We start from the raw sequence: 57,671 nt of genomic DNA, 5'->3' as shown, positions 1-57,671 counted from the left end.
CCAAGCAGGTTGAAATGGTGAAAAATGAGGTTGAATTCGTTTGTTTTTTTTCATAATACAACATGTATTATTATAAATAAAGCGCTTACTTAAAGGTTGGAATTGTATAACAGGCTTATCCCCTTAACTGGGCTAAGTATAAATCATTCAAGGAGGAAGTTGAATGAAAAAAGCATTTTTATGCACGACGGTATTATTGTTGATTCTGGTCATGGGGCTCAGCGGCTGCGGCGGAGGGAACGGAAATAAAGAGACATCTCCGTCCAATCAACCGGCGCAGGACAACAGCAACAGCAAGAAGAGCGATGGCAGTCAGAAAGGAAACACCGGAGGGGAAGCGCAAAAGGTGGTGTTCTGGACCTTTGTCGATGCGCACCAGAAATTCTATGAGAGCATGGCGGCAAGCTGGAATGAGAGCCATCCGGACAAGGCAATTGAGCTGGAGGCAACGACCATTCCTTATGACGACATGCATACCAAGCTGCTGGTAGCGCTGCAATCAGGTGTAGGTGCACCGGATCTGGTGGATATCGAGCAGAGCAAATTCCCGAACTTTATGAAGGGGACACCGCAGCTCGTATCTCTGAACGATATTGTGGAACCGGAGCTTGGCAACATTGTGAAATCCAGAGTCGAGATTTACAGCAAGGATAATACGTATTATGGCATTGATTATCATGTAGGTGCGACCGTCATGTATTACAACAAGGAAATGCTTGATAAGGCGGGAGTGAACCCGGATGACATAAAGACCTGGGCCGAGTTCGAGACGGCAGGCAAGCAGGTATTGGAGAAAACCGGCAAACCAATGATCACCTTCGAAGGCAACGGCAACTGGTCCTGGTGGCCTGCCATCAGCCAGCAGGGTTCAGATCAGGTGGACGCTGACGGCAATGTTACTGTGGATACACCAGTCAATGTGAAAACAATGGAATTCTTCCAGAAGATGGTAAAGGAAGGCGTAGCGGCGGTTGCGCCGGGAGCAGGCCATGATACGGAGGAATACTTCGGCTATATGGATTCGGGCAGCGCGGCGTCGGTCTTTATGCCTTTCTGGTTCATGAACCGTTTCACCGACCATATCCCTGATCTGAAAGGCAAAATCATCATCCGGCCGATGCCGGCCTGGGAGGAAGGCGGCAACCGTTCGGCAGGCATGGGCGGAACAGCCACTTCCATTACCAATCAGGCCAAAAATCCGGATCTGATCAAGGAATTCCTGGCTTACGCCAAACTGTCCAAGGAAGGCAATCTTCAGGTCTGGAAGCAGCTCGGATTCGATCCGATCCGTACAGATGTATGGAGTGATCCTGCCATGAAGGAATCCAATAAGTTCACCGATTATTTCGGCACGGATATCTTTGATACGCTGCTCAGCGTCAAGGATGAAATTGCTCCGGTCCATATCCGCGAGAAGTCGCCGGAGGTGTTCGATGCGGTCCGCAACAAGGCGATGCCGGAAATCTTCATCAATATGAAGGACCCGGCACAGGTGCTGAAGGATGTGCAGTCCAGCCTGAAATAACGGGGAGGTTGATGAAGGGAAGTCCTGGCTGTGACAGGACAGCAGGGAGTGTGCCCTTGCTGCGGCAACAGGCTTGCCGGGACTTCCGCTTCAGCCCGCCCGTCTTTATATTCCGCTACATTTTGAATTAGAGTGGAGGCATCGTTATGCAGATACAAAGAGAGCTCGGCCATAACGTCAAGCGAGGTTACCGACTGGGAAATTCGCAAAAAATAGCACCCTATGTGTTTGTGCTGCCGTTTCTATTGTCCTTTGCTGTCTTTTTTGCCTATCCTCTGATCAATGCCGGGGTGATGAGCTTTCAGGAGGTTCTCCCGGGGGAGGTATCCTTTGTCGGGCTGGAGAACTACCGCGGCCTGTGGAATGAGGATTTCGGTGCAGCACTCTACAACAGCAGCCGTTATACGATCTGGACGCTGCTGTTGCTGATTCCCGTACCGATGGTGCTCGCCGTATTCCTGAATTCCAAGAAAATGCTGTTCAGCAATTTTTTTAGATCCACTCTGTTCATCCCGGCACTTACTTCTGTAGTTGTGGCCGGTGTAATCTTCCGGCTGATCTTCGGCGAACTGGACGGCGCATTGATGAATACCGTGCTGCATGCCTTTGGAATTCCCAGCCAGCGCTGGCTGTACAGCTCCAGCCTGGGGATGTTTGCGCTTCTGGTGCTTGCCGGCTGGCGCTGGATCGGGATTAATATTTTGTATTTCCTGTCCGCATTGCAGAGCATTCCCGGAGAGCTGTATGAAGCGGCCGAGATTGACGGCGCGGGTACGATGCGCAAATTCATCCGGATCACTGTTCCTTTGCTGAAGCCGATTACGATTTATGTTGTGACGATCACCATCTACGGCGGCTATTCCATGTTCACGGAGAGCTATATGCTGTGGGCAGGCAAACCGTCTCCGCAGAATATTGGCTTAACCATTGTCGGCTATATTTATCAGCAGGGCTTTCAATATTTCAATCTCGGTTTCGGTTCGGCCATCGGCATCACTCTGCTGGCCATTACGCTGCTGGTGAGTCTGGTGCAATTAACGCTGACCGGTATGTTCAGGAAGGAGGATTAATTCATGCGGACCCCATCCAAATTTAAGCTTACCCCCTCCTCTCTGCTGCTGGTGATCCTGTTTGTCGTCCTGGCTGCACTAATGCTGTTTCCATTATATGCGTTGTTTCTGGCTTCGCTGAAGCCGGCGACCGAACTTTTCCGCTATGGTCTGAATGTCCGGCTGGATTTTGATCTGATGAGCTTTACCAACTACAAAAGCATTTTTTCGGGGGAAGGAGCCGCCGCCAATTATTTTGGGTGGTACAAGAACAGTCTGCTCATCAGCGTGCTGTTTACGCTGCTGAGCCTGCTGCTCTCTTCGATGGTCGGTTACGGCCTCGGGATGTACCGCTTCAAGGGGCGTAATCTGATTTTTACCCTGGTGCTTGTCGTGATGATGATCCCGGTGGAGATTATTCTGCTGCCGCTCTATAAATTAACGATTTCCCTGAAGCTGATCAATACCATTTGGGGCGTCATTCTGCCGTTTGTTGTCGCGCCGCTGCCGATTTTCTTCTTCCGCCAGTTTGCGCTGGGGCTTCCGAAGGATTTCATGGATGCGGGGAGAATCGACGGATGCTCGGAATACGGGATTTTCTTCAAAATCATGGTGCCGCTGATGGCCCCCGCCTTTGGAGCGATTACCATCCTGCAGGCCATGAACAGCTGGAATAATTTCCTGTGGCCGCTGATTGTGCTCCGCACGACAGAGCAATTCACCTTGCCGATCGGACTGGCCTCCTTCGTCTCCCCGCTTGGGAACAATTATGAAGCTCTGATCGCGGGCGCAGTGCTGGCCATTCTGCCGATTCTGCTGGTGTTCCTGTTTTTCCAGCGCTACTTCATGGAGGGGCTGACCGTCGGCGGAGTCAAAGGATAGGGCGCTATAGGCGGGAATGCCCCGCAGAAAAAGAGAGGAGAGCTCCATCAATGAATCAAACAGAGAGTGCCGCTAACCGCAACATCCAAATCAACGATCCTTTCTGGTCTGAATATATCCGGCTCGTACGTGAGGTGATGGTTCCTTATCAGTGGGAAGCGCTCAATGACCGCATCGAAGGCGCGGAGCCGAGCCATGCGATCCGCAATTTCAAAATCGCCGCCGGGAGGGAGGAAGGCGAGTTCTACGGCATGGTTTTTCAGGATAGTGATGTGGCCAAATGGCTGGAAGCAGCAGCGTACCTGCTGGAGACGAAACGTGATCCGGCGCTGGAAGAGATTGCGGACGGGGTCATTGAGCTGATAGCCGAGGCTCAGCGGGGTGACGGCTACATCAATACGTATTTCATGCTCAAGGAGCCGGGCAGGGAGTGGAGCGATCTTGCGGAATGCCATGAGCTATACTGTGCAGGACATTTGATCGAAGCGGCGACAGCCTATTTCCGGGCTACGGGTAAAAGAAAGCTGCTGGAGGCCGTCAGCCGGTTTGCCGATTATATTGACACGGTATTCGGGACGGATCCGGGCAAGCTCCAGGGCTATGACGGGCACCAGGAGATTGAACTGGCGCTGGTAAAGCTGCACCAGGCTACGGGAAATGAGAAATACCTGCGGATGAGCAGCTACTTCCTCGGGCAGCGCGGCCGTAAGCCGCACTACTTTGAGGAGGAATGGGAGAAGCGCGGCAGAACCTTGCATTTCCCGCAGCTCTCAATGGTGCATGACCACTCCTACAGCCAGTCCCATCTGCCGGTAAGGGAGCAGGACACGGCAGAAGGCCATGCCGTACGGCTGGTGTACATGTGCACCGCCATGGCCGATATCGCCGCTGCCACGCAGGATGCAGGTATGCTTGAGGCCTGCCGGAAGCTGTGGGATAACATCGTCAGCAAGCGGATGTACATTACTGGCGGCATAGGCTCCATGGAGCAAGGGGAGTCTTTCACCGCCGATTATGACCTGCCTGGGGATCTGGCTTATGCTGAGACATGCGCTTCGGTCGGGCTGATCTTTTTTGCCCGCCGCATGCTGCAGCTGCACCGCAGCAGCAAATATGCTGATGTGATCGAGCGTGCGCTCTACAATACGGTTATCAGCGGCATGTCCCTGGACGGGACCCGGTTTTTCTATGTGAATCCGCTGGAGGTCTATCCCGAGGTGCTTGGCCGTAATAAAAACTACAATCATGTCAAAGCCGAACGCCAAGGATGGTTCAGCTGTGCCTGCTGCCCGCCGAATGTTGCCCGCCTGCTTGCTTCGCTCGGTGAATATATCTACTCGGTGCAGGGAGACACCGTCTACGCCGAGCTCTATATCGGCGGCCGGGTGGAGACCGTTGTGGCCGGGCAGCCGGTTGTGATCGAGCAGCACTCCCGTTATGCCTCGGAGGGGCGGGTGTGCTTTGAAGTGACGGCGCAGCAGCCCGTTACCTTCACACTGGCTCTGCGTCTGCCGGATTGGTGTGACGCCGTGGAGGTTGCGGCTGGAGGGACGTCCCGGAGAATTACATCCGGTGACGATGATGGCTATATCCGCTTAACCCGCGAATGGCAGTCCGGCGATACGGTGGAACTGGCCTTTGCCATGCCGGTCAAACGGATGAAAGGACATCCGCTGATCCGCCAGACCTTCTCGAAGATCGCACTGCAGCGCGGGCCGTTCGTGTACTGCCTCGAGGAAGCCGACAATGGCAAAAGGCTGTATCAGCTCCGTCTGTCCGAGGAGAGTGAATTTACACTTTCGGAGGAAAGCGGATTCCCGGAAGGAGTGAAGACCCTTGCGGCTGACGGTACGCGCCTGACTCCGGCAGGAAGCTGGGACGGCGAGTTGTACCGCAGCGACTCTTCCTGGACGAGGGAGCAGGTCCGGCTGACCTTCATTCCGTATTTCGCCTGGGCCAACCGGGGCGTCGGGGAAATGTCCGTTTGGGTTGGGGAAGAAGCAAAGAAATAAATGCGTATAACAACGATAATTAATGATGTTCATGAATCTGGAATCTGCTCCGGGATGCGGCTGTGCCTGATTCCGCCTTTCCCGGAGAGGAGGTGAAGCCGTCCTTACCTGTATCCGCTGTAAGAAACGGGAATGTCCGTAATCTAAGAAGAAGGGGATGATGAAGAGCATGATATTCACGACTTCAGATAGAGTACAGCCGCGTTTTGGGAATAGAAGGATACTTACGGGGGCGGTCTTTGTGGCGCTGGCGGTAGTATCAGCAGTCCTTTTTCCGTCAAAGGCCGGAGCGTATGAGCTTACAAGTGACAAGCTGCTGGTTGAAACCGGGTCATACGGCGAAATCTCTTCGATTAAAATCAAAGGGGATTCCTTCCCGACCGAATATGTGATGAACAAGAAGGTGTCGCCTGAGCAAGACACAGCTGATCATCAGTGGATGGGTGAGCTGATCTTTACCTATCGCCTGGACGGCGGGGCTTGGATCAAAGCGTCGACTAACCAGTCGGAAGATGTCCGGAGCATCATTAAAGAAGGCAATAAAGTCACGGTTACGTACGAGAACTCCGGGAATGCGGAGGGCATACGCAATTTCAAGCTGGTTGAGACCTACAGGCTGGAAGCGGATGGGCATCTGCAATGGGATATTCATGTCGTCAACACCAGCGGAAAGCAGCTGGAGATCGGCGACTTCGGACTTCCGCTTCCTTTTAATGAACAGTGGACCTATGGGGACGCCATTTATGAAACCCGTGTGGTCACCCACTCTTTTGTCGGCAACAACAGCTCCTATATTACAGCGGGCAGACCAAGCGGTATTGGCTCATACCTGATGCTGATGCCGGATTCCGCTACGGGGGCGGGGTTTGAATATCAGGACCGCTGGCGCAATGAGGAGCATCCCGGCAGCAAATGGGCCTGGAACCCCGATAACGAAGGCAAATGGATTGAGGGTCTGAACGTATTCTATATTCACTCCAATGTGATCAAATCAACGAACCGCGGTTATTTGCCGAATACGAGCCTGGTGTTGGCAGCGGGAGAAGCACAGAATTACGGGTTTAAGTGGTTTGCCGTTGCGAATGAACAGGAGGCAAAGAATACGCTGTATGAGCAGGGACTGATAGATGTAACTGTTGTCCCGGGAATGGTCGTGCCAAGCAACCAGAAAGTGAAATTCGATCTGCGCACCAAGGCGGACATTCATAGTGTGAAGCTGGATGACGGCACGGAAATTCCGCTGCTTGCCCACAAGGGCGGGGACCACCATATTTATGAATTCAGCCTGACGAAGCTCGGTCCGCAGCAGGTTACCATAAATTATGGAAGCGGTCTCACAACAGTGCTGCAGTTCTACGGCATCGACGCGGTTGACCAGGCCCTGGAGGATCACGCGGCTTTTATGGTGCAAAGCACACAGTGGAATCTTCCGGGCGATCTTCGAGACAAAGTTTTTGACGACTGGATGATGAACACGAAATCGAAACGGAACAGCTTCGGCGGGTATTGGGGCTGGGGCGATGACTGGGGGTTGACACACGGACAGTTTTTGGCGGAAAAAAATGCCCTAACCCCTGTCGCGTCGGAAATCACGGCGGTCGACGATTATCTTGAGACGGCAATCTGGACGAATCTGATGAACGGCCACCATGAGGATTACCTGATTCATGACTTCCTGATGGCGGAGCCGAACACAACACCGACTTACCGTGGATACGCCTACCCGCATATCTATAATACGTACTTCAGCATGTATAAAATTGCCGCGAACTATCCTGAGCTGGTCACCTATAAACATCCCAAGGAGACTTACCTGCTGCGGGCCTATAATATTTTGAAGGCGCTATACGAAGGGCCCGTATCCTACAACTGGGAAACCGGGCTTATGGGCGAATTGACGACACCGGATATCATTCAGGCGCTAGAAGACGAGGGTTATGTGGATGAGGCTAATGATGTCCGGGCCAAGATGCTGCGCAAATACAACAATTTTAAAAATACCAAATACCCGTACGGCTCGGAGTACAGCTATGACAATACCGGCGAGGAAGCCGTATATACGCTGGCCAAGATGCAGGGCGGCAACGAAACGGAGCAGGCCAAAGCGCTTGAGATGATGGGCAAAATCAACTCCAAGACGCGGGCGTCCCGGGGCCAAATGCCGGTGTGGTATTACTATGCCGACCCGGTTACCATCACGGGTGAGAACTGGTGGAATTTCCAGTACAGCGCGTCCCTGGCAGGTTATGCCATGGATGATTGGATTCGCTATCACGCCGGGACGGGCCGGGAAGAAGAGCAGCGGCTGTCCTATGCCGCCAAGCTGGCCAATCTCAGTGCGATCAACTCCGGCCAGATCAGCGATGATCCGGCAAACTTCGGAGCTGCAGCCTGGACCTATCAGGCGGAGAAAGGCAATCATGGCACGAATGGAACCGGCGGGGGCCGGAATGTTCCGCTGCTGAATGGCTGGAAGGGCATGACCGGTGAAGCCGATCTCGGACTGTTCGGCGCGCTTCAGATTCTCAGCGCGGATATTGCGGTCGATCCGATCTTTGGGGTAACCGGTTATGGGGCGGATGTCTCTGTCACGGATGCCGTCTATTACGATATTACGCCCACGGATGGCCTGTACAAACGGGTCAACCTGATTACCGAGAAGCTCTATATCGAGCTGGACAAAGATCAGTTTACGGCAGCCAAACTGTCCATGAAGAAGGACTATGCCAGTTTCAATCTGCGCAATTTGACGCCGGGCAAGGCGCATGAAACAACGATTGCCTTCAGCGGCTTGAAAAAAGGTGCCTACCTCATCCGGGTAGACGGTGAGCCGGCTGGCAAACTGAATGCCTTCGGCGATGAAGTTAAGCTGACCGTTGAAGCGGGTCCGGCTGTTGCCTACACTGTAGAGCTGAGCGGGACGGAGCCAGACGACAATCAAGCTCCGGCTGTTAATGCGGGGGAGGACTTCACATACACCTTGCGGGTGGATGATGCCGTGCTTCGCGGCCAGGCTAAGGACGACGGCTTGCCGGAGGGCAAGCTGACCTCCGAATGGACACTGCTGTCCGGGCCAACCGGCGGCGAGGCAACATTCGGCAACAGCAAAGCGCTGTTCACCTCGCTTGCGGTTACAGAGCCGGGAACCTACGTGTTCAAGCTGACCGTAAGCGATTCGGAGCTTGAGCACAGCGATACGGTTACGGTCGAAGCTGCTGCTGCACCGCCGCTAGCGGAGCTGCTGGCGCATTATACCTTTGACGAAACCGAAGGAACGGCAGTCTCCGATGCCACCGGCGGGGGTTATGACGCCAATGTGCTCGGCTCGGTAGTCTGGACTCCTGGTAAAATCAATCATGCCCTGGATTTGAGCGGTCAGGACGGTTATGTGAAAATGCCGGAGGGATTGCTGAGCCGTGCCGATGAAGTTACGATTTCCGCCTGGGTGAAGGCGGACACGATTGGCACTTATTCACGGATCTTCGATTTTGGCACCGGAACGGGCACCTATATGTTCCTGTCACCCAAAGCGGGCTCCATCACCCGGTTTGCCATTACTACCGGCGGCAATGCAGCCGGACGGGAGCAGGTCATTGATGCGCCTGCACTGCCTGCCGGCGAGTGGAAACATGTAGCCGTGACGCTCACGGGTTCTCAGGGTGTCCTGTATATCGACGGTGTGGAGGCGGGTAGAAATGACCACATGACGCTCCGGCCTTCCGACCTTGGCAAGACCAAAAATAATTACATCGGCAAATCACAATTCGCAGATCCGTATTTTGACGGTCTGGTTGACGACTTCCGCATTTACAGCAGAGCCCTTAGCGCTGCCGAAATTGCTGCTCTAATCGCCCCTGCCGGAAACATTGTTTCGGTCGAGGACGCCAACCTGGCTACTCCGGCTCAGGAGGCGCCGAAGCTTCCGGCAACGGTCAAGGCGACACTGGAGGACGGCAGTGTGTCTGAGGTTCCGGTACAATGGGAGCCGGTAGATCCCAGTCTGTATGACAAGGAAGGCAGCCTATTCACGGTGAATGGAACCGTTGTGGGCACGGAAACGAAAGTCCGGGCTCATGTAACAGTGACGAAACGGGTTATTGCTCCCTTCCCGGAGCTTGCACTCCGCTATACCTTTGATGAAGGTCAGGGAATTACGGTTCAAGACGTTTCGGGAAGCGGGCGTGATGGAACACTTCACGGCTCGCTCGATTGGAGCGGACAGGGACACAAGAACCAAGCGCTCACCTTCAGCGGAACAAGCGGCAACTTTGTCCATGCGGGCAACGATCCGGAGCTGCAGCCGGGCAGCCTTACGCTGTCCTACTGGATCAAGCGCACCGGCGCCATGAATGACAAGGAGAATGTGCTGCTATGGTTCAAACCGGAGGGCAGCTTTGCCGGCAACGGATTTTTTGTCACCTACAACGGCAATTCCAGCATTGTATTCGTTGACGGAGCTAACGGCTTCTATGTGAAGCAGTCGCCGGAGGAGTTTCTGCCGCTGAATGAGTGGACGCATATTGTCTTTACCTTTGATGCGGCAACCAAGAGCGGGATGATTTACAGAAACGGAGTGGCCCAGCAGGTCGACCTGGAAGGCTCGCCGCAGTCGATCACGGCAACCAATGACGCCAAGAAGATCGGCGTCTCCGGCTATGGAGACGGCGCGCAGCTGAATGCCGGACTTGATGATTTCCGGATTTACAACGGAGCCATGAACGCATCGCAAGTGAAAGCCTTATACGACGATAAGGACATCCAGAGCGTGGGCCGTATCGGTGTAACGACTGCTGCGGGGGTATCCCCTGTCCTGCCGGAAATGATTCCAGTAGTGTACGAGAATGGAAGCGAGGGAACCGCAGCGGTGAGCTGGGAGCAGGTGCTGCCGGAAACTTATGCCCAGCCTGGAGAATTCACAGTAGGCGGCAGAGTAGAAGGAACAGCGCTGCCTGCAGTGGCTGAGGTGACCGTAACGGAAGCGGCGGAACGGAACATTGTGGCGCTGCAGAAGGTGCAGATCAGCACACCTGCCGGAGTTGCCCCTTCCCTGCCCACGGTAGTGCAAGCTACTTACTCCGACAATACCAGCGGGGAGACTCCGGTCGTCTGGCAGAAGATAGATCCGGGACAGTATGCAGCACCAGGCACATTCACAGTAAACGGAGCTGCGGAAGGAACGGCACTGCCTGCGTTGGCGGAGGTGTCTGTACTTGAGGCGGAAGCACCTGTGATCGTCAGTCTTGTAGCTGTGGAGGTAACCACAACGGTAGGCATTGCACCTGCATTGCCTTCGGTGGTGACAGCTGTATACAGCAACAAGTCAACATTTGCAGTGCCAGTCGTCTGGCAGAGTATCGCACCGCAGCAATATGCAAATACCGGCAGCTTTACTGTGAACGGCACGGTGGAGGGGACGGGTGTGGCAGCCAAGGCAACAGTTACCGTAATTGGTGCTGCCCCAACGCCAACCCCGAACCCGACGCCGGCACCGACGCCGGCACCGAACCCGACACCGAACCCGACGCCAACCCCGAACCCGGTGCCAACTCCGTCAGCCAGTGCGGGGACGGTCGGCATGAAGACACAAACGGTTGGTGAGGACATCTTCGCCATGAATCAGGGAGCCTCCAACGTCGAAGTGACTCTGAATGATGGAAAAACGGAGGCATTACTGCCCGTGAACGCCGGAGTACTGCTTGGCACGAGATCGCTTATCGTTAAGGACGGAGAGGCCTCGCTGGCGATTCCTGCCTCCGTACTGGTTGAACTCAGTGCAAGATTGCCGGAAACCGAACGGAAGGGCGCGGCCCTCGTGGTCACCCTCACTCCGGTAACATCGGGAACAATCCCGTCAGGCAGTGGCAGCGGGATCTACCGGCAGGAAGGTACAGCCTATGAATTTGGCCTTCTCCTGCGTAAGGGGGATGGAGCAGAACTGGTCTTGTCTGCCTTCCCGCAGCCAGTATGCGCGGAGCTTCCATATTCCGCTGCGATATCGAGGGATGAACTGTTGGGTGTGTATGTAAAGGAGAAGCCAAGCTCTCTGTGGGGTTATGCAGGAGGAAGTATAGATAGCACCCGCAATAAGGCTGTTATTATGCTGAATCATTTCAGTACCTACGCGGTGTTCTCCTACGATAAGACGTTCACGGATGTAGCATCCACCCATTGGGTTTACGCTGCGCTGAAGTCGCTTAGCGCAAAACATGTAGTCACGGGTGTGACGGATAATCTGTTTTCTCCTGGAGGGACGGCAACACGGGCTGAATTTACAGCGATGCTGGCCCGGACGCTTAATCTGAAGAGTGACGGTGCGGAGCTTCCATTCTCTGATATTAACTCGGGCAACTGGTATGCCGAATCCGTAGCAGCCGCTTATCAGGCGGGGCTGGTTCAGGGCGTAACGGCAACAGCCTTTTCACCCGATGCGGAGATTACCCGTGAGCAAATGGCTGTACTGCTGGTCAAAGCCTATGAATACAAGCTGGGCCGGGCAGCAGCTTCCGGTGAACCGCTAAGGATGGTTGATGCAGTTCAGGTGTCAGACTGGGCTAAAGCGCAGGTAGCACAGGCGCTGGCATCCGGCATTATGCAAGGGGCTCCGGATGGCCGGTTTGATCCGCAGGGTTCCGCTAGCCGCGCACAAACCGTACAGGCGCTTGCCAATTTACTGAGTGCTATGGGCAAGAAGGGAGCTATGTGATTAAGCCCTGCAAAGTCTCCGCTGCGAATGAGTTAAACATGATACTACAGATAGTTTGATTATGGGAAGGCCATTCTTCGGAGTCCGAAAGGACTCTGGAGAATGGCTTTGTTTAAAATATAAGCATTTATATGCTTCACGCTATAAATTATCCTTCTATTTCTCGCTGAAACCTATACCGTCCTTTTGAGGACGGCGAAGCCGTTTCCACTTGGTTGAAGTTACGCCTCCTTCTGAACGCAGGATAAAATGATTAGATTTGAAACCACGCCGCGAATGGTTTAGACTTCTACAAAGCGGACTGCTATCATTAGAACTGTTGAAAGACCATAAGAAAGCCACTCTGCCTCTGGAATGAAAGCTTCGCACCGCTATAAATGTATTTCCTGCAACTATATCAGGCTGAATCTGCTTTTTTTGAGAGATAGATGCAGTTTGTGCAATTAAAAAATAGTTTTGTGTGTTTTTAGCTAGATTTGGTTCATATAAGTGTATGGAGTGCAACTAACCTCCCCAAAGCAGCGAAACGGTCGGTTTTAGCTGTACAAAATACAACTATATAGATTGAACTAAAAACTTGAGATAAAGGAAAGGAGCAACGGAGGGGGATTTTGGAACTGGAGGAACGGTAGTGTCCGTCTGAAAGCTTTCTGAAGGAAAGCTAGCATCGAAAGCATAAGCAGTCTTCGGATTTCTACCGCTAAATAGCGGTTAAAATCAAGAAATTCTTACGACAACAGCGGCCGGAAGTCCAAATATTCACCGTAGTTGCGACTGATCCTGTACTCTAAAACCACAAGTTCAATCTATATAGTTTGCCCGGTAGAAGAACTATTCTGGCGGATGAATACTGGATAACTTGCTGACTTGCTGACTTGCCAGGATAAAGGAAAAAGAGGTGCAACTGAAGGAGAGCTTTTGGTGGGGCGGATATGAGGATTGATTAGAATGAACGCATATCGCATATACAGCATCATAAAAAGACGAAAAAGAAGAATGGAGGTGCGGCATTGAACTTAAGACAACAGCAGCAATCGATGCTGCCCTCGTTAGGGCGGCGCAGACGTTACTTTGTGGTTCTGATGATTTCGATGCTTGTTCTGCTTACCGGCTGTGCCAGCGGTACGGCGCATATGACGGTGAAGAAGGATGGGAGTCTGGAGCTTGCGTTTAGCATTTTATTGGATTCCCGTGCGGAGGCGATGGTTGGCGGAAAGCTGGAAGAGGTGCTGACCACCAGGCTGGAGGCTGCCGGGATTGAATTGAAGAAAAGCCAGAACGGCAAATCTACAGAATATCAATTCCTCAAAGCCTATGCTTCGCTACAAGACCTGCAGGCAAACGCTGGCAAGCTGGACATTGTGGACACGCAGGTTGAACAGGTTAATAATTGGTTGTACACCAAATACGATGTGGTAGCCCAGCCGAAGCTGAATGCCTATTCGGATGAAATCATTGACGGGATCGGAAGTCTGAGCGTGCCGAAATCTCTGGTCCGCATGCTGCTGCAGAACCTTGCGGTCGATTTTAAATTAACACTTCCTTATGATTTGTATGGGGCCAACAATGCCGCCGAACAGGACGGAAATACATTGACTTGGCATATTACAATGGCCGATTCGCAGCCGCTCGAGATGGTCGTTTATGTGCCAAACGTCAGGAATATCGTCATTGCCGGTGGCGGTGTAGTGCTGATCCTGGCAGTTGCCATCATTTGGTTCATAAGAGCAAGAAAAGCGCGCAAGCCCAAGAGTGCCTGAAAGTAACACCGATGGGATCAACAACCTTTTGCTATTATCCAAAAGAGCCGTCAGCCTCAGCGTACACTGCTGGAATGTTGACGGCTTTTGTCAAAATATAAGAATTTATATGTTTCACACGATAACTTATCCTTCTATTTCTCGCTGAAACGGTACCGTCCTTAAAAAGGACGGCAAAGCCGTTTCCACTTGTCTAAATCTGGCTGTTTAGGATTCACAACCGGCAGAGGGTTCCCCGATACTTATCCGGTCCCGCCTTGGGCCCTGGAGCTTGCGTTGTCACGGTACTGCCCGGGGGTCATCCCTTCCTGCTTCCGGAAGGAGCGGATGAAATTCTGCGAATTGTTGTATCTGAGCCTTGCGGCAATGTCCTTGATCGGCATGTCGGTTTCTTCCAGCCATTTTTTGGCCATTTTGAACCGGTACATTGCCAGGTACTCACTGAAATAATACTGGGTCTCCTTGCGGAAGACGCTGCTGAGATAGTTGGCGTTGTAATGAAGGCGTGAAGCGCACTCCTCCAGCGTAAGATCCTTATCATAATCATGCTGGACAATATCGATAATTTTCTCTGAAATGTTGTGATATTGGGCATTTTGCCGGCTGTGAAAAATCCGGATCATCGGCAGAATAACCATACTCCAGAACCAGTCCTCGATTTCGGCTACAATGTGGAGATCGGTCAGCTCTTCGAATAAGGAGCCGTTCACATGATAAATCTGGTTCAGGCTAATTCCCGATTCCTGCATCATAATGAGGATATTATTGAGCAGACGGGTCAGCGGAATCTGGTACTCCTGCGGGGACAGTCCCAGCGCAAAAATACATTTGAACAGCTTATGCAGCAGCTCCTTCGCTTTTTCAGTATCGGCCAGCTTAATGGCGTCCATCAGGTCATTTTCGGTATGCGAAGGATAGTTTAAGTTCAGATAATGTTTGCCGGAGTTGATGTTCTCGTATTGGATAATGATGCCTTTGCCGAGCGTAATCCGGTATTTCAGAGCTTCCAGGCCTTCTCTGTAGGCGATGGATATTTTATCAAAGGAATGGAAGGGCAGACTCAGGCCAATACTTACCTGCAGCTTCAGGTAGTTATTGATCTCCTGCTGCAGATTTTCTGTCAGTGAATAGAGCGAACGGTGAAAAGCCTCGGCATTGCCTTCCATGCTGCCAATCAAGGTCACCACGGCATGGTCCATAATGACAGGCGCAAGCCTGCTGTCCGGGGGCACCAGTTCCTCGATCATATTATGCGCGGCAAACAACAGCAGATGGAGATCCTTTTTCTCATAGCTGGTATCCTCAGAGAAGTCGATGCTCAACGTGATTACAGCCATCGTCTTCCATTCTTCCATCTGGGTGTGATAGCCATATTGCTCCAGCTCTTCAAGCAGCTCGCGTTTTTTGACATTGCCCTGAAAGGCTTTGGTCAGGAAAAAGGTGCGGACCTGCCGGATATGCTGGCTGACCTCCTTCTCCAGCTGTGATTTGGACTGAAATAAATGATGCACCTGTTCGCCGATAAACTGAAACTCATCCGTATGCCTGGATTTGATTCCGGGTCTGCGCAGCCCCATCTGGTTGAGCAGTCTTTCGATCGGGCTGTACATGCGGCGGGAGCCGAGCCATGCGAACAGTATGGACAGCAGCAGCATCACGGCACATACATACAGGGTATAGGTTCCGATTTTGTTGGATTCCTTCGTCAAACTCTCAATGGAGGTGACCGAGAGATAGATCCAGCCGTTCAATTGGGAACGCAGATAAGTGACGGAATAGTCCTTTTTGTCCATGACGGTTTTGAATTGTCCCGAAGGTTTATTAAGATCGGAGACGAGCGAAAGATCAGCAAATCCGCCCTTTTGCGCAGGCTCTCCGATCATCGAACGGTCCGGGTGAAGCAGTATGGTGCCGGACTCATTCAGCACAATAATGCTGTCGAGCGGATCTACTTCCGAGTTGATGAAGTCCTGCAGGCTGCAGGCCGGAATATTCGCCAGGGCAAGTCCGTATTTTTGCAGTTTGTTGGTCGGCAGCTTTTTAATCAGACTGATGCTGTAGTCGCAGCCCGTCACATTGATGCTCTCCTCACTGTAGAACAGCGAGGAAGGGTTCAGCACCCAAGACGTGTTGTCGGGCACATTCATCAGATTGGAGAGCTGCTCATAGTTCTTGTATTCGTTCAGGCGGTAGAGGCCGGAGTTTTTGATCATCCAATTTTGCCGTTGATTTAACAGGATCACATCTTCGAGCTTTGTATCAAAGGACTGCATATTGCGGATTTCGGTTCTTAAGTCATTATATAAAATGAAATCGGTTACATTTAAGGGGTTATTTAGTGCTTTTTTTAATACCGAAGAATTCACAACCTGGTTTAAGGTTTGGTTGACAGTAGTCAGCTTATGCTCTACATTTGAGTTAATTTGTAAAATCAGTTCCATTTTGCTTTTGTTAACATTTTTTTGAATTTCGCTGGAGGATGTGAGATAGGAGAAAGAGCCAATGAACACCACAGGCAGCGTACTGATGACAAAGGCGAATAAAGTTAATTTACTCAGGAAGCTTAAGTGTTTCACTGGATTTCAGCACCTTTACTTGGGTAGTAGCAACTGCCTCATTTAAGTGTATTCATCAGCTAGGATAATAACAATAATCATCTGGTGCCGCAATAATCATTATCTCTAATTATTACTTAGGATAGAAGATTATTCAATAATTAGCAGTTATATTGCAGAAATGAGCGTAATTATGCTAGGTATGTACTAACCAAACTTTTAGGAGGATACAGGGATGTCCAGAGTTTTTGCAGGGAGAACGGTGCGCCGATATTGCTGTTTGGTATTGCTGCTCTCGTTCATTTTGTTAAGCGCTTGCAGTGACAACGAGTCACCCCGGACCGGTCCCGGAGAGACCGCGCCGTTCATTTCTATTCTGGCACCTCTGCATTTCCCTCAGCAGCCCTCCAAGGATATTATGGCGGAACTTGAGAAGCTGACAGGGGCTAAGCTCGACATTACCTGGGTTCCGGAAGGCGTCTACACAGATAAAATGAATACGGCATTGACGACCAATTCGCTGGGCAAAGTCACCTTTGTGAAGTTCACGGATTATAATCTGCTGAAAAGTGCGATCCGCTCGGAAGCCTTTTGGGAGATCGGGCCTTATCTGCAGGAATTCCCTAATTTGAAACAGCTGGACCCTGCGATTCTTAACCAGGCTGCTGTAGACGGCAAAATCTATGGATTGTATACTGAGCGCCCTTCCTCCCGGCAAGGAATCATCATCCGCCAAGACTGGCTGGACCATCTTCAGTTAAGCAAGCCGCAAACACTGGATGAACTGTATGAGGTCATGAAGCAGTTTACATATAATGATCCGGACGGAAACGGCAAACAGGACACCATTGGCCTGGTCGACCGCAACGATCTCGTGTACGGCGTGTTTAAGACACTCAGCTCCTATTTCGGTACTCCGAATAACTGGAAGCTGGAGAATCATCAGTTTATCCCTGAGTTCGTGACTCCTGAATATATGAACACCATGAATTTCATGCGGAAATTATATAATGAGAAAATGATTAATCAGGATTTCGCCTTAACCAGCAAGGAGGTCCAGCGGGATAAGTTTATCCGGGGAACGGCCGGTGTTTTTATTGGCAGTATGACGGATGTGCAGCGGCTCTCCAGTGAGGCTCAGACGATCAATCCGGCTGCTGAATTTACACTGATTAACCGGATTAAGGGGCCAAACGGATATAAAGTATGGTCCATCCCTAATTACAACGGCCTTTACCTGTTCTCCAAAAAAGCCATTGCCACGGAGCAGGAGCTGAAACAGGTGCTTGGTTTTTTTGACCGGACGATGGACAGGGATGTCGCCAATCTGATGAAATACGGGTTCGAGGGCCGGCATTATAAGCTGGAAGGCGGAAAGGTGATTCTTCCGGAGGAGACTTCGCAGCTGCGTGTAAATGAAGTGAATCCGCTCTACTCCCTGATGATCGCCGACTTCGGCAACAAGAACATTATGGAAGTGGAGAAAAAAGAGCAGCTGACCGCCCTGGCCGACCAGCTCAGCAAGGACAACGAACAGTTTCTCGTGGATGATCCGACCCTGCGCTTAAGCTCCCCAACCTATGATGAGAAAAATGTGGAGCTGTCGACGATTATCGTAGATGCGACCTACAACTACATCATCGGCAATATCACTGTTGAGGAATTCAACGAGCAGGTGGAAAAATGGAGAACAAGCGGCGGCAACCTGATCATCCAGGAATACACCGCGGCGGAGGCCCGGGCAGAGGCGGGCAAGTAGGATAGAGGGGCGGGGGGGTAACCAGTCTCCTGGATTGTCCCCTTTATCACTTTGATTGCACAATGTGCAGTAGATTCCCACTAGTCGGGGCTCAAAAAGGAATCTACTGCATTTCGTGCAGCAGATTCCGGTTCAAAGCCCGTTTTAGTTCATTTTCCTGGTTTTTGACTGCACAAAGTGCAATAGAACACGAATCCAGAGCCTTCTGAGCCAAATCTACTGTACAAAATACAGTCAGTGCATGTTGACCCGCCAGACTGCAGATTTCTCACATTAGTAACTGTGCATGTTCCCAATAATCTCCCCGCCCACGCCATGACGTTTCAACTAACTGTTCCCTGTACGCCTTTGTTCAATCTGCCTAAACTTATTACCACTAACAGCTGCTTCACATCCTAAGTTCCATCCATCGCAAGTAACTTCTCCCCACCGCAGAATTCAGCGGTGGTTTTTACTCTGCCCCTTTCCATATGAATGGAAAGGGAAACCCTCGGAGAGGTGAAAGTAACGAAGGGGAAGTTTGGAACTGGAGGAGCGATAGCGTTCGCCTTTATGTTTGGATTTCTACCGCGGGGAGCGGTTCATATCAGGAAATCCAAACATAACAGCGACCGGAAGTCCAAACATTCCCCGCAGTTACCCCCACCGATCCCATAGCATCCACTCGATTAATCCCACCGCTCAAGGTTTTCCTGCCCGACTAATCTCCACCGATTGTTCCCCACCGCAGAACCCAGCGGTGGTTATTACTCTGCCCCCTTTCCATATAAATGGAAAGGAAAACCCTCGGAGAGGTGAAAGTAACGAAGGGGAAGTTTGGAACTGGAGGAGCGGCAGCGTTCGCCTTTATGTTTGGATTTCTACCGCGGCGAGCGGTTCAAATCAGGAAATCCAAACATAACAGCGACCGGAAGTCCAAACATTCCCCGCAGTTACCCCCACCGACCCCATACCCTCCACTCGATTAATCCCACCGATCCCAAACTCCCATCCCGATTAATCCCACTCCCCCAAACCAGTGTTTTCATTTCCATTTATAACCCAATAATCATTTGCTCACAACCCCCGCCCAAACGCCCCATTATGAGTAAATGATTGTATTCGAAACCTGGCCGAGGCTGTAGTGTGTTGCTTGTAACCAATACAAGTCAAACGGAGGTCAAAATGGTATGAAGAAAAAATCCTTCACCCTGCTCCTGAGTGCATTGTTAACGTTCAGCATGTTGACAGCGTGTTCAGGCAACAACAACAACAATAAGGAAGCAGCGGCGACAAAAGATCCCGGTACAAGCGGAGGGACCAACACCGCGACAACAGAACCGGCACCAGAGCCGGAGAAACCGACAGAAATTAAGATTATGCTTCCACTGAACACGACAGAGACTCCACCGGACACGATCAAAGCGGAAGTGGAGAAATTGACCAATACGAAGCTGACCTATCAATTTTTCCCGGCGGATACCTATGAAGAGAAGCTGAATTCATCGTTTGCCACAGGTTCATTGCCGCAGGTGACCTATTTGAAGAATCAGACGACCTTCCTGCAGATGAAGGAAGCGATCAAGGATGGACAGTTCTGGGAGATCGGTCCTTATCTTACGGAATTCCCGAACCTGAACAAGCTGAAGCCGGAAATCCTCAATAACACCAAAGTGGACGGCAAGCTGTACACCGTGTATATCGGACGGCCGCTGGCGCGTCAAGGGATCATTTACCGCAAGGACTGGGCAGATAAATTGGGGCTGAAGGCACCTGCGAATTTAGATGAGCTGTTCGCCATGGCGAAGGCTTTTACGGAACAGGATCCTGACGGCAACGGCAAAAAAGACACCACAGGGATTGTGGACCGGAATGAGCTGGTATACGGAGCTTTCAAAACCATCTCCTCCTGGTTCGGAACCCCGAACAACTGGGGCGAGAAGGATGGCCAGCTTGCACCGGAATTTATGTTCCCGCAATATATCGATGCGATGGACTACTTCAAAAAGCTTCGTGATTCCGAGTACATGAACCAGGATTTCGCGGCTACCAGTAAAACAGATGCTGTAAATATGTTCACCAGTGGTAAAGCTGGCCTGTATATCGGCGGATCCATGCCTGATATTGATAACCTCAATAAGGATCTGATCAAGAATGTCCCGGATGCCGTTTTGGATGCGCACAGTATGGTCGCCGGACCGGATGGCAAGATTACCCAATGGATGATTCCGGGCTATAACAACGTAGTACTCTTCCCGAAAGGCGCAGTCAAGGATGAAGCCGAGCTGAAGAAGATTTTGGGGTTCTTTGACAAGATGATGACTCCTGAGGTTGCCAACCTGATGTACTGGGGGATTGAAGGCACTCACTACACCGTTGAAGACGGCAAAGCGAAACCGGCGGATGACAAAGAGCTGATTGAACGCGAGGTTAAAGGCTATAAGGACAGCGTTATCGGTGAATACGAAACCAACGGGATGTACCAACCTTTGAACGTGCTGCCAGGCCGGATTCATGCTGATGAATTGGCGCTGGAGAACGTCAAATTCGGAGTGGCTGACCCTACGGCTGCCCTGGATTCGGCGACCTACACCTCCAAGGGCGTTGAGCTTCAACAGATTATTACGGATGCTACCTACAATTATATCTATGGACAGCTGGACAAGGCCGGATTCGAAAAAGAAGTGGAATCCTGGAAGAGCCGGGGCGGCGCAGCCATTATCGAAGAATACAACGCCGCATACAAGAAATAGGATGACAGTCGTGAACGGTTAGGCTAAGGCCCAGTGAAGAAGGCTGCCGAAGCAGCTTCAGCAGCCTTCTGATTCATACGAAACCGGCAGTCAGATGATCAATTTATGAAGCAGAAAGGAAGAGTATTATGCAGGAAGTCACCGCTCAGCCCAGCGCAATTCCTGAGCTGGAGCCCAAAAAATACAAAAGCAGCAGTGAACTCAAAAAGCGGCTGTGGAGAAATAAACTGCTTTACGTCATGCTGATACCGGGAGTGCTGTTTTTTGTTATTTTTAAATACTTTCCAATGTACGGATTAGTCATTTCCTTTCAGGATTACAAACCTTATCAGGGGATCCTCGGCAGTAATTGGGTAGGGCTTGAGCATTTCAAGCGGCTGTTCGCGGAGCCGGATTTTCTCAATATCCTGGGGAATACGCTGATTTTGTTCGGAATGAATATCATCTTTTATTTTCCGATTCCGATTATCCTTGCCCTGATGCTGAATGAGCTGAGAGGCACATTTTTCAAAAGATTGTTCCAGACACTCGTTTATCTGCCCCACTTTATGTCATGGGTTATCGTCGTCTCCATTACTTTCGTTATGGTCACGATGGACGGAGGAATTATTAACGAGCTATTGGTCTATTTCGGCCTTCCCAAGGTGAATTTCCTGCTGAATCCCGACTGGTTCAGGCCAATGTACATCATTCAGGTGATTTGGAGAGAAGCAGGCTGGGGCACCATCATTTATCTCGCAGCCATTGCGGCTGTAGATCCCGGACTTTACGAAGCTGCGCGCATGGACGGAGCCGGCCGGCTGAGACAGGTCTGGCACATTACCCTTCCGGCGATCCGAAGCGTCATTATTACACTGCTGATTCTGAAAATCGGTTCCGTGCTGGATCTTGGATTTGAACACGCCTATCTGCTGCTCAACTCCATGAACCGGGAAGTGGCGGAAATTATTGATACGTACGTGTATACCGCAGGTTTGAGACAAGGACAATTCAGTTACAGTACGGCTATCGGCTTCTTTAAATCGGTGATTGGACTCATTATGGTCATGTCGGTCAACAAATTATCGAAGAAAATGGGAGAAGAAGGCGTTTATTGAGAGAAATGCGGGAGGAATTCAAATGGTAGAAGACAGAACGATCGGCGGCCGGATTTTTGCTGCTGTTAACTTTACGCTGCTGGCCCTCATTGCACTGGTGACGGTGCTTCCATTTATCCACGTGGTGGCAGGCTCCTTCACAACCAGTGCGGAGCTCGCGGCCAACAAATTTGTGCTGATTCCAAAAGTATGGAGCTTTGAGGCGTACAAGTTTATTTTCTCGACGAATACGATTTTTAGAGCGCTGGGAGTTTCGATTGGGGTTACGCTCATCGGTACAGCATTCAGTATGTTTATAACAGCTTTGATGGCTTATGGCCTCTCCAGAAGAGATCTGGACGGGCGCAACGTTATTAACTTTCTGGTTGTGTTCACGATGCTGTTTCACGGCGGGATGATTCCTACGTTCCTGGTGGTGAAGGAGCTGGGGCTGATTGATTCCTATGCGGCTCTAATTCTGCCTTCGGCAATCAGTGCGTTTAACATGATTATTCTCAAAAACTTCTTTCAGAATATCCCGGAAGGTCTTGAGGAATCCGCCAAAATTGACGGCTGCAACGACTTCGGCATCCTGTTCCGGATTGTATTGCCGTTATCTTTGCCCTCGATTGCGACAATTTCCCTGTTCTATGCGGTGACGTATTGGAACACCTATATGAGTGCCATTCTGTATTTGGATGACAGCGCCAAATGGCCGATCCAGGTGCTGCTGAGACAAATTGTCGTGCTGGCCAGCGGGATGGATTACAGCTCTTCGCTCGATGCTGCAGTTCCGCCGCCGGATCAGACGATCAAGATGGCCGTTATCGTGGTGGCAACCCTGCCGATTCTGATGGTTTATCCGTTCCTGCAGAAGCATTTTGCCAAAGGGGCTATGCTGGGATCAATGAAGGGTTAACTGCCAAAGGTCAGGTATTCTTATGTTGGAAGGGGTAGTAAGATGATAGGCAGTCTGCCGAAAACACCCATGGAATGGGCAAAAAAAGCCTGTGACTCTTTAATGGATACTTATCAAGCGGGAGAGCTTCCTCCTGCACATCGCTGGCATTACCATCAAGGCGTGTTTCTGTGCGGGATGGAGCTGCTCTGGGAAGCTGTCCGGGAGGACCGCTATCTGGAGTACATCGGTCAATATGTGGATGATCTGGTGGATGATCAGGGCAATTTCTATTTTGCCCGCGATGAGCTGGATGCGGTTCAGGCAGGACTGCTGCTGTTCACGCTGCATGAACGGACCGGCAAGGGCAAGTACCGGACGGCAGCCGATAAGCTGAGAAATCTGCTGCTGACAGTAAACAGAACCGCCGAAGGCGGATACTGGCACAAGGATAAGTATCCTTATCAAATGTGGCTTGATGGGCTCTACATGGCCGGAGTCTTCTCGCTGAAATATGCCAATGCCTACGGGGAAGCCGGCTTGCGGCAAACCGTGCTGCATCAGGAACAGCTGATGCGCAAATACATGAAGGATGAAGCTACCGGCCTCTTGTACCATGCCTGGGATGAGAGCCGGCGCATGCCTTGGGCCCATCCCGAAACGGGCTGCTCCCCCGAGTTCTGGAGCCGGTCCCTGGGCTGGTACGGTCTGGCGTTGTCGCAATTTCTGGACCTGCTGCCAGCGGATGAACCGGGCCGGGCGGAGCTGGCTGCTGCGCTAAGCGAATTCGTGCAGGCCTTGATCCGTTATCAGGATAAGGACAGCGGACTGTGGTACCAGGTCGTGGATAAGGGCGATGAACCGGATAACTGGCTGGAAACGTCGGGGTCCTGCCTGTTCGTCTACACCATCGCCAAAGCGGTGAAGTTGGGTCTGGCTACTGAAGAAGCAGCAGCGGTGGCAGCAGCCCAAAAAGGCTATGAAGGTCTGATCTCGGTGCTTCAGCAGGATGATCAGGGCCGCGTGATCCTGCCGGATATCTGCATCGGCACTTCGGCTGGCGACTATGAGAATTATGTCACCCGGCCTAAGGTCAGCAATGATCTGCATGGGGTGGGGGCGCTCGTCATGGCTTGTGTGGAGATGGAGTCTTTGTACAGAAGGTAAGAGGATGAAGCAGGAAGCTCTGCAGCGGTTTGAGCGCTGCTCGAGAGGAAGGGGACCCATGTATAACATTGCGGATTACGGAGCGCTGCGGGATAGTCCAGTGCTGGCAACGGGAGCTATTGCGGATGCCATTGCGGCAGCGAGCAGAGGCGGCGGCGGAACGGTAGTTATCCCGGCGGGGACATTCAGAACAGGGGCGGTACTGCTGCGCAGCAACATAGAGCTGCACTTAAGCCCCGGGGCGGTTCTGTCATTCAGCACCGAGCCCGGGGACTTTCCGGCTGTGGAATCCAGATGGGAAGGCGTGAAACGGCAAGTGCATGCGTCCTGCATTTACGGGGAGGATCTAGTGAATGTATCCATTACCGGAAGCGGAACTCTGGAGGGCAACGGCGCTCCCTGGTGGAACAAGCACCGGAATCACCCGGAGGCGCTGGAGTATCCCCGTCCAACGCTGATCGGATTTAACAACTGCAGCCGGGTTACGATCAAGGATGTAACGCTGCTGAACTCACCGAGCTGGACGGTGAATCCGATCTGCTGCAGCAATGTGACGATCGACAATATCTCGATCCTGAACCCGGCAGATTCACCGAATACGGATGGCATTAATCCGGAATCCTGCTCGGGTGTGCGCATCAGCAACTGCAATATTGATGTAGGCGATGACTGCATTGCAATCAAAGCGGGAACCGAGGATACGAAAGAGCGGATTCCCTGCGAAAATATAACCATCACCAACTGTACGATGATTCACGGCCATGGGGCGGTGGTGCTGGGCAGTGAAATGAGCGGCGATATCCGCAATGTGACGATCAGCAACTGCGTGTTCAAGCAGACCGACCGCGGCATTCGCATGAAGTCCAGACGGGGCCGCGGAGGGACGATTGAGGATATTCGCGTCAGCAACATTGTGATGGAGGACGTGATTTGCCCCTTTACACTTAACCTGTATTATTTCTGCGGGCCCCGCGGCAAAGAGAAATATGTCTGGGACAAAAATCCGTATCCCGTTACGGCGGAAACGCCAACATTTAGACGGATCCATTTTGAGAGTATTACCGCACGGGGTGTCCATGCGGCTGCAGGTTTCCTGTATGGGCTGGCGGAGCAGTATGTTTCGGAGATTACCTTTTCGAATGTCGATATTTCAATGGCCAAGAATGCCGTTCCCGGCCAGCCCGACATGATGACAGGCATTGAGGATATGAACAACCGCGGATTTTTTCTGGGGAATGTACGGGATGTCCGGTTCCAGCAGGTGACGGTTGAGAATCATGAAGGCCCGGCCTTTTATATCGAGAATGGTGAAGAGGTTGAAATCATCAACTGCCGTTCAAGAAACACCGCCCAACCGGAAAAGCTGGTGGAGCAGGTGGAAGTAGAGCCGGCAAACACATAGTTGCACATGCTGAGAACATACACCGGAATGTTACGGCGCTGTACCTAAGCTATGCTGCCGCTTACCCGTTTATCTTTTGTTCAATATGTTTACTAGGAACTGTGGCCCGTTTAGGCCATAGTTCTTTTTTTTTGATCTTCGGCGAGTCCAGGGAAATATTCACTTTACGGCTTTTTCCTTTGCAATATTGGCAGGTATCGCATATAATTAGTACCAAGTACTAAGACCAGATACTATTAAAGAGGTGATTTCATTGACGGGTGCGAAAATTACAGCGATTGGATCTTATGTGCCAGTCCGGAGGCTGACCAATAGCGATTTGGAACAGATGGTAGAGACAAACGATGAGTGGATTGTCCAGCGAACCGGAATCCGCGAGCGGAGAATCAGCCGTGAAGATGAATATACCAGTGATTTATGTGTTTCCGCCGCGCAGGATCTGCTGAAGCGTTATGGCAAATCTGCCGGGGACGTGGATATGGTTATTGTGGCTACCAGCACGCCTGACTTTTCTTTTCCTTCTGTAGCATCCATAATTCAGCACCGTCTGGGGATTCCGCTTACCGCCGGAGCTGTCGATATGAGCGCCGCCTGTGCAGGTTTTGTCTATGCCTTGCATACAGCCCACGCTTATGTCGCATCAGGATTGCACCGCAAGGTTCTGGTTCTTGGGGCAGATGCGCTGTCCAAAATTACGGACTATACCGACCGCAGCACCTGTATCCTTTTTGGGGATGGGGCCGGGGCGGTTCTTGTGGAGAGCGATGAGCAGGAGGACAACTTCCTCGGCTTCCATCTGGGCAGTGACGGCGGCGGAGCACATCATGTGTACCGCACGGGCCTGTCGCATAAGGTGAACGGGATTGAACTGATGAATCCAGGCAAGCTGGTGCAAAATGGCCGGGAGGTTTTCCGCTGGGCGGTAAGAACCGTCCCCCAAGGCATCCAGCAGGTGCTTAAAAATGCGGGGGCAGAGCTTGTGCAAGTGGACTGGCTGATTCCGCACAGCGCCAACCTGCGGATGATCGAGCCCATTTGTGAACGCTTGGATTATCCTCTTGAGCAGGCTCTGTACAGCCTTGAATATTTCGGCAATACGTCGGCTGCAAGCATACCGCTCGCCCTGGACCTGGGTGTCCGCGAGGGCAAAGTGCTGAATGGCCAGCAGATTCTATTGTACGGATTCGGCGCGGGTCTGGCCCATGCCGGTCAACTCCTAAAGCTGGCGCTGGACCCGCAGGTCGAGCTTCCGGCGCAGCTTTAACCGGAACCAGCCGTCTTCCCCGGAAGCGGCTGGTTTTTTTATGGCCTAGATGATGTATTTGTGTTCAGATCTCCACTTGCCCTTATAGTCTTGACAAGGACAGACTACTCGCTGCATACTAATTAAATAGGGTTTATTAAGTGACTTTATTATATGTCGGAGGATGCATATGGAGAAGGCTAACGGTTACTTAATCAAAGATATTAATCTCAACCTTGTGCGGCAGGCCATGAAGCAGATTGGAACGGGATCTAAGTCACAGCTGGCAGCATTGACCAAGCTAAGCGTAGTTACTATTAATTCACTGGTCAAGGAATTGGTTCTGCTCGGTGAATTGTCGGAAGACGAAACGGTCCCATCCAATGGGGGCAGACCTGCGCTTACTTACCGGTACAATTACGGATTTAGCCTGGCGCTGGTCATTCATATGAATGAGAAGCAGGGTGCGGATGTAGTTGTTGTGATGGTAATTAATATAGGGGATGAGATTATACAGCGGGAAGAATACGGCATACCGCTGTTCAATCTGGAACGGTTTTATGAATTGATTGAGCAATATTTGTCGAAACACCCTACCATCAAGGTGATTGGGATCGGTATTCCCGGCCAGTCAGTCAATGGGGAAATCAAAGTAAGCAGTCATGAAAAGCTGAAAGGCGTAAGATTGAGCGAAGTTATACAGGAGCAATTTGGATTGCCGGTTGTATTGGAAAACGATGTGAATGCTGCGATCAGCGGGTACTGTTCCCGAAACGAGAAAGATGATAATCAATGTGTGCTTGGTGTATATTTTCCAAGGTCCTATCCTCCCGGCATGGGGATTTATTTGAACGGGAGTGTGGTGAAGGGCAAGGACGGCATGGCCGGTGAAATTAAATTTCTTCCGGTGGAGGTGGACTGGAACAATCCGGTCAAGACTGAGGTGTTTATAGAGGCAGCCTGCACGATTATTCATACGGTGAATGTTGTGCTTGCTCCGGATGAAATTGTTATTTACCAGAGCCTGATGGATGAGGAAACCTGGGGCAGCGCTTGGGAATTGTACAGAACTCAACATGCAATGCCTTCCATGCCCAGCATCATTCTGCTCGATTCATTTCATGAAGACTTTGAGGCAGGCATGCGCTGGCTAACCTTAAAACAGCTGGAGCCTGATATTTGGGGCAATTGATGCCCTGTTATCCGGGAAATGACAGAGAGGAAGAAACATAACTATGGCAACTTGGTTTCTAATCATTATCTATCTTTCATTTATCAGCTTGGGCATTCCCGATTCGTTGCTGGGGTCCGCCTGGCCGGTGCTGCATCTGGAAATCGGCGCTCCCTTTGGATCGGCGGGTCTCGTTTCCATGATCATTGCCGGAGGAACCATCGTCTCAAGTCTGGTAAGCGGCAGCATCATTAAAAAGCTGGGCACAGGGACGATTACCCTGATCAGCTGCTGTATGACCGCTGGTGCGCTGCTGGGCTTTTCCTTCGCGCCTTCACTGGTTTGGTTGGCGGTTCTGGCCATTCCCCTGGGACTTGGAGGCGGAGCGGTAGATGCTGCGCTCAACCATTATGTAGCCGATAATTACAAAGCCCACCACATGAGCTGGCTGCATTGTTTTTGGGGTGTCGGTGCGACAGCGGGGCCGATGATCATGTCCTATTATATTGCGAACCACAATTCGTGGAGAGAAGGCTATTCGGCCGTTTCAATCATCCAATTCGGTCTGGTAATCATTTTGCTTGTTACCCTTCCGTTATGGAAGCGGGTAGCGAAACTGCATCATGCTGCAAAGGTTGTGAATTCGAACGAAACCCAGTCTGACGGGCTCGAGGGGAGTAACACCGGCTTAAGTTCCCCGCCTGCCAAAGTGAAGGTTCATCCCACTCGTCTCAAAGGCGTTAAATTCTCGCTTCTCGCATTCTTGTTTTATTGCGGTGTCGAATCCACGGTCGGGTTATGGGGGGCCAGCTATTTAGTAGGGGCAAGAGAGGTGTCAGCCGAATTAGCCGCAGCCTGGATTTCTATGTACTATGGCGGAATCACAATCGGCAGATTGATTACCGGATTTGTGACACTGAAGATCAGCAACCGGGTGCTGATTCTGGCGGGTCAGCTTACAGCTGCCCTAGGTGGATTGCTGCTGCTTCCGCTGCCTGATGTTATGACCCTCGTTGGACTCATCCTGATCGGACTGGGGCTTGCGCCGATATATCCCGGGCTGCTTCATGAAACACCGGCCCGGTTCGGCAAAGAGAACTCCGCGCAATTAATGGGGTACCAGATGGCAGTAGCCTATACAGGAACAACCTTGCTGCCCCCATTGTTTGGTCTGATCGCTTCCGGAATTAGCATCAGCCTGTTTCCGGCCATCGTATTGGCGTTTTTGCTATTGATGATGCTGAGTTCAGAGCAGGTGAACCGGGTCTTGAAACGAAGCCGGTCAGAAGCGTAGACCGGGTACAAGAGATCAGCCGGTATGAATATTCTTATAGGCAAAAGCTGATCAAGCTTTTAATCTATAAGACAAAGGAGGCACGACTATTGCTAGTGATCGAAATCTTGTTTGGTATCGTATTTCTTATAGTGTTGTATTGGATCGTCCGTAAAATTGTCAATTCTCCTTCGGTGCAGAAACATGCGGCAGAGAGGGACAAAAAGTTTAAGGACGATTTCGAACGCGGGGCTTATAAAGAGGATTGGTGAGGCTTAGCATTCAACCGGCTGCCGCAGGATTCGCGGACGATTAGCGCCGGTTCAACAACAAACGAACCGCCGTCTGATTGATTGTTAATAAGATCGAACAGCATATGGGCCGCAAGTATGCCAAGCCGTTCTTTGTTCTGGCGGATCGTAGTCAGCGTAGGGCTGGTGTATTTGCAGGCCTCAATATCGTCACAGCCGATGATGGCGATATCCTCAGGGATGCGCAGTCCGTGCTCCTTCAAGGCGCGGATGGCCCCAAGTGCCAGCAAATCGGAAGCGGCAAAGATCGCTTGCGGCAGGCTGCCTTTCTCGATGAGAGTCTGCATGGCCGCATAACCGCTAGCTTCAAAGAAATCCTCTCCATGCACGAACCACGTAGGATTCATCGCCAGACCAAAATCTTCGATTGCCTTGATATACCCTGCTTCCCGCCGGTTGGAAATATCCGAATCCGCCGTACTGCCGATAAAGCCAAGCTCCCTGTAGCCCAGCAGATAGAAATGCTCCACAACCTTGGAGGAGATTTGATAGTTGTCCGACATCACATACCCGGATTTTTTACCCTTAAGCTCCAAATCTACGCCGATGCAGGGAATGCTGCTCATATCGAGGTCGCGGATCGCGGGCTCCATCTTCTGCCCCGAGATGATCACGCAGCCATCCACATGAAAGTGCTGGCAGCGTGCGAAATAATCACCGCTGCTGATAAATTTCTCGTTGGAGAAAAAAATCAGATCATACCCCAGCACGCCCATCTGTTTCTTGAAGGAGTTCAGCACCTCGATGAAAAAAGGATGGGTAAATTCGACATTAAATTCACCGGCAAAAATGACCCCGATCAGACTCGATTTTTTGGTGGCCAGTGTTTTCGCGGAATTCGAGGGGGAATATCCGGTTTGTTCGATAATCTCCAGCACCCGCTGTTTCGTTTTTTCCGAAACATCGCTGTAATTATTCATGATTTTCGAAACCGTTGAGACGGAGACACCTGCCATTTCGGCAATCTTTTTAATATTCATTTGCATGGTAAAGCCACCCTCCGACTGATCATGAATTCCGGGGAAAAGACTGATATACTGCGGTTTTGGTCCATCGCTTACACTTTATCCGTTGCAAAAATCAGTTATTTCTAGTCTATTAAACTTGTTGATACAAGTCAATCGGCAGCCGTTATTTCCGAAACCGATTTCGGCCTGAATTTTCATTTATAAATCCGCAGCAAATGGTAAATAATAAACGGCCATAGCCCCTTTGCGGGGCCATGGCCGTATTTATTATGCGGAGCAGCAGGGAGCTCACGCTCCGTGTTTACTTTTCTTTGGGAATAAAGTCGAATATCTTGCCGGTTTCCAGGGCTTCAATCAGCTTCAGGAGCCAGCGGTAGTATTTAATGGCTTCTTCAATTTTTGCTTCATCTCTATTCAGGAGCTTCTCAATTTCGGGATTGTCAGCATACTCGTTTTTTATTTCTTTGATTTCAGCAAGCGATTTAGCCAGTGCGGACATATTTCCCTCTACGGCTTTTCTCCATTTAATTGAGAAATAGTCACTGAAATTCTGATGCCAGTCGGGAACGACCTCGAACAGATCCTTTCGGGTTCCTTTTCCCCACACCTTGTCGATCATCTTCAGGTCAAGCAAGGTGCGCACTCCTGTACTCATGGATGTTTTGCTCATTCCCATCGTACGGCTTAGCTCGTCCAGCGTTACGGGGCCTTGATTAAAGTACATGTAACCGTATAAATGCCCAATGGATAAGGTGATTCCGTACAAATCCATGTTTTTGCCAATGGAATCAATGACCCGCTCGCGGACCTTGCTGATTTTCTCTATTTGCTCGGGCGGAAGCCCTTCTAAATCGTTCATGATGTCCCTCCTGAGGATTAGGCTAATAAACTGCAAACCTCTCCAATGTATTGTAATCAAATCTGCTGCAATAAGTAAAGAATTCATGCAGAACGGAATATGGCGTAAAACAGAGTATTCTATACGTAAAGTGTGTAAAGTTAAAACTGTACACTAATTTTTTAGCGAATATGCACTTTGCGTCGCTTTTCACAACTCCGTTACACTTGTTGAGGAGCACAAACGTGAAATATAAGGGGAAGAAGGAGGTCACCATGGCAATTATAGAGGTAAAAGAACTTACCAAAGTATTCGGTCATGATGCGGGACGGGCACTTCCATTACTAGCACAAGGTTGGTCTAAAGAGAAGATTGCCCGTGAAGCCAAATTGACGGTTGGTGTCAACAAGGCTGAATTCAGCATCGAAGAAGGAGAAATATTTGTCATCATGGGTTTGTCAGGCAGTGGCAAATCCACGCTAGTCCGTTTATTGAACCGTCTGATTGAGCCCACAGGGGGCCAGGTCTTTTTTAAAGGCAATGATGTGGTCAAAATGAATCCCGAAGAGCTGCGCCGGTTCCGGCGTAAAAATATCGGCATGGTCTTCCAGAAGTTTGCATTGTTTCCGCACCGCACGGTGCTGGCCAATGCCGAATATGGTCTTGAAGTACAGGGCGTGGAGAAAAAAGAGAGAACCCGGCTTGCCATGGAGGCACTGGAGCTTGTAGGCCTTAAAGGCTGGGAGAACCACCGCCCTGATCAATTGAGCGGAGGCATGCAGCAGCGTGTGGGTCTTGCGCGCGGTCTTGCCAATGACCCGGATATCCTGCTGATGGATGAAGCCTTCAGTGCGCTTGATCCGCTGATCCGCAAGGATATGCAGCAGGAGCTGCTGGAGCTGCAGGCAAGAGTGAAGAAGACGATCGTATTCATTACGCATGACCTGGACGAGGCCCTGCGGATCGGTGACCGGATTGCTTTGATGAAGGATGGTGTGATCGTCCAGATCGGAACTCCGGAAGAGATCCTTATTCAGCCTGCGAACAAATATGTGGAGCGGTTTGTGGAGGATGTAGACTTGTCGAAAGTCTTGACAGCTGCGCATGTGATGCGTCAGCCGGAAATGATCCGGCCGGAACGCGGTCCGCGTGTTGCGCTTCAGCTGATGCGGGACAGCGGCGTATCCAGTCTCTATGTGGCGAGCAATGAAATGAAGCTGCAAGGTGTACTTACGGCAGAGAAAGCGCTGGAGGCACTCAAGGAGAATAAAAGCATTCTTGAAGTGATGGTCCGTGAAATTCCCCGTGTACGTCCGGACACGCTGCTGAACGACCTGTTCGAGCTGATGTCCGAGACACATCTGCCGGTTGCGGTTGTGGATGAAGAGGATAAGCTAAAGGGCATTGTGATTAAAGGGGCAGTACTTTCCGCCCTTGCAGGCAATGCGGTACCGGAAGGAGGCATCGGTTCATGAATTTACCTAAATTACCTATAGGCAAGGGGATTGAATGGCTGGAGGACTGGCTGACTACGTATTTCGGGCCGTTCTTTGATCTCATTCATGCGGTTATTGGAGGTATGGTGGACGGAATCGATGCGGCTTTAACCTTCCTTCCGGCTATCGTCCTCACGGTGATTATCGCCGCCTTGGCTTACTGGATCGGCAAATGGCGGATGGCTTTATTCGCAGTGATCGGGCTGCTGCTAATCGACAATCTGGGTTTATGGGATCCTTCTATGCAGTCCCTGGCCCTTGTGCTTACTGCATCACTGCTTGCTGTGCTGATTGGTGTTCCGGTTGGCGTGTTTTGCGCGCAGAGTAAGACTGTTCAAAATATTGTGACTCCGATACTGGACTTTATGCAGACGATGCCAGCGTTTGTGTATCTGTTGCCGGCGGTATCCTTTTTCTCGCTTGGTGTAGTTCCCGGAGTCATTGCTTCTATTATATTTGCTATTCCACCTACGATCCGTCTGACGAACCTGGGGATACGCCAGGTGTCGCCGGAACTCGTAGAGGCTGCGGATGCGTTCGGTTCGACGGCGAGCCAGAAGCTGTTTAAGCTGCAGCTTCCGATTGCCATGCCTACGATTATGGCCGGTATTAATCAGACGATTATGCTGTCGCTGTCGATGGTCGTCATTTCGTCGATGATCGGCGCACAAGGGGTAGGGGCCTATGTATACCGGGCGGTATCACAGGCTAAGACTGGCGCAGGCTTCGAAGCAGGGATTGCCATTGTAATTATAGCGATCCTGCTTGACCGTTTGACGCAGAAGCTGGTTAAACCTAAACAATAATGACGGGAGTGTTTTATTTAGATGAAGAAAAAAGGATTCGGATTGCTGTTGACGGTGTTGCTGGTACTTGCAATTGCCGGCTGTTCATCAAGTGAAGGAAAATCCGTGAAGCTGGCATATGTGGCCTGGGATTCGGAAATTGCCAGCACGTATGTAGTCAAAGAGGTTCTGGAGTCCAAGCTGGATGCGAAGGTGGAAATGCTTCAGGTTGATGCTGGACCGATGTGGGCCGGCATTGCGGACGGAAGTGCGGATGGAATGGTAGCTGCATGGCTGCCGAGCACCCATGCTTCCTATCTGGAGCAGTATGGAAAAGATATAGAGGATCTCGGGGCCAACCTGGAAGGAACAAAGACAGGTCTTGTTGTTCCCACTTATATGGACATCAACTCCATTGAGGATTTGAACAATCCGGAAATGGCAGCAGCGCTGAACAACCGGGTTGTCGGGATTGAACCCGGAGCAGGAATTATGATGGCCACCGAAAAGGCGCTCACTGACTATAAACTGAGTGATTATAAGCTGCTCGAGAGCTCGTCGGCCGCTATGGTTCAAGAATTGGAGAAGGCATATACCAATAATGAGCCGATTGTAGTAACGGGCTGGACGCCGCACTGGATGTTCGCCAATATGGATCTGAAATATCTGGAAGATCCCAAAAACGTATATGGCGGAGCAGAGCAGATTCACACTATGGTACGCAAAGGATTGAAGGAAGATATGCCGGAGGTGTACAACTTCCTCGATAAGTTCACATGGACACCTGAGGAAATGGCCCAGGTTATGGTGGAGATTCAAGCCGGGAAATCGCCTGAGGATGCTGCCAAGAGCTGGGTTGAAGCGAATGAGGATAAAGTGAATACTTGGATTGCTGCAGAATAATAATAACTGTGCCGCTACTGCAGAGTCATTTTGCAGCGGGTTAAGATGTGTGCTATGATTAGGTCAATATAAGGCTACAATTTTGTAACCTGTAGCCGGACATTGTTCCCGCCATAACACATTCTTTAGCAGGATCATCAACAAACACCCCATAAGGGGTGTTTTTCTTGAAGAATTAGTGATTTATAAGGACTCAGCGGAGCTGATGCTGAAAGGAGTCACGAAAGGGGACGGCTCCATGACGGAGGTCATAAACGGCTGGATTGATTGGCTGCTGCAAAGTCTTGGGCTGAACGGGCCGTATATTCTGTTAGCAACGATTCCGCTCACGATTCTGCAGAGTTTGTTCGGGTTTTTTCCGCTGGCGATATTGATTGTTCTGCATGTCTCCGAATTTCATGTGATCGGCGGCATGCTGGTCAGCTGGCTGGCTTGTAATTTAGGCGCCATACTCGTGTATTTTCTCTTCCGGCGGTACCTCTATGGCTGGTTCGACGAGAAATGGAGATCCAAGCTGAAGCGCTATGACAAGTGGCAGCGTTATTTAGACCGCTACGGCATCTGGACGCTGGTGCTGCTTCGCACCATTCCGATTGTTCCCAGCAACGTGATCAATTTCATGGCGGCGGTCTCACCGATCAAAGCCTCGGCTTATATTTGGGGTACGGTGCTCGGCAATCTGTCCTTCATCTGGCTGTTCGGAACGATCGGCTCTTCACTGGTTGTCCCCAGGGAGGAATGGAACGGATTTCTTGCCTGGTATGCGGTTTTTATTATTATTTTGCTGGGCATTTTTATCCGGCGGCATTGGGGCCATCTGCAGGAGGATAAGCGGAGCCGGATGGAGTAATAGCTTTAGAAATCATGGACATGAACGTTTCTCACGGTACTTCGCACCGTGAGAGGCGTTCTTCTTTTTTGTCCTCTTCCCGAATAGCCTATAGTAAGGGGCGGCGGCTTGACCGCAGGGATGCAGGGGGGACTTAGACTCATGGGCAGAATAAAGAAATGGGGAAGCCGCAGGGCGGTTATGCCAAGCCTGCGCCTGCGGGTGCGGCTGCCGAAATTCAGCTTGGGCAGCATGCCAAGACCGGCCGGGCGAAGCCCGGCGTTTAAGGCGAAACCGGCCAAGCCGGGAATCAGAGCCGCTGGACAAGGAACGCGGTTCTCGCCAAAAAGACGGGGGAGCAGGTTCAGCTTCTCCGGCGGAGGAGAGCGGAAGAAGGTGGTTTCCGTTTCCGTCCAGAAGACGCAAAAGCCGCGCAGACGGGGCCGCTTCTGGATCATCCTGAGCCTGCTGCTGATATTGGCGGTGCTTCAAGGGCTGCGTTATATCGAGCAGCATTTGAAGCCGCCGATTATTCATTTGGCGCAAATCCGGGTGAAGCAAATTGCTACGGAGTCGATCAATAAGGCGATTACCTCACAGGTGGCCGATGCAGGAGATGCTGAAGCGCTGATTGACTGGAAGACGGATAAGGAAGGCAAAATATCGGGATTTATGCTCAATTATAGAGAGCATATGCGGATTACCTCGCAGGCGGCGGAGGTCATTCAGTCCACGCTGCAGGAGCTGCATAATCAGACGGAGCGTATCCCGCTCGGCCAGGCGCTGGGCAGTCCGCTCATCGCTTCCTTCGGGCCGGATGTGCCGATCAAGATCGAACCTCAGGGCGCAGTTAAAGTAGAGCTGAACACCCGCCAAAAAAATGCCGGAATTAATATGATTCTGGTTGAGGTCTTCATTCATGTTGTCACTGAGGTTGCGGTTGTCATTCCGTTCGACATGGAGCCGCAGGTAGTGGATACAGAAATTCCTGTATCTTATCTGATGGTTGTCGGCGATGTTCCGATGTACTACTACGATAATCAAGGCCAGCCAGTCGGTGAGAATGGAAACAACGCACCGGGCATTGCCATTCCGGCTCCGCAGGCAAGCGGGGAGAAGAGCGGAACTGGCGAGGGCGGTTCGGATACTGATGAAAGCGGCGAGAGCAAAGATCCGCAAAGCGGCAGCACGAATGATCCGCCCGCGAGCAGTAATACTTCCGGCAATGCCGGAAACGCAGGCAATGGCGGAGCGGAAACTGAGGGTGGCGGCGAATAGTATAGGTGAATTGGATTTAATTTGGGAGAATCCGGAAAAATCCGCCAATGGAACAGGGATATCACCGCGTAGCGTTCATACACTATAGGTAGCACAGTTTTAACTAATGGAGTGTGAGCCTGATGCCGTATGATTCTATGGATTCTGTCCGCTTGGAGCGTCTGGCCGGAAGATACAGCTATCTGGAGCGTGAAGGATTACTGCCGCTTCCGGTAATAGACGGAATAACAATTGTGGTTGAACTGCGCTGCGCCGCATGGGGTGCAGAATGCTTGCGGCTCCTGCTGCTGCATTCCGGCCCTGGCGTCCGTGTGATTGGCGTTCCGCTGGAAGAGGATTTTGCTTTGCTGCCCCTCTCAGAGCAGTTCTCTGGAGAACATGCCGTGTCTTTTCTCCCCTACAGGAACGGGGAATATAGGGTGAATGAGGCCTTGGCATATGCCGAGACCTCATTTGTCGTATTGCTTCAGGATTCTGTCATGGTCACTGCAGGCTGGCTCGCCGATCTGTTCTGGCCGGCCATTGATGATCCGGTTGTCGGAGTAGTTGCCCCGCGTTCCTCTACGGAAGAAGCGGAAGGCAGGGAACTGCAGCTGTTTGACGATTTCTCTAAACTGTCCGCATACGTAAACCATACCCGGCTTCGGCGGCAAGGCGAATGGCGTAATGTGGAGGTGCTCAGCGGTGCCTGCCTGCTCTTCACCCGGGAACTGCTGCTCAGAGTGGGCGGTTTCGATGAATCGCTCTGCCAGCGGCGCCTGATGGTGGCCGATTGGTGCCTGCGGGCCCGGCAGCTGGGGAGAAGGCTCGCGCTCAGCGATGCTCTGTATGTTCACGCGCTTCATCCGCTTGAGGACGGAAGTTGTTCTTTGAATGGCGTGGACCAAGGAGCTGAGGAGGAAGGCGGGCGGGCGTACTGCGCCAAATGGAATTTACCCGGCGTCTCTGGGGGTGGAAGAAGTCTCCCGGTACCTGCGGAGCTTTCCGTCTATCCGCAGCAGCCAGCGATACCGCTCGGCAAATCTTCCGTGATCGTTCCACTGGTGACAGCGGTTGTTTATTTTGAAGAGAAGTGGAACACGGAAACATCGCTTAAGCGGCGTCAGTTGCTGCAAGAACAGCAGAGTTATGACAATATCCGCTGGGTATGGATCAGAGACAGCGCAAACGATGTTGCTTCCGAATTTCCGGTTCAGGAGAGGGACGCGGTGATTACGGTACAGGGAGAAAAACCTTGGCTGCATGCGCTGGAGAATGTCTCCGCACTCTACGAAAGCGCAGCAGTAGTGTATTTGTCCGCTTCTGCAGAATATGACACCCGTTATGTGGAGAGAATTGTGCAGGCTGTGCGGCAGGGTTCAACCGATATTGTGGTGAGCCAGGAAGATGGGCTGCAGGGGCCATTGACCGGGGGGCTTCCGCTGTTTTTTCCGCTTGAACGTACCGCCCACCGGGGCGGAATTGTACCTGGCCGAATTGGGCGGCGGGAGGAGCCGACCCGCCGCAGCCTGCAGCTCGTTCCCGCAGAAACGGTGACTATAGGGTATATTGGCGGGCTTCGTGGTGGAGAAGCATTGCCATCCCCGAGTAACGGAGGGGGACGGCGATGAACTATCTTATCCTCAGTTCTGTTCCCTGGGACGCCTATAAATACAAGAGGCTGCTCGACCTCCTGCCGGACCGCGGGGAAGTTTTGTTTGCGGGGGGAATGACACCGGGCCAGCAGGAGGAATATGACATCCAGTCCTTGTGTCTGGCGGAGATTTACAAGCTGAATGCCAAGGAATACACGGTGCTCGTCTCCTCCCCGTATTGGCTGCCGGATGTAATGACACTGGAGCCAGCCTATACCGTGGCACTGCTGGAAGCTTGTCCCGAAGGCGAAGACAGCGGACTGTGGGACAAATACAGCGCGCTGCTCGCTGCCAGAGCCGATCTGGTGGCCACCGCTTCAGAACGGCTATATCTGGAGCAGAATCTGCGCAGAGAGGGGGTCGTCTATCTCAGCGGGGACAGTCTCTTATCGTACGGAATCATCCGCCGGGGAGACCGGCTGTTCTTTCTCTCCGGCTATGAAGCGATATGGACGAGAGCGCTGGGAGAACTGTGGCAGCCATCCGCAGGATCGCATGTGTCTTGGCTTGATATCCAGCGGCGGCACCGTGCGGAGTTTTATCTGTCCATGTGCGAGAAGCTGCCCGATCAGCCGACCGTGCATTATCTGGCAGCCTCCTACTTATATTTGCTTGGGGACGAAGCGGCCTCCCGGTATTTGACGCAATCCTTCGAGCTGATGCTGCTGCATGATTATACGGACTGTCTGCATTCCCATTACCGGTTTTTCTCGGCTATTGAAGCCAAGCAGGGCCATCTGGAGCTTGCTGCCGCGCAGTATGCCATTACAGCCTTTACGGACGAAGAAAGAGCGAGGGCAGCGGAGATGCAGAACTGGCTGGACCATGGTCAAAAGGAGCTGCTTCAGGCGGAAATCTGCCGTGTGAACGAGGATTCGGCGGCGGCGATCATGATTTTGTCCGGTTCATCCTATATGGAGGCGAAACCGCTGCTGCTGCTGAACTACATTGAAACCTATCAATGGGAAAAAGCACTGCAGCTCCAGCGTGAAATGGAAGCCAGCAGCGATGCGGGGGTGGGTACTGCTGCGGGAACGCCACCTCCAGCAAGAGGCGGGGCGGCGGCAGCTGCAAGCCAGCAGCTGCCGGTGATCGAAGGTACGCTGCACCTGCTGCATGGCAGGCGTCATGCCGCCATCCGCAGCTTTCTGCGGGCGGCCGGAGCAGACCATCAGGCCCGGCCGCTGTTTGCCGAAATGGCCGATCTGGAAGAGGCAGTCGGGCGACTGAGGGGGAGAGTAGATGAGTAATCGTGAGCCTCTGCGCAAATCCTCCGGCAACCGGCTGACCGCGATGATGCAGGTGCGCAATGAGAGCGGGCGTCATCTGGAGCTGGTGCTGGAGGAACTGAGCGATTTTGTGGACGATATCGTCATTGTCGATGACGGAAGTACGGATGGTACGGCGCGGCTGTGCAATTCTTTCGCCAAGGTGTCAAAGCTGGTGACGCTGGAAAGCTCGCTGTTCAGCCGGGAATGGATGCTCCGGCAGACGCTCTGGGATCTGGCGGTGTCCACCGGACCAGACTGGCTATTATCTGTCGATGCTGATGAATTCTACGAGGAAGAGGCGAAGCGGGAGATGCGGCGCCTCATTGATCAGGATGTTTACGACTGGGTAGCCTTCCGCCTGTATGATTTTTGGGGCGGAACTACCCATTACCGTGAGGATGAACACTGGAATATACACATGAAGCATACCCGCACGCTGGTCCGCTATCTGCCGCATTTTCATTATTTTACGCCCCGGATGGATCATCATGTTCCCCGGCTCCCGCTTTCCTACGCCATCCTGCCGGGTTTTCTAGCCGAACTGCGTGTGAAGCATTACGGCTGGGCTGTGCCGCCGGAAGAGCTCCGGCAGAAATACGAGCGTTATCTGGAGCTTGATCCCGAGGGCAGATGGGGGAGTCTGGAGCAATACCATTCCATTCTGGATGAGAATCCCCGTGTAGTAGAGTGGAAAGAAAAGCGCGGCACGTAAACAGCGGTGTATGGGTAATGGTTGCCTGCACAGCTATAAACCGGCCTTGAGAGCATGCTATGAAAATAATATGCTGCTCTGAGCAAATAACCCCCGTTCCCTGATGGCAAAGGGACGGGGGTTATCCAGGTTTGCTGCACTGTACTGCACTGTACTGAACTGGAAAGCCCTCTGTTAAAGCTTCTCCCGGAGGGCCGCTCTTACAAGCAGCAGCCAAGGGATGCTGCCGGAAGCAGCGCCTTGCGGATGGACTGCTGCTGCGAGCAGCAGCTTATGGTAGCTCAGGCCCACCGCAGCTGCCCTGCTCCCCGATTGCTGCAACGCGCGTTCAGCTGCGGGCTCCAGCAGGGGAGTCAGCCCGCATGAGCTGGCTACCGCTGCGTACAGCAGCCACTCCGCCAAGCCGGCAGGAGTATGGCGATGATGCTCTTGTGCGGTGTAGATCGAGCACCATTGCCTCTTTATCGCTGCGGGGGCCTGCAGCAGCCCGCACCACAGCGGTTCGGGCAGCTTTGACCACTGCAAGAGTGCAGCATCCGCATGCTTGTATAACGCCAGCAGGCTGCTCCAGGCTCCTGTCTGGAGCAGCAGCTGCGCGGCGTAAGAGAGATCGGCGAAGCTTGGCGACTGACATCCGGCTGAATCAGCCGGAGGGTTCACCAGCAGCCGCCGGACAGCGGTTAAACCTGGCCTGTAAGCGGCCAGGCGCTCCAGCCATTGTCCTGCGGCAGCTTCATCGCCGATGCGGCAGGACCAGGCCCACAAATAGCCATGGATAAATGGCTGTTCGGAATCCTCCTCCAGCAGCTGTGCCAGCAGATGGGCAGCTTGCGGTGAGGAGTGCTGCTGCGGGAGGAGCTGCAGCAGCACTTGAATGAGCCGCTGGACGTGAAGGGGCAGCTGCCCCGCCTCGCCCAGCACCTCCAGCCAGCCGAATGCGCGGGCATTCAACGCAGCAGGCACAAGCTTGCCAAGCAAAGCCGAAGATAAGGACGGGGCGTGGAGCCGGGTTAGTGAAGACAGTATTTCTTCTTCCCCTGACAACAGGCACAGCGGCACGAGTTCATCCCATGCGGCACTATAGTCCGCTTCATAACCTATGGCTTGCGTGTAATGCTTGTGCGCTTCCTTGTACAGGAACAGCCGCTCGCAGACTTGGCCGGCAAACAGCTGGGTGCGGCTAGTACCGCTGCCGGAAGAGGAGGGGTATTTATGCGCAGTGTTTCCGCTCTGCAGCGCCTGATGCAGCAGAAGACGGGATACCTGCAGCTCCCCTTCTTCGAGCAGCAGCCCGGCGTAACTCTCCAGGAGATCTGTGAAATCGGGAAATAAGGAGCGGCCGTTTGCAAAAACGGTTTTGGCGTCGCTGCTCCGTCCGCCGGCTTGCAGAGCATAGGCTGTTTTGAGATAGATGTCCGCAGCATAGCCGGAGCCGGCGGGGATTTCAGGGAGCAGCGGGAACAGGATATTGGCGGCGGCAGTGTACTGTCCTTGCTGGTAATATTCGGTCCCCAGTGCATATCGCAGGGATATACTCTTCGGATCAAGCTCCAAGGCGGTGAGGATAAGGCTCAGATTGCGGCTTGCTTTATCCTTGCGCTGCAATTCATCATCCAGATAGCCATAATGATCAATGGGTAGCTCCGCATAATCGACATGCCCTTCCGGCAGTGCCCAGATGCTGCCGGCGGCCTCCTCATGAATACTCCCCTCAAAAACAATACGTGCGTCATTCCGGAACAGCCGGCATACATTATCCGTCACATATTCCCGCCCGGAGGTATTGCCTACATAGTGGATAAAAGGCAGAAAGTAACCCTGCACCTTCTCCGCCTCCAGCAAGGGCTGCAATACTTCTTCCCGCCAACCGGCAATGGCCTCATCCGCATCCAAGACCAAAATCCATGAACATGAAGCCGCCCGGAGGGTTAGATTCCGGGCCTTGGCAAAATCATTCTCCCACGGAATTTCGATCACCTGCGCACCGAAGCTGCTTGCAATGCCGATGCTGCCGTCACTGGAGCCAGTGTCGCCGATAATAATCTCCGATACCCAGCCCTGAACTGAAGCCAGGCACCGCTCCAAATGGCGTTCCTCATTCCTGATAATCATGCAAAGTGAAAGATCGGGAGTGGCCATATGAAAGATCCCCTTCCTAATCTGTAAATCTGGGAAGCGGCAGCGCCATCCGCGCTCTTCGGACTGCCGGACCATAGACGGGAGCAGCGGGAGCTGAGGCCAGCACCCGGTCGGCCAGCAAAATCCAGGAACGGCCAAGCTGCAGGGCAGGTGCGGCTGCAAATGCGGGAGCAACCTGGTTACAAATAGAGGGATGGTTCAGCAGGGACAGTACATCCCCTTGGCTCAGCTGTTCTGCTGGAATTGTCCGCACCTCGTGTATTAGTTCTATTAAGGAGTTGCCGGGAGCTACGGCAATATCTGGCTCTGGTGCATGCTCAGGCGTTGCCGCAGCCCGCTCCGCTCCATGCTCTGCTCCACGCTCAGCGGCTGCCGGAGCTGGACTAGCCAGCCTCTCGGCCGCCGTCGCTTTATCCGTCGCGGCTGCTCCTCCTGTCGTTGCCTCCAGCACGGCTGAGTTCTCTGCGCTGCCCAGCATGGCCGTATCAAGTCCCGGTGTTACCTCGGCCGATGCGGCTTCCGCTTCGCCTAGCAGCTCCGCTGCTGCGGTGTAACAGCCATCCCTCAGCAGCAGCGCCGGAAGGCTGCCGTGCAGCGCGGCCCATGCATCGGGCAAATGGGCCTTTAACCAGCCGGTTATCTCCTGCTCACGGCCGCTGTACTTGAAGATCCGCAGGAGGCGGGCAATAAGCGGGCCGGGCTCCGGATGAAGCTGAGCCGCCCGTGTGCAGCAGGCGATGGCCTCGCCATCTTCGCCCGTTTCCTGGCATAGCTGCCCTAATGCAGTATAGGTCAAATAGGTCCCGAATCCGGATTCCGTGTGGTAGCCCGGAGGAGAGACGCCGATGTCCAGTGCGCGGCGCAGCGCCGCTTTGGCCTCAGCAAAAGCTCCCGCCTGCAGCAGCAGGACCCCCTTGAGATGATGGAGATCAGGGTAATCGGGGAACAAAGTTATGCCCCGCTCACACGCTTCCAGCGCACTCTTCAGTTCCCTTTTGGCGGCCCGGCAGCGGATTTCGTATTTATACAGCAGATGGACATAACTTGTATCCGGCTCGACCTCCTCCAGCGAACGCTGGATATGGTGAAGAGCAGGGTCATATTCCCCTAAACGCATATATTCCACAGCCATGTTGAAATGGTGAAAAGCATCGCCGGGGTTCAGCCTCAGCTGCTCCTTCAACAGCTCAACGTTGCGGCTGATCTTGTCTTTCTTCGCTACAACACCATCGGCATAGCCGTAATGATGTATAACCACAGTGCTCAGATGCATTGCGGCAGCGGGAGTGGCCTCCACGATAACACCAGCAATCTGCTCGTGGATAATTCCGTTGAACCGGTACTGAGGACGGTTGCGGAACATCCGCAGGATTGGATTCACCGTGATGGTCTGCGAAGCGCGGGAGGTTCCATTATGGTTATGAATCCGCAGGAAAAACGCCTCATACTCCGTATGCTCCGCACACAGCAACAGTTCTTCTTTGCTTCCTGCATCGAGCTCTTCATCGGCGTCCAGTATGAGGATCCACGTTCCCTTTGCCTGCTTCAGGCCTGCATTGCGGGCTGCCGCGAAGTCTCCGTTCCAGGGGAAAGAGACGATGGTGGCACCGAAGGAACGGGCAATTTGCACAGTGCTGTCAGTAGATCCGGTATCGACAACCACCAGCTCATCAGCTACTCCGCGCACACTTTTTAAGCATTGGGCCAGACTCTCGGCTTCATTTTTAACGATCATGCATAACGAAATCAGCGGCTTGCGGCGCGGTTTGGTCATGGTGTTGTTCCTCCCTGGCGCTGACGGTAGCTCCACTGCGTATGCCAAGGTGTGCGGTTCAGTATGGCCATGGAATTTCTTATCGCGGCAATGTCCTCCAGGAGTGGACCATGGGGATAATCCTCCTTAAAGCTTTCCACAACCTCTTCCAGCCCAAGCCTCGCCAGTTGAAGATAACAGAGCGATAAGCCGGTTCGCGCAGCCTCATTCCCGGGTGCTTCTTCCAGCAGCTGTTGAAACCACCCGGCAGCCTCTGAATAATGGCCCTTGTCAAAGAGCATTTCCCCGATATAAAAGAGAACTTTTCCCTCCGCCCGTTTGTCGCGAACCAGGTCTATAAACAGCTCCCCGGCTTCCTTTAATTTGCCTTCCTCATACAATGCTGCAGCCAGATCCGCCGTATGTGCGGGAGACAGCTCTGCCAAAGAAGCAGCCAGCCCGTAACGCTGCAGCTTCACTGATAGCTCAATCAGTGTGGTAATGAGCGGAGCAAAGCCAGGTTCAGCTGTGAGTTCAGACGGATGGGCCCTTTTGTACGATAAAAGTTGGTCTATATCATACATCTTTTTGCAAAAGGGTTCGGATACATCAAGCAGCAGATCCTGCGGCAGCTGCTTCCCCATTTCCCAATGGCATATCGCCTCAAGCTTCCACAGCTGCTGTAATAATTCTTGATCCATATTTTCGCCGCTTAGAGATGCCTTGTGCTCCTTAAGGGCATTTTCAGCCTCCTGAAACTTCCCGGCAATGATCCAGGCGGAAAGGATAGACACAAGTGTATCCCGCTCCAAAGGAAAACTCTCCCGTGACAATCCTGCTATAGCCCCGTAAGCGCCAATCGCAAACAGGGTGGTGATGACTGCCGTTCTTGCGGCTGCCTGCTCCGGCGGGACAAGCTGGACAAGCAGTGCAGCAATGTCATTATCCGGTACTGCAAGGCGCTGGAAGGCAGCAGCGATTCCCAGCAGTGCCGGGGCATATAGGGAGTAATGCTGAAGCGAGCGGTGGAAATACCTTGCCGCCTCTTCGAGCTGGCCAAGCTCCTGCGAGAGTACACCCATGCGGTGCAGCGGACGGAAGGTGCACATGCCTTGTTCGCGGACATATTTTCCGCTTGGTGTTGCACTGTCACAGAGTGTTGCTGCCTGCTGATAGGACTGGAAGGCGCGTTCTGGCAGACCTTGACTCTCCCAGGACTGGCCCTGAATAAAATGCAAATCAGGATAATCCCCGTAACGTTGCAGTTCTCTTGCCAGCAAAGCATCGATCGCGTTCATTTTTCCCAGAGCGAGATAGATTTTGCATAAATCACGGATCATGGCCGGACGATAGGAGACTTGAAGCGGAGCGCGGCTGACGGTCTGGCGCAGTAGTTGCTCCGCCTCCTCCAGATTGCCGTTCTGACAGCAGGTCACTGCCAGATTATAGCTGTAGAAGTCATCCTCCGGCTGTTGTGCAAGAGCGAGGCGCAGCAGATGTTCATTGCGGCTGATTTTATTTTTGCGGGCCATCATCTCTGGTAAATATCCAAAATGGACAATCCCGATGTCACTGTCCTGGATTGCGGAAACACCCTGTTTGCTGATAATTGCGGCGTCTACGCCTTCATGGATTTTCCCGCTGTAGCGGTATTCCTGTCGATTGCGGAACAAACGCACCAGTCTGTGGTTTAAACGCTCTTCGGGCCTGCTCCCAAACCAGTTTTCTATGTCTACTGTGAATGCTTCGGCTTTAGTCTCACGAAGTAATTCAATAATTTTCTGCAGAGGGGTCTTCAGGATCTCATCGGCATCCATCACCAGAACCCAATTGGTCCCGGCCGCGGTCAATCCGGCATTGCGTGCCTCCGAGAAATCATCGGCCCATTCCCTGAGGAGCACTTTGGCTCCGTAGGCCCGGGCGATCGCAACGGAATCATCTGTCGAGCCAGTATCCACGACGACAATCTCGTCAGCTCCAGCCAGACTTTCCAGACAGCGGGGCAGGAGTTCTGCTTCATTTTTGACGATCAGATGAACGCCAAGGGTAGGGGTATTCACGGTTTTTCCTCCTTTGGAAGGCGATTTCTTCAGTTCTGTGTTGATGGAGGTGATGATTGTCCGGCATATGTAGATGCAGAGTCTGGTTATGACAAAATAACTGTCAAAGTGCGGATTCGGTTCATAGCATGATCCAAGTACTTTGCAGGGCTCCAAAACCAAAGAAAGAGTACATGGACAACCATGCACTCTTTGTCTCTACAGGATATGACGGACCTCTTGCTTACGTTCCCTGAGCGTCAAAAATGACATTAATGGTAGAAGCCGCACCCGGGGTCGCTGATTGATAAGCGAGACGGGTATATTTCAGGAATCTTGCCGGAACGATGACATCAACAGAACCAGCAGGCAAAGGATTATCGCCGGTCGTATCGACAAAATAATTGGTTCCATCCGCACTGATCTCAACCTGCGTATTCACAGGGTTGGCTCCAGTGTTCAAAATGAAATAGGAGTAGGTACCCAGCACGCTCGTTGTATTGGCCGGCAGCGGCGTGAAGACATCGGAGGTTGGAATTCCGAGTGTAGCCTGCTCAATAAAGCTGCGCTGTGAGATGGAGGTCACACTGCTGAGTGTACCGGCAGTAATCGTAGCCCCCAGTACGCTGGTGATTGTACCGTCAAGCAGGTTGGTAATTGTACCAGCGGATGACAACGTACCGGCAGTAATGGTAGCCCCCAGCACACTGGTAATCGTACCGTTAAGCAGGTTAGTGACCGTACCAGCCGACGACAACGTACCGGCAGTAATGGTAGCCCCCAGCACGCTGGTGATTGTACCGTTGAGCAGGTTAGTGACTGTACCAGCCGACGACAACGTACCGGCAGTAATGGTAGCCCCCAGCACGCTGGTGATTGTACCGTCAAGCAGGTTAGTGACTGTACCAGCCGACGACAACGTACCGGCAGTAATGGTAGCCCCCAGCACGCTGGTGATTGTACCGTCAAGCAGGTTGGTAATTGTACCAGCGGACGACAACGTACCGGCAGTAATGGTAGCCCCCAGCACGCTGGTAATTGTACCGTTGAGCAGGTTAGTGACTGTACCAGCGGACGACAACGTACCGGCAGTAATGGTAGCCCCCAGCACACTGGTGATCGTACCGTTAAGCAGGTTAGTGACTGTACCGGCCGACGATAATGTACCGGCGGTGATGGTAGCGCCAAGTACACTAGTGATCGTACCGTTGAGCAAGTTGGTGACTGTACCAGCGGACGACAACGTACCGGCGGTGATAGTAGCCCCCAGCACGCTGGTAATTGTACCGTCAAGCAGGTTGGTGACTGTACCAGCGGACGACAACGTACCGGCAGTTATGGTAGCACCGAGTACGCTGGTAATCGTACCGTTTAAGAGGTTGGTGACTGTACCAGCTGAGGATAATGTACCGGCAGTAATGGTAGCGCCAAGTACACTAGTGATCGTACCGTCGAGCAGGTTGGTGACTGTACCAGCCGATGACAACGTACCGGCTGTAATTGTAGCGCCGAGTACGCTGGTAATTGTACCGTCAAGCAGGTTAGTGACTGTACCAGCCGACGATAAAGTACCGGCGGTGATGGTAGCTCCAAGTACGCTGGTAATCGTACCGTCAAGCAGGTTAGTGACCGTACCAGCCGACGATAAAGTACCGGCAGTAATGGTAGCCCCCAGTACGCTGGTAATCGTACCGTTTAAGAGGTTGGTGACTGTACCAGCGGACGATAATGTACCGGCGGTGATGGTAGCGCCCAGCACGCTGGTAATCGTACCGTTTAAGAGGTTGGTAACTGTACCAGCCGACGACAGCGTACCGGCAGTAATGGTAGCCCCCAGCACGCTGCTAATCGTACCATTCAGGATAACAGTGGTCAGGTTACCGCTGGGATCCGTAGTAAGGGGAAGATCGTTAAGTGAGACGGGGTCCCGCCCGAAAATAAGCGTGCGCAAATTATCCGGATTGGACTGGAATGAACTAAAGTTCGGCAAAGTTATTCATCCTTTCTTCATAGAATAGAAACTGCAAGCTTACTCGTAAAAAGACCCAAACCGTCGCCTGGGTCTTAAACATCATTGCTACCGTCCTAGCTAGAACACAGCCTGTACGGATAAAAATAAACCATTCGAATGGTGTGATATTAATATATGGAGGATTGAAGAGGATGACTGGGTTGGCATGGCAAAATACGCAGATTCCCAAACAAGCCAGTTAAAGCCGCACAATAGGAAAATATTTTTAATGACATAATGATGAAGTGAACCTTAACGATTGGACGTTGAGGTTTATTTTTCTTAAAATGGTTAAAATAAGGCAGATACATATAAACCTATATAGATTGAACTTGAGAATTACATGTAGGGAAAAGTGGTGGAGGGGAATTTTGGAACTGTAGGAGCGACAGCGTCCGCCTTTAGGTTTGGATTTCTACCGCGATTCGCGGTTAAATTCAGGAAATCGAAACCTAACAGCGGTCCAAACATTCTCTGGAGTCACGGCCAATCCCAAAATATAAGAATTATAAGTTCAATCTATATAGCTTTAAAAAAATCTAAACGAAAAGAGGAATGGTTATGGATAGCTGTTTGTTTATTCATGGCTTCACCGGGGGAGAACACGAAATCTCTCCGTTGTCACGGTTTATGGAGCAGCATAATTACCATTCCAGGACCTTCACGCTTAAAGGGCACGGCGGCAGCAGAAAAGATCTGCTTCACTCGGACAGGCATGATTGGCGGCAGAGTGCCGAAGATGAATTAAAGAGTTTGCTGAACCAGACGGAGAGCGTTCATCTTATTGGTTTTTCTACCGGAGCGTTGATCGCTTCCCATCTTTCGGTACAATACCAAGCCCGGATTAAGTCGCTTACGCTGCTGTCGGCGCCTGTGTTTCCGCTGAACGTGCTTGAGATTCTCAGAACGTTGGGCAGCCCAGCCATGCTCAGGAATTATTTCAGCAAATTCGGCTCGACGCCGGCGAAGGCCACCCGGGAATTTCAGCGGCTGGTCCGCGAAAGCTTTGAGGTCTATCCGCACATCGAGATTCCGACCTTGATCGTGCAGGGCAGAAGAGATCATCTGGTGAAGACCAAAAGCGCCGGTTACCTGCAGCAGACCATTCCTTCCGGCCGCAAACAGGTGCTGATGGTGGAGAACAGCGGTCATATGGTTTGCCATTGCGATGACAGTGAGCGGATCATGAACGAAGTACTCCAGTTTATCGAGCGCTCAGGGGCTTCCTGAATAGTGTGTGAAAATAATATATCAAGCGCCGCTTGCAGAGCCTCTTTCACCGATGAGTGTGAAGCAGGCTCTTTCTTATTTATAGAGTTGATTTGCATTGACAACGTATACAGCGCATGGTAATTTTTATGAAGGAAACCGGTTTCCCTAACGGGTTGAGTTTGTCCGGAAAATTCCGGGACTGATAACAAAAAGGAGATTGAAAAATATGTCAAACCACTGGTTTTTGTACCATACGTCAGAAGATCCTTTTGCCTTTCCCGCTGGACCGGGAGCCCTGAAATTGCGGCTGTTTGTGCCTGCCGGACAGCAGTTAAGCTGTACTGTGGTTCACGCTGACCGTTATGATTCCCCGGGCAGTGAACAGCCGCAGTCTATGGAGAAAATCGGTTCAGCCGGCGCCTATGAGATTCATGAGGCGGTAATCCGGACGGAAACCGGCAAATGCAGATATTTGTTCTATGTAAAAAATCCTGCGGGTGATTATACTTGGTACGGGGAACGGGGAGAGTCCCAAAACCGCGAACGTGCCGGGTCTTTTCAATACGCTTATCTGCATGCCGACCAGGCGCTGGAGCTGCCTTCATGGACGAGCGGAGCCATTGTCTATCAGATATATCCCAGCAGCTATAACCGTGGAACACTGCAAGGAATTACAGAAAAAATACCTTATCTGCAGGAACTCGGCGTAACCGCCGTCTACATGACACCTATCTTTGAATCTCCTTCAGAGCATAAATATAATACATCGGATTATTACAAGATTGATCCTGATTTTGGTACAGCCGAGGAGCTTAAGGAGCTCGTCGCTGAGGCACACCGCCACGGAATCAAGGTGCTGCTGGATGCTGTGTTCAACCATTCCGGCGATACTTTTTTTGCTTTCAGAGATGTGCTTGAACATGGGGAGAATTCGCGGTATAAGGATTGGTTCTTTATCCATTCCTATCCGGTTGAGCAGTCTCCGGTTCCAACCTATGAGACCTTCGCAAAGGCCGAAGCCCAAATGCCCAAGCTGAATATGAATCATCCTGAAGTTGCTGATTATATGCTCGGTGTGGCCAAACATTGGATTCGTGAAGCGGGAATTGACGGCTGGCGTCTGGATGTGGCCAATGAGGTCCATCCGCTGTTCTGGTCGCGGTTCCGCCGCGAACTGAAGGATGAATTTCCCGAACTGCTGCTGATTGGGGAAATCATGCATGCTTCCGGCCCGTGGTTAAGGGGTGACCAGTTTGATGGCGGGATGAATTATGTGCTGCGTGATGCGGTGCTGGAATTTTTTGCGGAACAATCCACGGGCCCGCAGCGGTTCATGGAGCAGCTGCTCCATATCGAAGCACTCTGCAATGATCAGGCTAACTCGGCAATGTTCCAGCTGCTTGGCAGCCATGATACCCAGCGGTTTCTGACAGCCTGCAAGGAAGGCGGCCGCGGCTGGAACCGGGCGGGAACGGCCCTCCAGCGGATGAGGCTGGCTATATTTTTTCAGATGACCTATATTGGCCTGCCAATGATTTATTACGGAGATGAAGTCGGAATGGAAGGGGCCACCGATCCGCACTGCAGAAAACCGATGCTTTGGCACAGGCAGGAGCAGAATGAGGAACTGCGCAATTGGTATAAGGAGCTGATTGCCCTGCGGAAAGCACATAACGTCCTGCAAAAAGGCGCATTCCGCCCCTGGTTCACTGATGAGGCGCGTAATGTCCTCGGCTTTGTGCGGCGGGGTGATCAGGACCCAATAGGGCTGATTCTCAACAACTCCCCAAATCATTATCAGCTTGAGCTGAGCAGTTTCAGCCCTGACCCAAATGAACTGACCGACTTGTTGAGTGGAAGGACCATCCGGAATGCCAAACAGATTCTTGTGGAGATTGAACCGTTCGGCTGCCTGATGTTGAACTAGCCGAACGGTGCGGATGAAATCATACGGCCGGGCTCAGGTTCATGATTTGTTTTTCTTATTTTTCCTAAGTGTCCGATACTCCTGATTCTCCCATTGCTTGAGCAAAGGGTAAGGATCGAAGGCCCACTCAGTAATTCCCCGGTCGCGGTAGATGCCGTAATGCAGATGGGGAGGGAATTTGCCCTGAGTTCCGGGTTTGCCGTACCCCGAGCTGCCGACCCAGCCAAGGGTCTGCCCGGGTGTGACGATATCTCCGCGGGAGATGGATTTCTCATACCCGGCCAAATGGGCGTAATAATGGTATCGGTTCTCGATATCACGAATGCCTATTCTCCAGCCGCCAAAGCGGTTCCACCCCTTGGTCTCCACTACTCCAAAGCAGGTGCTGCGCACAGTCATTCCGTGCGGGGTGAACAGATCCGTCCCCTCGTGAATGCGCGCACCTCCCCAGCTTCTGCCGGTGCCCCAGGTGCTGCGGTAAGCATACATCGTTCCGACAGGCAGCGGAAAAGCGCTGCCTGACAGGTCGAGCCGTCCGAAATGCTCATACAGCTTAGAGAATTGCGCCACCCGCTGGGCCGCGCGGCCATTATGATAATACTCCCAAATTCCAATGTTGAAGTCATTCACAGAGTTTCCATAATTCAGCAGGTGGCGTGCCATGCTGTAGAGCACATCGGCATCATTTGTGGGATCGGCAAGATCGTCCCCGGAGCCGTCCTGCCCGAAACCGCCGAAGAAGCTGATGGAATCAGGGGACTTATCGGCCTGATCCGGATTCAGCGGACCGGACCATACCGGTGCAGGAATGGCGATGCTGGTAAGACGGGAAGAAGCGGATACTTCTGTGCTCCCCTTCTTCTTAGCGATCGTCCGCTCATACTGGTCAATCGCAGCGAATCTGAACCAGGGAATGCCGGTAGCAGCACTCATTTGCTCATAAAGCTCCTTGCGTGCAGCCTCAACATTCACCTTGCTGCTGGCAGGAACGCCGCTGGATTTGACGGCCGGGAGGTTATGCCCCCGGGTGGCAGCTGCAACAGCCGCTTCCCCGCCGCCCGACAGCAATAGGGCAGTCGACAAGCAGGATACAGTGATCACTTTTCTATAATTTCTGAATGGGGCCAGCATGATAACAACCTCCTAATTTCCGCCGTGGAATTGTACAATACATCGGGCAGGTATTGACAGATGCACTTCTTTTTCTTTTAATTTGAAGCAAAAGGGATGTTTTTATCCGTACTTGTCTAAAGCTACCAAGTATGAACAAATCCCCTGCAGAAGGAGCTGCCGTCTATCTGAAGTACAGAGCAATCAAGTTAGCAAGTTGAATTTCACAAAAACAGGCAATTGCTAATGGCACATGATATAATATGAGGCAGCAACTTTTTAACAATGGAACTTATATTCAGGCGAAAGCGGGGTTCACCACTTTGACTAATAGAACAGCCAAACAACCCAAGCCGGACTGGATTAAAATCAAGTTAACGACCGGTGATAATTATCAGGATATTAAAGGCATGATGCGATCCAAAACTTTACATACCGTATGTGAGGAAGCACGTTGTCCCAATATTTATGAATGCTGGGCGAACCGTACGGCTACATTTATGATCCTGGGGGACATTTGTACACGGGCCTGCCGTTTCTGTGCCGTGAATACAGGTCTGCCCACCGAGCTGGACCTGCTGGAACCGGAGCGTGTTGCTGAAGCTGCGGAAAACATGAATCTTAACCATTGTGTGGTGACAAGTGTAGCCCGCGATGATTTGAAGGATGGCGGTGCGGCGATTTTTGCCGAGACTGTTGCTGCTATTCGAAGACGTCTTCCGCTGTGCAGTGTGGAAGTATTGATCCCGGATTTTCTAGGAGACCGGGACAGCCTGGAAATTGTAATGAACAGCCGCCCGGACATCCTGAACCATAATATAGAGACGGTAGAGCGGATGTCGGACCGTGTGCGAGCCAGAGCCAAGTACCGCCGTTCCCTGGAGCTGCTGCGCCGGGCGAAGGAGATCAAACCAGATATTCCTACCAAATCCAGCATCATGCTAGGCGTTGGAGAGGAATGGGACGAAATACTTCAGGCGATGGATGATCTGCGGGCGGCAGATTGTGATATATTGACATTAGGGCAATACCTGCAGCCTTCCCCTAAGCATTTAAATGTGGAGAAATATTATCCGCCGGAGCAATTTGCTTTGCTGAAGGAAGAAGGACTGAACCGGGGCTTCAGTCATGTGGAAGCGGGCCCGCTCGTCCGCAGCTCTTATCGTGCGCATGAGCAGGTCAAGTCCGCTGCGAAAGCCCGTGAGGAGCGTTCAGTTTCACAGTAAAAATAAAATTTCGGGGAATAAAATTGCCTTCGTGACGGAGTCACAGGGTTTATCTTTAGTCTTTAGTCTTTAAGGTTTAAGGTTTAAGGTTTAAGGTTTTAGGTTTAAGGTTTTAGGTTTTAGAGGGAAAAGGGCCGATTGTGAGCCGTAGGCGATCAGAGGCCCTTGGGTTATTGTTGTAGGTCCACCCCATCACGCGTTGATGGAGCCGTGGAGCGGAATTTCGAAATTGGAGGAGCGCCAGCGTTCGCCTTTGTTGTCCGATTTCAACCGCATGGCGGTTTAAATGAAGAAATCGGACAACAACAGCGGCCGGAAATTCGAAATTCCGCGGAACGGCGGCTTATCAACGCCCCCGCTCCCGCTCCCATTATGCAAAAGAAAGGCAGGCGACACACGCTTGATCGTTATAGGTGGAAAAGGCTACGAGCTCATGTTGGATCATAAGGACGGCTGGAATCCGGAGGCGTTTCGCGGGAGATACAGCGAGGTGCTGGACCGTTACGATTATATTATCGGTGACTGGGGATACAGCCAATTACGTCTGAAAGGCTTTTACCGGGACAACCATCCGAAGGTGAACCGGGATACGGCTATTTCAGGCATGGTGGATTACATTAATGAATACTGCAATTTCGGCTGTGCCTATTTTGTTCTGCATAAATTGAAAGAGCAGCCGAAGGAAGGCACATTCAAGGATATCTTGATTAAAGAAATACCGGAGCCGGCGCTGGAGGAAGACCTTGAACAAGAGCCTGCTGAACCGGATGCTGTAATTAAAGAGCAGCGGGAATCGAAATCTTCTTATTCTAACCCGGCCCGGGACAAGGGTACTGGCGGAAACGGCAGGGATCATTCGTCTAAGGATAGACCTGTGCGGGAACATCAAAGCCGGAACCACCGGAACAAAGACAAAAAAGGCAATAAAGAGTTTCAGGGCAGACAGCAGCAGAACCAGCAAAGCCCGCAGAACCAGCAGAATCCGCAGAACCCGCCCCAGAATTCTTCGAACTAAGCAAAGGCGGCAACTGTCGTCTGTTCTGGGATGGGTATAAAACAAGGATGCCCCGCAGCCATACATATATGGCTGGCGGGGCATCCTTTTGTTTCAGCTGTGCGATATATCCGCTATTTAACGGATAATTTCAATTGTTTGAGTGCGGCGTCATAGCTCCAGGTTAGCGCAGGGAATTTCTTTTTGAACGCATTGAGTTCAACATAGGTCTCATCATTCTGGGACAGGGCTTCTTTGGAGGCTAAGGCGAAGCTGGAGATGCTGCCGGCTCCGTTCGTGACGAGCACTTTCTTGTTCTTGGCGTCCCAAGCAACCTCGCTCTCGACAAGGGTTGCCAGCACGCGTGATGAAGCATAAACCTTGTCTCCTTGCTTCAAGAGACCGACATTTCCGGCAAAAGGACTTCCATTGATGTTCAGAATATGGCTATCTCCGGACGCCGTGATGTTGGTCATTCCGGCAATTTGCAGGGCGGTAATCAGCTGTGCGGTTTTGCTTTGGACTTCAATATCCGGCTTCAGGCCGATCTGGTTAAAGTCCTCCTTGTTCGGGGTCAGGTACTTTAAAGTCGTCAGCTTCAGTTCCCCGCCGTTGGATACGGGCACAAGGTTTTGAATTCTGGCTTTGCCGTATGTGCGGGTACCGACGATAGTCGCGATCTTATTATCGCGCAGAGCGCCGGTCAGTGCTTCGGAGGCACTGGCGGAGTTTTCATTCGTCAGGACGACGACAGGCACGCCGATTTTACTGCCACCTTTTATAATTTCCGGAGTCAGTGCGCCACTTTGGTCGGAGGTGTACATCATAATGCCCGACTCCATAAACTTGGAGGTAATGTTCTTGGCAACATCAATATAGCCGCCTCCGTTATTGCGCAGATCCAACACGAGCGATTTCATCCCAGCTGCCCGCATCTTATCCAGCATAGCGGAGAATTCCTTGTCGGCATTTTGCGTGAAGCCGCTTAATGCGATGTAGGCGATTTTCTGGCCGACAATTTTGCCGGTGACAGAGGTTGTTACCATACTTTTCAGGGTTACGTTAACGGATTTGGCCGCTCCGTTTCGGTTGACCGTTAGGGTCAGCTTGCTGCCCGGCGCTGCGCTAAAGGGATCGGCCTCAAGATCAGCGATGGCCGTACCGTTGATCTTCAGAAGAACGTCACCGCGTTTCAGACCCGCTTGTTCGGCTGGAGAACGGGGGGTGATTTCTTCAATGTACACTTCAGTCCCATTTCTCGCCAGCGAAAAACCGATACCGACATATTCAAGCTCAAGCTGATGTTGAAATTCAGCGGCTTCGTCAATGTCGAGGTACATGCTGTAAGGATCATTAAGCGTATAGATCATTCCGTCAATTGCACCACGGATCAGGGTATCCTTGTCTACCCCTTCCACGTTGTAGGATTCAATATAGTCCATAATTTCGTTAATAATTTCCGTGTTTGAATCGGTCTGTGCGCTCTCTGCCGCTGAAGCAGCAGGTGCTAAGAAGAGGGAGAACGCAAGACAGCCGCTAAGAACGGCCGACATGATTTTACCGGATTTCATAAGTGCATACGCCCTTTTTTATTATATTTGATGATGCATTACAGCTGTCTTAAGATTATGATTGATCTCCATCAAAGCTGAGGGTATAGGTTTCGTCGACCGTCCACGTACCGTCTTCTGACTTCACAAAGAGGAAGATGAGTGACTGCTTGTAGCTCTCCCCGCTATCGGCATCCTTAATGGTGGTTTCCGCATACACAGCGGCTTCTTCGGGAGAATAATAGAAGATATTCGAATTATCCAGGGTATAGCGGTGATCATAGGTGTCAAAATAGTCCTGCATATCCGACTTCGTTGCCGCATCGTACTCCTCCCCGTACGAGGTCATCAGGGCGGAGATAGCATCCGTATTCTCAGCGCTCATATATTGATAATACTTGCTGAGGTTATCTTTGAGGATTGCTGCTGTAGCTTGCGGCACAACTGCCGCTGTCATTCCCTGTTCACGGGTCAGGAGCACCGTTCTGTCTTGCACCTCCATCGAGGCGATCTTCCATCCCCCGTCCTTGCGGACGAGCTCATACAAATATTCAATGTTCTCGTCAGGAACATAAGCGCCGCCGGTTCGAACGGCTTTCTCAACCGTGAGGGCAGTCGCTTCATTTCCCTGGATTTGCAGCACCTTGAGGCTTTCTATTGTATTCTTGACATCATACAGCTCAAAGGATGAATCCATATCGGCTACCATTTCCGAAGTGTCCTCACCTGCATCCGCAAGCGAATAAAAGCGGCTGGCTTGTTCAGTATTATAATATTGATTGGCCAAATGAATTAAGGCCGTAATATCCTTCTCGTCGTTGACAGTGGACACAGCGGCTTTGATCTTGACGCTTCTGCTGCCAGAGTCCCAGACGGCTGTGCCGCCGGTAGCTTCAGCAATGAAACGCAAAGGGATATAAGTAGTGCCGCCGATGGAGAGGGGCGCTGTACTCATTTTTTTGACGGTTCCGTTCAGGGTTGCCCGGTTGCTGCCGATTTTGAGGCTGAGCTTAAGCGAGGAGCTGGTGCCGGTGATGGTTCCCGTCTGGGCATTATAGAGCACCTGAAGTCCAAGCTTTTCGAAGATGACACGGAAAGGAACGAGTACAGTATTATTCTTAAGGTAAGGAGTGCCCGCAGTGAATGAAACATTGCTGCCGTTAATATAGACCTTAATCGGTTGTTCTGCGGCAAAAGCGGGGACTGCCAGCACAAGTGCCAACAGGCTGGTGCCTAATAAAGATATTAATTTTTTCAACGGTTATTCTCTCCTTTAAAATAAACATAACTATGTAAAATAGGTTCATTATACCAATGGAAATTCTCCCTGTCTATCAACTTGTGTTAGCTGTAATAGAAGAGTTTGTTAAACGCCCCCAAGCATAAAAGAGCCGGGAATGTCGTCGCATTCCCGGCTTTCTTGTGCGCCTCACAGTCGCACCATCTAGGTGGTTCAAATCCACCCGGTAACTTTACCC

Annotated in this window: 38 protein-coding genes and 1 pseudogene; 29 read left to right on the top strand and 10 right to left on the bottom strand. The window is 51.8% G+C overall.

All coding sequences use genetic code 11. From position 1 onward, the window contains the following. The first annotated feature begins 163 nt into the window (after positions 1 to 163). The 7 genes and pseudogenes from ACQ76X_RS14530 (at position 164) to ACQ76X_RS14500 (ending at position 13,931) form a co-directional block, all read left to right on the top strand. A complete protein-coding gene (locus ACQ76X_RS14530; RefSeq protein ID WP_438494771.1) occupies positions 164 to 1,525 on the top strand; it encodes an ABC transporter substrate-binding protein in 1,362 nt (453 codons plus the stop codon). Positions 1,526 to 1,671: 146 nt separating this feature from the next. Next, entirely contained in the window at positions 1,672 to 2,595 is a 924-nt protein-coding gene (locus ACQ76X_RS14525; RefSeq protein ID WP_038596266.1) for a carbohydrate ABC transporter permease, read from the top strand. A gap of 3 nt (positions 2,596 to 2,598) precedes the next feature. After that, entirely contained in the window at positions 2,599 to 3,456 is an 858-nt protein-coding gene (locus tag ACQ76X_RS14520; RefSeq protein WP_438494768.1) for a carbohydrate ABC transporter permease, read from the top strand. A 50-nt stretch (positions 3,457 to 3,506) separates the two neighbouring features. Continuing rightward, on the top strand, positions 3,507 to 5,468 hold the full coding sequence (locus tag ACQ76X_RS14515) for a glycoside hydrolase family 127 protein (protein WP_438494766.1): 1,962 nt from the start codon (positions 3,507 to 3,509) through the stop codon (positions 5,466 to 5,468). A gap of 169 nt (positions 5,469 to 5,637) precedes the next feature. Further along, positions 5,638 to 9,552 (top strand): annotated as a pseudogene (locus ACQ76X_RS14510) (DUF5695 domain-containing protein); the annotation flags it as partial. After that, positions 9,550 to 12,171, top strand: a complete 2,622-nt coding sequence (locus tag ACQ76X_RS14505) for an Ig-like domain-containing protein (protein WP_438494862.1) — start codon at positions 9,550 to 9,552, stop codon at positions 12,169 to 12,171. The pseudogene ACQ76X_RS14510 and the gene ACQ76X_RS14505, both read left to right, overlap by 3 nt. Before the next feature lie 1,010 nt (positions 12,172 to 13,181). Continuing rightward, positions 13,182 to 13,931, top strand: coding sequence for a hypothetical protein (locus ACQ76X_RS14500; RefSeq protein WP_438494764.1), 750 nt, complete (start codon positions 13,182 to 13,184; stop codon positions 13,929 to 13,931). Between the two features lie 242 nt (positions 13,932 to 14,173). Here the strand turns inward: ACQ76X_RS14500 and ACQ76X_RS14495 are convergent, their stop codons facing one another. Beyond that, on the bottom strand, positions 14,174 to 16,507 hold the full coding sequence (locus tag ACQ76X_RS14495) for an AraC family transcriptional regulator (RefSeq protein WP_438494762.1): 2,334 nt from the start codon (positions 16,505 to 16,507) through the stop codon (positions 14,174 to 14,176). Between the two features lie 214 nt (positions 16,508 to 16,721). On the opposite strand from ACQ76X_RS14495, the gene ACQ76X_RS14490 reads away from it, so the two are divergent. The 10 genes from ACQ76X_RS14490 to ACQ76X_RS14445 all read left to right on the top strand — a co-directional run bounded on the left by ACQ76X_RS14490 (position 16,722) and on the right by ACQ76X_RS14445 (position 29,479). Continuing rightward, the gene (locus ACQ76X_RS14490; RefSeq protein WP_438494760.1) at positions 16,722 to 18,245 is read left to right on the top strand and encodes an extracellular solute-binding protein; all 1,524 of its coding nucleotides are present in this window, start codon (positions 16,722 to 16,724) and stop codon (positions 18,243 to 18,245) included. A gap of 1,169 nt (positions 18,246 to 19,414) precedes the next feature. Then, complete coding sequence (locus ACQ76X_RS14485) at positions 19,415 to 20,977, top strand: extracellular solute-binding protein (RefSeq protein ID WP_438494758.1); 1,563 nt, start codon at positions 19,415 to 19,417, stop codon at positions 20,975 to 20,977. 128 nt (positions 20,978 to 21,105) lie between these two features. After that, complete coding sequence (locus ACQ76X_RS14480) at positions 21,106 to 22,074, top strand: ABC transporter permease (RefSeq protein WP_038596257.1); 969 nt, start codon at positions 21,106 to 21,108, stop codon at positions 22,072 to 22,074. Positions 22,075 to 22,096: 22 nt separating this feature from the next. Continuing rightward, on the top strand, positions 22,097 to 22,972 hold the full coding sequence (locus ACQ76X_RS14475; protein ID WP_076114232.1) for a carbohydrate ABC transporter permease: 876 nt from the start codon (positions 22,097 to 22,099) through the stop codon (positions 22,970 to 22,972). Positions 22,973 to 23,014: 42 nt separating this feature from the next. Beyond that, on the top strand, positions 23,015 to 24,118 hold the full coding sequence (locus ACQ76X_RS14470) for a glycoside hydrolase family 88/105 protein (RefSeq protein WP_438494755.1): 1,104 nt from the start codon (positions 23,015 to 23,017) through the stop codon (positions 24,116 to 24,118). 4 nt (positions 24,119 to 24,122) lie between these two features. Further along, positions 24,123 to 25,520: a glycoside hydrolase family 28 protein gene (locus tag ACQ76X_RS14465; protein WP_438494753.1), complete on the top strand. Its 1,398-nt coding sequence runs from the start codon at positions 24,123 to 24,125 to the stop codon at positions 25,518 to 25,520. A gap of 253 nt (positions 25,521 to 25,773) precedes the next feature. Continuing rightward, complete coding sequence (locus ACQ76X_RS14460) at positions 25,774 to 26,784, top strand: ketoacyl-ACP synthase III (RefSeq protein WP_438494751.1); 1,011 nt, start codon at positions 25,774 to 25,776, stop codon at positions 26,782 to 26,784. Between the two features lie 169 nt (positions 26,785 to 26,953). Continuing rightward, positions 26,954 to 27,955, top strand: a complete 1,002-nt coding sequence (locus tag ACQ76X_RS14455) for an ROK family protein (protein WP_438494749.1) — start codon at positions 26,954 to 26,956, stop codon at positions 27,953 to 27,955. A gap of 43 nt (positions 27,956 to 27,998) precedes the next feature. After that, positions 27,999 to 29,228 carry an MFS transporter gene (locus ACQ76X_RS14450; protein WP_438494747.1) on the top strand — a complete coding sequence of 410 codons (1,230 nt, stop codon included), beginning with the start codon at positions 27,999 to 28,001 and terminating at the stop codon, positions 29,226 to 29,228. 89 nt (positions 29,229 to 29,317) lie between these two features. Further along, the gene (locus tag ACQ76X_RS14445) at positions 29,318 to 29,479 is read left to right on the top strand and encodes a hypothetical protein (protein WP_156130956.1); all 162 of its coding nucleotides are present in this window, start codon (positions 29,318 to 29,320) and stop codon (positions 29,477 to 29,479) included. Here the strand turns inward: ACQ76X_RS14445 and ACQ76X_RS14440 are convergent. Beyond that, positions 29,461 to 30,498, bottom strand: a complete 1,038-nt coding sequence (locus ACQ76X_RS14440; protein WP_438494861.1) for a LacI family DNA-binding transcriptional regulator — start codon at positions 30,496 to 30,498, stop codon at positions 29,461 to 29,463. The two genes, ACQ76X_RS14445 and ACQ76X_RS14440, sit on opposite strands and share 19 nt — an antisense overlap. Positions 30,499 to 30,787: 289 nt before the next feature. Then, positions 30,788 to 31,345, bottom strand: coding sequence for a GbsR/MarR family transcriptional regulator (locus tag ACQ76X_RS14435; protein WP_438494745.1), 558 nt, complete (start codon positions 31,343 to 31,345; stop codon positions 30,788 to 30,790). Positions 31,346 to 31,599: 254 nt separating this feature from the next. On the opposite strand from ACQ76X_RS14435, the gene ACQ76X_RS14430 reads away from it, so the two are divergent. The 8 genes from ACQ76X_RS14430 (at position 31,600) to ACQ76X_RS14395 (ending at position 40,232) form a co-directional block, all read left to right on the top strand. Continuing rightward, a complete protein-coding gene (locus ACQ76X_RS14430) occupies positions 31,600 to 32,799 on the top strand; it encodes a quaternary amine ABC transporter ATP-binding protein (protein ID WP_038596243.1) in 1,200 nt (399 codons plus the stop codon). Beyond that, the gene (locus ACQ76X_RS14425; RefSeq protein WP_076114225.1) at positions 32,796 to 33,626 is read left to right on the top strand and encodes an ABC transporter permease; all 831 of its coding nucleotides are present in this window, start codon (positions 32,796 to 32,798) and stop codon (positions 33,624 to 33,626) included. The genes ACQ76X_RS14430 and ACQ76X_RS14425 overlap by 4 nt, the downstream gene beginning before the upstream one ends. 21 nt (positions 33,627 to 33,647) lie before the next feature. Continuing rightward, positions 33,648 to 34,508, top strand: coding sequence for a glycine betaine ABC transporter substrate-binding protein (locus tag ACQ76X_RS14420; protein WP_438494742.1), 861 nt, complete (start codon positions 33,648 to 33,650; stop codon positions 34,506 to 34,508). A 238-nt stretch (positions 34,509 to 34,746) separates the two neighbouring features. Continuing rightward, entirely contained in the window at positions 34,747 to 35,358 is a 612-nt protein-coding gene (locus tag ACQ76X_RS14415; protein WP_342437148.1) for a TVP38/TMEM64 family protein, read from the top strand. Positions 35,359 to 35,499: 141 nt separating this feature from the next. Then, positions 35,500 to 36,615 (top strand): sporulation protein YunB, encoded by a 1,116-nt coding sequence (yunB, locus tag ACQ76X_RS14410; RefSeq protein WP_438494740.1) that lies wholly within the window; start codon positions 35,500 to 35,502, stop codon positions 36,613 to 36,615. Between the two features lie 122 nt (positions 36,616 to 36,737). Further along, positions 36,738 to 38,225 (top strand): hypothetical protein, encoded by a 1,488-nt coding sequence (locus ACQ76X_RS14405; protein ID WP_438494738.1) that lies wholly within the window; start codon positions 36,738 to 36,740, stop codon positions 38,223 to 38,225. After that, positions 38,222 to 39,499: a hypothetical protein gene (locus ACQ76X_RS14400; protein WP_438494736.1), complete on the top strand. Its 1,278-nt coding sequence runs from the start codon at positions 38,222 to 38,224 to the stop codon at positions 39,497 to 39,499. Before ACQ76X_RS14405 ends, ACQ76X_RS14400 begins: the two co-directional genes overlap by 4 nt. Next, positions 39,492 to 40,232 (top strand): glycosyltransferase, encoded by a 741-nt coding sequence (locus ACQ76X_RS14395; RefSeq protein ID WP_438494734.1) that lies wholly within the window; start codon positions 39,492 to 39,494, stop codon positions 40,230 to 40,232. The genes ACQ76X_RS14400 and ACQ76X_RS14395 overlap by 8 nt, the downstream gene beginning before the upstream one ends. Positions 40,233 to 40,406: 174 nt before the next feature. On the opposite strand, the gene ACQ76X_RS14390 is transcribed toward ACQ76X_RS14395, so the two are convergent. The 4 genes from ACQ76X_RS14390 to ACQ76X_RS14375 form a co-directional block, all read right to left on the bottom strand. Further along, a complete protein-coding gene (locus tag ACQ76X_RS14390; RefSeq protein ID WP_438494732.1) occupies positions 40,407 to 42,371 on the bottom strand; it encodes a glycosyltransferase in 1,965 nt (654 codons plus the stop codon). 16 nt (positions 42,372 to 42,387) lie between these two features. After that, a complete protein-coding gene (locus ACQ76X_RS14385; protein WP_438494730.1) occupies positions 42,388 to 44,145 on the bottom strand; it encodes a tetratricopeptide repeat-containing glycosyltransferase family 2 protein in 1,758 nt (585 codons plus the stop codon). Next, complete coding sequence (locus tag ACQ76X_RS14380; protein ID WP_438494728.1) at positions 44,142 to 46,184, bottom strand: glycosyltransferase; 2,043 nt, start codon at positions 46,182 to 46,184, stop codon at positions 44,142 to 44,144. The genes ACQ76X_RS14385 and ACQ76X_RS14380 overlap by 4 nt, the downstream gene beginning before the upstream one ends. A gap of 223 nt (positions 46,185 to 46,407) precedes the next feature. Next, entirely contained in the window at positions 46,408 to 48,153 is a 1,746-nt protein-coding gene (locus ACQ76X_RS14375) for a DUF6385 domain-containing protein (protein ID WP_438494726.1), read from the bottom strand. Positions 48,154 to 48,735: 582 nt separating this feature from the next. On the opposite strand from ACQ76X_RS14375, the gene ACQ76X_RS14370 reads away from it, so the two are divergent. Both ACQ76X_RS14370 and ACQ76X_RS14365 read left to right on the top strand, forming a co-directional pair. Further along, positions 48,736 to 49,404 (top strand): alpha/beta hydrolase, encoded by a 669-nt coding sequence (locus ACQ76X_RS14370; RefSeq protein ID WP_438494724.1) that lies wholly within the window; start codon positions 48,736 to 48,738, stop codon positions 49,402 to 49,404. A gap of 208 nt (positions 49,405 to 49,612) precedes the next feature. After that, positions 49,613 to 51,313: an alpha amylase N-terminal ig-like domain-containing protein gene (locus ACQ76X_RS14365; protein ID WP_438494722.1), complete on the top strand. Its 1,701-nt coding sequence runs from the start codon at positions 49,613 to 49,615 to the stop codon at positions 51,311 to 51,313. Positions 51,314 to 51,352: 39 nt separating this feature from the next. On the opposite strand, the gene ACQ76X_RS14360 is transcribed toward ACQ76X_RS14365, so the two are convergent. Continuing rightward, positions 51,353 to 52,444: a M23 family metallopeptidase gene (locus ACQ76X_RS14360; protein ID WP_438494720.1), complete on the bottom strand. Its 1,092-nt coding sequence runs from the start codon at positions 52,442 to 52,444 to the stop codon at positions 51,353 to 51,355. Between the two features lie 302 nt (positions 52,445 to 52,746). Here ACQ76X_RS14360 and lipA point away from each other — a divergent pair, with 302 nt between their 5' ends. After that, on the top strand, positions 52,747 to 53,649 hold the full coding sequence (gene lipA / locus ACQ76X_RS14355; RefSeq protein ID WP_438494718.1) for a lipoyl synthase: 903 nt from the start codon (positions 52,747 to 52,749) through the stop codon (positions 53,647 to 53,649). 286 nt (positions 53,650 to 53,935) lie between these two features. Then, positions 53,936 to 54,664, top strand: coding sequence for a YutD family protein (locus ACQ76X_RS14350; RefSeq protein ID WP_340896678.1), 729 nt, complete (start codon positions 53,936 to 53,938; stop codon positions 54,662 to 54,664). A gap of 113 nt (positions 54,665 to 54,777) precedes the next feature. Here ACQ76X_RS14350 and ACQ76X_RS14345 read toward each other — a convergent pair whose 3' ends face one another. After that, positions 54,778 to 56,214 (bottom strand): S41 family peptidase, encoded by a 1,437-nt coding sequence (locus ACQ76X_RS14345; protein WP_438494715.1) that lies wholly within the window; start codon positions 56,212 to 56,214, stop codon positions 54,778 to 54,780. Between the two features lie 55 nt (positions 56,215 to 56,269). Beyond that, a complete protein-coding gene (locus ACQ76X_RS14340; RefSeq protein ID WP_438494713.1) occupies positions 56,270 to 57,451 on the bottom strand; it encodes a copper amine oxidase N-terminal domain-containing protein in 1,182 nt (393 codons plus the stop codon). Positions 57,452 to 57,671: the final 220 nt, after the last annotated feature.

The sequence above is a fragment of the Paenibacillus sp. IHBB 3054 genome, assembly GCF_051594305.1.
Lineage (GTDB): Bacteria > Bacillota > Bacilli > Paenibacillales > Paenibacillaceae > Paenibacillus_AQ.
This window is presented reverse-complemented; position numbering and strand designations above follow the sequence as displayed.

Bases quoted from the DNA above. Each gene is read 5' to 3' on its own strand.
- ACQ76X_RS14530 (WP_438494771.1), top strand. From the start codon at position 164: ATGAAAAAAGCATTTTTATGCACGACGGTATTATTGTTGATTCTGGTC.
- ACQ76X_RS14525 (WP_038596266.1), top strand. From the start codon at position 1,672: ATGCAGATACAAAGAGAGCTCGGCCATAACGTCAAGCGAGGTTACCGA.
- ACQ76X_RS14520 (WP_438494768.1), top strand. From the start codon at position 2,599: ATGCGGACCCCATCCAAATTTAAGCTTACCCCCTCCTCTCTGCTGCTG.
- ACQ76X_RS14515 (WP_438494766.1), top strand. From the start codon at position 3,507: ATGAATCAAACAGAGAGTGCCGCTAACCGCAACATCCAAATCAACGAT.
- ACQ76X_RS14490 (WP_438494760.1), top strand. From the start codon at position 16,722: ATGTCCAGAGTTTTTGCAGGGAGAACGGTGCGCCGATATTGCTGTTTG.
- ACQ76X_RS14485 (WP_438494758.1), top strand. From the start codon at position 19,415: ATGAAGAAAAAATCCTTCACCCTGCTCCTGAGTGCATTGTTAACGTTC.
- ACQ76X_RS14480 (WP_038596257.1), top strand. From the start codon at position 21,106: ATGCAGGAAGTCACCGCTCAGCCCAGCGCAATTCCTGAGCTGGAGCCC.
- ACQ76X_RS14475 (WP_076114232.1), top strand. From the start codon at position 22,097: ATGGTAGAAGACAGAACGATCGGCGGCCGGATTTTTGCTGCTGTTAAC.
- ACQ76X_RS14470 (WP_438494755.1), top strand. From the start codon at position 23,015: ATGATAGGCAGTCTGCCGAAAACACCCATGGAATGGGCAAAAAAAGCC.
- ACQ76X_RS14465 (WP_438494753.1), top strand. From the start codon at position 24,123: ATGAAGCAGGAAGCTCTGCAGCGGTTTGAGCGCTGCTCGAGAGGAAGG.
- ACQ76X_RS14455 (WP_438494749.1), top strand. From the start codon at position 26,954: ATGGAGAAGGCTAACGGTTACTTAATCAAAGATATTAATCTCAACCTT.
- ACQ76X_RS14450 (WP_438494747.1), top strand. From the start codon at position 27,999: ATGGCAACTTGGTTTCTAATCATTATCTATCTTTCATTTATCAGCTTG.
- ACQ76X_RS14440 (WP_438494861.1), bottom strand. From the start codon at position 30,498: ATGAATATTAAAAAGATTGCCGAAATGGCAGGTGTCTCCGTCTCAACG.
- ACQ76X_RS14435 (WP_438494745.1), bottom strand. From the start codon at position 31,345: ATGAACGATTTAGAAGGGCTTCCGCCCGAGCAAATAGAGAAAATCAGC.
- ACQ76X_RS14430 (WP_038596243.1), top strand. From the start codon at position 31,600: ATGGCAATTATAGAGGTAAAAGAACTTACCAAAGTATTCGGTCATGAT.
- ACQ76X_RS14425 (WP_076114225.1), top strand. From the start codon at position 32,796: ATGAATTTACCTAAATTACCTATAGGCAAGGGGATTGAATGGCTGGAG.
- ACQ76X_RS14420 (WP_438494742.1), top strand. From the start codon at position 33,648: ATGAAGAAAAAAGGATTCGGATTGCTGTTGACGGTGTTGCTGGTACTT.
- ACQ76X_RS14415 (WP_342437148.1), top strand. From the start codon at position 34,747: ATGACGGAGGTCATAAACGGCTGGATTGATTGGCTGCTGCAAAGTCTT.
- yunB (WP_438494740.1), top strand. From the start codon at position 35,500: ATGGGCAGAATAAAGAAATGGGGAAGCCGCAGGGCGGTTATGCCAAGC.
- ACQ76X_RS14405 (WP_438494738.1), top strand. From the start codon at position 36,738: ATGCCGTATGATTCTATGGATTCTGTCCGCTTGGAGCGTCTGGCCGGA.
- ACQ76X_RS14400 (WP_438494736.1), top strand. From the start codon at position 38,222: ATGAACTATCTTATCCTCAGTTCTGTTCCCTGGGACGCCTATAAATAC.
- ACQ76X_RS14395 (WP_438494734.1), top strand. From the start codon at position 39,492: ATGAGTAATCGTGAGCCTCTGCGCAAATCCTCCGGCAACCGGCTGACC.
- ACQ76X_RS14390 (WP_438494732.1), bottom strand. From the start codon at position 42,371: ATGGCCACTCCCGATCTTTCACTTTGCATGATTATCAGGAATGAGGAA.
- ACQ76X_RS14385 (WP_438494730.1), bottom strand. From the start codon at position 44,145: ATGACCAAACCGCGCCGCAAGCCGCTGATTTCGTTATGCATGATCGTT.
- ACQ76X_RS14370 (WP_438494724.1), top strand. From the start codon at position 48,736: ATGGATAGCTGTTTGTTTATTCATGGCTTCACCGGGGGAGAACACGAA.
- ACQ76X_RS14365 (WP_438494722.1), top strand. From the start codon at position 49,613: ATGTCAAACCACTGGTTTTTGTACCATACGTCAGAAGATCCTTTTGCC.
- ACQ76X_RS14360 (WP_438494720.1), bottom strand. From the start codon at position 52,444: ATGCTGGCCCCATTCAGAAATTATAGAAAAGTGATCACTGTATCCTGC.
- ACQ76X_RS14350 (WP_340896678.1), top strand. From the start codon at position 53,936: ATGAAGAAATCGGACAACAACAGCGGCCGGAAATTCGAAATTCCGCGG.
- ACQ76X_RS14345 (WP_438494715.1), bottom strand. From the start codon at position 56,214: ATGAAATCCGGTAAAATCATGTCGGCCGTTCTTAGCGGCTGTCTTGCG.